The sequence below is a fragment of the Streptomyces asiaticus genome, assembly GCF_018138715.1.
Lineage (GTDB): Bacteria > Actinomycetota > Actinomycetes > Streptomycetales > Streptomycetaceae > Streptomyces > Streptomyces asiaticus.
Genome location: NZ_JAGSHX010000002.1, coordinates 57,323 through 111,880 on the forward strand (window position 1 = coordinate 57,323; position 54,558 = coordinate 111,880).

Here is a 54,558-nt window from a genome sequence, read left to right on the forward strand (position 1 = left end):
CGGCGGTCCGCCGGCGCTGCCCGCGGCGGTCTGAACCGCACCCTGCCCGCAGAATGACGGAAACCCGCTCGATGGCGGCTCGAGCGGATCTCCGTCGTAGCGTGCTGGCGTGGGGGCACTGACAGACGGACTTGAGCCCGGCTTGAGTCCATCGACCTCGTGGAGGGCACGATGACCGACCGCACGCACGGCACCGAAGTCGCTGAGGAGGTGACCCTCTGGGTCGATCCGGTCTGCGCCTGGACCTGGATCACGTACAAGTGGCTTCGCGAGGCGGCCTCGGTGCGCCCGCTGTCACTGTCGGTGCGCCCGACCGGGTTGGGCTACCTCCAAGGGGCTCCGGGCCTGGACAAGGAGCACGCCCGCTTCCTGGAGCTGGCCCCGGGGCCGGTGCGGGTGCTGGCCGCCGCGGGAGCCGGGTATGGCGCGCAGGCAATCGGCCCTCTGTACGAGGCGGTGGCCCGCCGCTTCCATGAGGCGGGTGGGCTCTACGAGGGGCTGTACGAGCGAGTGCGGGGACTGTCCGTCGAGGCCAAGCGGGACGTCCAGGCCTCGCTGCTGGAGCAGGCCCGGGACGTGGTCCGCGATGCCTTGGCCGAGTGCGGGCTGCCGGCGCGGCTGGCGACGGCCATGGGGTCGGCCGAGTGGGATGAGGACCTGCGCACGGCGCATGCGTCGATTCCGCGCGACGGGCTGGAACTGGAGGTCATCGGGGTGCCGGTGATCTCGGTGGGCGGGCGGGTCGGAGTCTTCGGCCCCGTGCTGCGTTCGGCACCGGCCGGGGAACGGGCGGGCGCGCTGTGGGACGGCTTCGCCGCCCTGATACGCGAGGACGCCTTCCTCGAAGTGCGCCGGGTGACCCCACGACCGGTCCCGGCACCGGCGGGCTGAGCCGGCGGGACGGGCCCGGGTAGGGATACGGGCACGGGCGGGGCCCCGCGGAATCCGTAACAGGTCCGCGGGGCCCCGCCCGTGGGGAGTGACCGTCCGCCCGTCAGGACACGGCCGATTCCGATTCCGGGACGCCCACCTGGGGAGCCTCGGGTTCCTTGGCCCGCTTAGGCAGCAGGAAGGCGAGGCCGAAGCCGATCAGCATCACGCAGCCACCGGCCAGGAAGACCGCGCTCATCGCATCGGCGATGCCGTTCACCACCGGGGCCGTGAGCCGCGGGTCGGCGGTGAGCAGGAAGGAGGTGTCGTCGAGGTTGATACCCCCGGTCCCCTTGACGGTCTCCATCACGGGCACATTGGCCGGGTTGGCCAGCACCGAGGGGTCGTTGAGCGCCGCCCGGAACTCGGTGCTCCGGTCGACCTTCGCGACCGCATCCGCGATGCGGCTGTCGGCCAAGGAGAACATCATCGACAGGAACAGTGCCGTACCGGCGGCGCCGCCGATGCCGCGGAAGAAGGAGTAGGCGGCGCTGGAGACGCCCATGTCTTCCTTGGCGGAGTTGTTCTGCAGGGCCAGCAGAGCGACCGGGAAGCAGACGCCGACGCCCGCGCCGAGCACGTAGATCAGTGCACCCGCCAGCCACAGCGGTGACTCCTGATCGAGCGAAGCGAAGGCGAACAGAGCGCCGGCGACCGTGCCCATGCCCAGGAGCAGGAATGCCCGGTACCGGCCGGAACGGTTGATCACCTTGCTCAAGCCCCGGCTGGTGGTCAGGACGCCCGCCGTCTGCAGGATCAGCATCATCCCGGCCTCGCCGGGGCTTTGTCCCTTGACCAGCTGGAGGTAGAGCGGAAGGAAGATCAGCGAGCCGAACACCCCGATGCCGATGATGACGTTGGCGCCGTTGATCACCGTGAACATCCGGTTTCGGAACAGCCGGAGCGGGATCACCGCGGCGTCGGCCATCCGCCGCTCGGTGGCGAGGAAAAGCACCAGGCCGACCAGGCCGATCACCAGCAGAGACAGGGTCAGCGGCGACCCCCAGCCCCAGTGGCGGCCCTGCTCGGAGACGACCAGCCATGGCCCGAGGCAGACGACCAGCCAGGCCGCGCCGCTGTAGTCGATCCGCTGCTCACGCTTCTTGCCGGGCATGGTGAACTTCAGGTGTACCACGACCAGCGCGGCGACCCCGATCGGGAGGTTGATCAAAAACGCCCAGCGCCAGCCGTCGATCCCCAGCAGGGTGTCCGCGCCGGCGAACAGGCCGCCGATCGGTGCGCCCGCCACACCGGCGATGGCCGAAACGGCGGAGAACCAGACCTGGTAACGGGCCCGCAGCTCGGGCGTCAGGATGTCGCCCATGATCGCGAAGGCGAGCGCCGTGAGTCCGCCGCCGCCGATGCCCTGCAGCGCGCGATAGGCCGCGAGCTGGTACATCGACCCGGCCAGGCCGCAGAGCAGCGACCCGACGAGGAAGATGCCGATCGCCAGTATGTACAGCTTCTTGCGGCCGTAGAGGTCGGACAGTTTGCCGAACAACGGCGTCGCGATCGTCGAGGTGACCATGTAGGCCGTGGTCGCCCAGGCCTGCACGGTCTGGCCGTGCAACTGGTCGGCGACCGTGCGCATCGCGGCAGCGACGATGACGAAGTCGAGCGACGACAGCATCAGCCCCAGCATCAGCCCGATGATGACAACTCGCACCGCCCGGAACTCCGGTGTGCCCGGGATCTCCGCCGCTGCTCGCTCCTCTGCCATGTCTCAGCCCTCGTACGGCCGGGCGGCACGGCCTTCGCGCAGGGTCAGACCCCACCAGGTGAGCTGGTCCAGCAGAACGGCGCAGGCCTTGGTGGCGCCGACCACGTCGTGCGGCCGGCCTTCTTCGTCGAACTTCTCCCAGGCCATGTGGAAACTGACGGTGTCGCGCAGTGTGACGGCGTGCAGCTCGGCGAAGACCTGGCGCAGCTGCTCCACGGCCCGGTGGCCGCCGGCCATGCCGCCGTACGAGACGAAACCGACCGGCTTGGCCCGCCACTCGCTGTAGACGTAGTCGATGGCCAGCTTCAGGGAGGCCGGGTAGCCGTGGTTGTACTCAGGGGTGATGATGACGAAGCCGTCGAGCCCGCCGATGCGCTGGGCCAGGCCCGGGACGCCGTCCCGGGCGCCAGACGGGTCGAGGGTGAGCTTGAGCTCGTCCGCGAGGGCGGGTTCGGACAGGTCGATGACGTGGATCTCCATGTTCTCACGCATGCCGATCTCGGAGATGAACCACTGCGAGATCTTGTCGGCGAACCGGCCGGTGCGCACGCTGCCGATGAGGACGCCGATCTTGAGCGGCGGCTGGGACATGTGGGGTTCCTCTTTCGGTGAAGAACGGACAGGGCGAGGCGGGGGCGGACGGGGGCCCGGGGAGGTGCGGCGGTACGGCACGCTCCCCGGGCTCGCTCAGCCCGTCACGACGGCTCAGTCGGCCAGCAGAACGATCTTTCCGCGGCCGTGACCCGTCTCCAGCTCACGGTGCGCGTCCGCGGCCCGGGCCAGCGGGAAGGTCTTGCGCACGTGGACCTTGAGCTTGCCGTCGGCGACCAGCGCGGCCAGCTCACCCAACCGCTGAGCGGAGCGCTGGCTGCCGATCCACCGGACGCCCAGCTCCTCGTAGACCTCGTAGGCGAAGATCGTGCCGACCCGGTCCTTGTCCTTGACCAGTTCGGCCGCCACCCGCAGGCCATCGGCGCTCGCGGTGTCCAGGGCCGCGTCGACGCCCTCGGGAGCGGCCTCGCGCACCCGGTCGATCAGGCCTTCGCCGTAGGTGACCGGGACCGCACCCAGCTCGCGCAGGTAGGCGTGGTTGTCCTCGCGGGCGGTGGCGATCGCCTTGGCGCCGCGCAGGACGGCGAGCTGCACCGCGATGGTGCCGACACCACCCGCGGCGCCGTTGATGAGCACGGTCTCGCCCGCGGAGACGCCGAGGATCTCGACCGCGGTGTGCGCGGTCTGCCCGGAGGCGGAGAGGCTGCCGGCGACCTCCCAGGACAGGTCGGCGGGCTTGGCCACGATCTGGTCCGCGGGGGCGACCACGTACTCGGCGTAGGTGAGCTGCGTGCGGTAGCCCAGCACCTCGTCACCGGGGGCTAAGCCGGTGACGCCCTCGCCCACCGAGTCCACCACGCCGGCGAAGTCGCCACCGGTGATGTGCGGAAAGGCGATGGTGAAGCCCGGCGGGTTCCAGCCCGCTCGCACCGCGCAGTCGGTGGGCTGGGAGCCGGCCGCCTTCACACGCACCCGCACCTCACCCGGCCCCGCCTCGGGAATCGGGACCTCCATCAGCTCCAGAACCTCGGGACCCCCGAATGCGTGGAACGCGGCAGCTTTCATGTTCAACACCCCTTTGTAGCAACGGTTTTGCGGTCCGCAGACCCCTTTGAGGGCTGCGTGACGAACGTAAAACTTAAACTTCGGTTGAGGTCAAGTGATGGCCGGAAAAGTGGCTGGAAACAGGGATTCCGCCATCACTCCCGCACACGGGTCACATGCCGAACGCGAGTTCCTCACGCTGCCCAGGGCCGGCCGAAGACCGGTCGAGAACGGCTCGACGCCGGTTGGAGAGAAGGCTCTCTCCAACCGGCGTCGTGGGGGTGGGCGGCGGTCACCGACCTGTGGTCACTGCACGGTGGTGTTGGACAGCTGTACCGGGGTCGCCGGATTCGGGTAGCACTGCACCGGGGTGAAGTCGTTGATGGTGGTGTCCAGGCGCTTCATGGACAGGCCTGTGTCGTCGAAGCTCGTGCCGCCGACCGAGGTGACCAGGGTGCCGGCGGCAGGGGCGATGTAGACGGCCTCGATGACCGGCAGCTCGAAGGTGCTGCCGCCGTAGAACGGGCCGCTGGCCCGGAGCGTGAGTTGGTTGCCGGCGGAGACGACGGACTGGACCGAGTCGCCGAGGTTGCTGCCACCGGTCAGTTTCAGGCTGACCAGGCGCGCACCGGCCGGCTGGTTGATCTTGACGGCTATGTCTCTGACCTCTTTCTGGTACGCGGGGTTGAGGGTGGAGGCGCCCTGGGCGTACTTCACCGTGAACTTCTGGTGGGCCGACACGGTTGCCGGGGCCGTGACGTCGAACAGACGGTTGCTGCCGTACTCGCTCCACACGCCGTTCTCCGGTACGCGGCAGAGGAACGGCACGGTGGCGGGCGCGGCGACGGCACTACCGGATGCGGCCATGACACCGGCCGTGGCCAGGGCTGCTGCGACGACGAACCGGCGTGTTGCGGTGGTCTTGCGGATCAAGGTTTCTCCTCGGGTCGGGCTGCATACCGGCAGCCCGACGGAAGCTAGGTCCGCCCGCTGGAGACTGGCTCAAAAATCGCTTTCCAACAGCTCTCGAGCGGCACGAGACGCCGACGCAGCAGATTCCCGGCAAAAGCCGTCCGAGCGTGGAGCTGGGTTGAATGGTGAATACCAAGGACCTCAAGGACAAGGTCGCCGTGGTCACCGGAGGGACCAGGGGGCTGGGACTGAAGATCACCGAAGCGTTCGTCGCCGAGGGTGTCCGGGTGGTGGCCGCCGCCCGGGGCACCGAGGGCGCTGCCGAAGGCCTCGGCCACCTCGGTGACCGAGCCGTCTTCGAGCAGGCGGACGTCCGGGACCCGGAATCGGTGAAATCACTGCTGAGCGTAGCGGCGGACCGGTTCGGCGGGGTGGACATCGTGGTGGCCAACGCAGGGCTGAGCAGGCCAGGACCGGTCGCGGGACTGTCGTTCGAGAATTGGTCGCAGGTGTTGGACACGAACGTGAACGGTGTCTTCCACTGCGTCAAGGAGTCCGTGCCGTACCTGGAGAAGAGCGAGCACGGCCGGATCATCACGCTCTCCTCGGCCCTGGGCAGTCGGCCCACCCGCGGCGCGGCCTCGTACTGCTCGACCAAGGCAGCGGTGGAGATGTTCACGCGGGTGGTGGCCCTGGAGCTGGCGCCCCTGGGCATCACCGTCAACTGCCTTTCCCCTGGCTTCATCGACGAAGGCATGGGCAAGCTGCTGAAGAAGAACGAGGCCGTGTGGGGTCAGTACGCGCCCAAGATCTCGCTGTGCCGGATGGGCCTGGGTGAGGAAGTGGCGGACGCCGCGGTCTTCCTCGCCTCCGCCGCCGGCTCGTACGTCAACGGGCATGTACTGGAGGTCAACGGCGGCCTGTCCTGGTGACACCGGTACCGGGAGCGGAGCAGAGGGCGGCCCCGGCGCTCGGGGCCGCCCTCTGTGCTGCCGCGGTGTCAGGCGCCGGCGGTGACCGGGATGCTCTGTCCGGTGACGGCGGTGTTCGCCGCCGAGGCCAGGAACACCACCACCCGGGCCACCTCGGCCGCGTCCAGCAGCCGGCCGAGCGGGGCCCGGTCGGCGTAACGCCCGGCGACGCCGAAACTGTTCGCCATCCGCTCCTCGTTGCGGAAGGTCCGGGTCAGGCCGGGGATCACGACATTGGAGAGGATATCCCCGTCCCGGCCCAGGCTGAAGGCCGAACTGCGCGAGAAGCCGTGCAGCGCCGCCTTGGCCGCCGCGTAGTACTCGGAGCCGATCCGCCCCGCGTCGGTCTCCAGCACCCCCTCGGTGACCAGGCTCGACGACAGGTGCACGATCCGGCCCCAGCCGCGTTCGCGCATCGGCGGGGCGACCAGGCGGGTCAGCTCGATCGCTCCCTCGATGTTGTCCCGCATCTTGTCCTGCCAGCTGTCGCCGATCTCCTCGAACCGGTCCCCGGGCGGGCGGAAGCCGAAGGGGCGGAACGCGTTGTTGACCAGGACATCGACCCGGCCGGTCCAGTCGAGCGCGGCATCCACCAGGGCCCGCGCGCAGACCGGGTCGCTCAGGTCGTACGGAACGGCCAAAGCACGGCCGCCGGCCTTCTCGACCCGTTCGGCGGTCGCGGCCGCGTCCTCGGGCCGCGAGCGGTAGCCGACCACCACGTCGGCGCTTTCCGCGCCGAAGGCGGCCGCGATTTCCCGTCCCATGCCGCCGGACGCGCCGGTGACCAGGACGGTGCGGTTGTTCAGACCCAGGTCCATCGCGTCACCGCCCCGCCGGGGTCGAGGCCTGGTCCCGCACCGCCGGGGCGGCGGGTGGTGGAGGTCCGGTTTTCCTGCGGGCGTTGGCGAAACGCCGTACGGCCGGCACCTCGACCAGCCGGTAGAGGATCCAGGCCGCGAGTACCGTGAGGGCGAAGTCCAGGATGATCATTCCCAGGGCGGGAAGGGTGTCCCAGGTCCGGCCGGGCACCCGGCCCATCGGCCCGTACCACATGACCAGGATGTGAACCAGGTAGAAGGCGAAGGAGATTTCACCGAAGAAGACCGCGACGCGGTTGCGGAGGGGCGAGGGGCGGTTCTCGGTGTCCGCGACGGCTCCAGCCGCCACGATCAGCGCCAGTGGGAGGACCGTGGGTGCGACGATGCCATACGCGTCGGGCAGCCAGACGGTCAGCGCGTAGCCCGGGATCAGCGTGAGCAGGGCCGGACCCAGTCCCAGCGGGATCCAGCGGCCGGTCATGATGATCCGGGCCATCACGATGCCGAGGGCGAACTCCAGCATCCGCGTGGCCGGCAGGCAGTAGACGAACCAGTACTGGTACCAGGAGATGGGGTAATACGGCATGTCCGGGTCGGTGGGCAGCAGCTGGGAGGCCAGCGCCACCAGGACCGTGCCGGTGAACAGCAGACCCGCGCACAGCCACAGCCGACGTGCCGGGATGGCCTGGATCCAGCGCGCCAGCCAGGGGAAGGACACGTAGAACAGCAGCTCCGCGGCAAGGGACCAGCTGGGCCCGTTGGTGCCGAAGAAGACGTCCTCGGCCGGGAACCAGGCCTGGATCAGGAAGAGGGACGGCACGGTGTTGTTCACCGTGGCCGCGTAGCCACCGAGCCACACCATGAACAGCAGCCCGAGCGCCCAGGTCACCAGGTGGTTGGGGAAGATCTTCGCGACCCGGCGGCGCCAGAAGGTCAGCGGCCGGCCGGAGTCACGGGCCGACCAGGTCAGCACGAAGCCGCTGAGGATGAAGAAGAATCCGACCCCGACGAAGCCCAGCTTGGCCACGTAGGTGATCAGATTCCCCTCGAGCTCCTTGTCGGTGAAGATGCCGTAGGTGAACGCGTGGCAGACGAACACCATGAGCGAGGCCACGAACCGCATCCCGGTCAGCGTGGGCAGCCGGGACGGACGGCTCGCCGCGGGCACGCGTCCGGCGGTGACGTCAGTGCTCACGCCCGCGGCTCCCCCATCTTGCGGCCGACCGCGATGACGTAGCCGAGGACCTCGCCCTCCAGCACCCCGACCTTGGAGAGCATGGCTTTGAACTCGTCGGCGAACTCCTTGCCGCCGCGCTCGGCGATGTAGGCGTACTTCTCGTCCAGCACCTCGGGGATGCGCGCGGCCGAGCGGTGCAGGTGGGCGGTGGCGTCCTCGAACCGAGTGATCTCCAGCCCGGCGTCCAGCAGGAGTCCGCGGTACCCCTGGATGGTCGGCAGAGCATCGACGGTGAAGCCCTCCTTCAGCGCGGCACGCTCTTTGTCCGAGAGGTCCTCGCGTTCGGCATAGTCCGACAACACGAATCGGCCACCGGGGACGAGGACCCGCTCGATCTCGTGGAGCGCCTTCGGCCGGTCGGACATGTACATGAGTGCCTCGGAGGCCCAAACCGCGTCGAATGAACCATCCGGGTAGGGAAGCGCCATGCCGTCGCCCTGCTCGAAGGTGACCTGGCCGGTGACACCGGCCTCCTCGGCGAGCTTCTGGCCCTGGCGGACCTGCTCGGCGCTGACATTGATGCCCACGACGCGCGCCCCGGTGGCCTTGGCGGCCGCGATGGCCGGGCGGCCGAAGCCGCAGCCCACATCGAGGAGGCGGGAGGCCTCGCCGAGCTCGGCCGCCTCGATCATCACCTCGGTGTGGCGCTCCTTCGGGTCGGTGCCCGGCTTCTCGTCGTCGAAGTAGCCGATGTGCAGGTTGAAGCCGCTCAGCCCGAACAGCCAGCTGCGGTCGTCGAAGTACTCGCCGACCTCGTCGGCCGTCTTGGATTCGTACGTGGTCATGTCGGCACCTCATTCAAGCGACAATCCGTCACCCCTCACGCTGCTGAGAGGCTCTCGAAGGCCGCTAGAGGTCGTCTCCAAGCCCGGCGGTGCACCCGGAACCCGCCAGCGGAACCCACGCCGCCAGGGCCGCGGCGTTCCATCAGCTCTCGAATCCGCGTCAAGCCACCCTCCTGACCATGCGCACATCCGTCCGCATCAGAGGGGACCACCGTGATTCATCTCTTCCAGCCGCAGACCGGCGACGAGGAACTCGCCGCCGTTTCCCAGGTGTTCGCCGACAAGTGGCTCGGCCACGGACCCCGTACCAAGGCGTTCGAGGCCGAGTTCGCCGCTCACGTCGGGGTGGACCCCGAGCACATGATCTTCCTCAACTCCGGTACCGCCGGGCTCTTCCTGGCCCTGGAGTGTCTCGGTCTCGAGGAGGACGACGAGGTCGTCCTCCCCTCGCTCAGCTTCCTGGCCGCCGCCAACGCCGTTCTGTCCGTGCGCGCCCGCCCGGTCTTCTGCGATGTGGACCCCCGCACACTCAACCCCGACGCCGCGCACATCGAGGCCGCGCTCACCGACCGCACCAAGGCCGTCGTCGTACTGCACTACGGCGGCTACCCAGGCGACATCGAGGCCATCGCCGAACTCTGCCGCGACCGTGACATCCCGCTGGTGGAGGACGCGGCCTGCTCGCCCGGATCCCGGGTGGACGGCAAAGCCGTCGGCAGTTTCGGCGACCTCGCCATGTGGAGCTTCGACGCGATGAAGGTGCTGGTCACCGGCGATGGCGGGATGCTCTACGCACGTGACCGAGAACTCGTCACCCGGGCCCGCAGACTCGCCTACCACGGCCTCGTCCAGCCCAGCGGCATCGGCCACTCCAAGGTCTCCCACCGCTGGTGGGAACTGGAGGTCCCGGAGATCGGCCGTCGGGTCATCGGCAATGACATGACTGCCGCGATCGGCCGGGTCCAGCTGCGCCGGCTGCCGGAGTTCATCGCTCGACGCCGCGAGATCGTCGAGCTGTACGACCGCGAGCTGGCCGGCGCCGCAGGGATCCTGACGCCGCCGCCACTGCCCGTCGGCCACGAGTCGACGTACTACTTCTACTGGGTGCAGTTCGAGAAGCAGATCCGCAACGAAATCGCGAGCGAACTGCTGGCCGCGGACATCTACACCACCTTTCGCTACGCCCCGCTGCACAAGGTCACCGCCTACCGCTCCGGGGACCAGGCGCTGCCTTCCTCCGACCACGCGGCCGGGCGCACCCTGTGCCTGCCCCTGCACCCGGGCCTGTCCGACGACGACGTCCGCACGGTCGCCACAACCCTGCGCAAGGCCGTCGCGGCCCGCGGTGAGGAGTAACTGATGCGTCTTGTGTTCCTGGCCGCCCTGGCCAAGACCCTGCACGAGGTCACCATCGGCCTCGACCTGGCGGAACAGCTCGCCGGCGCCGGCATCACGAGCCACTTCGTCGTCAACCCCTACAACGAGGACCAGCTGCGGACCGCGCGGATCCCGTACACCGCGGTGGAGCCGGACCTCGGCGAGGACGTACGCGAGGTCGTGCGACGAGTGGTGAAGGAGTCCCGGGCCGACGCCATCGTCCTCGTCGACTACCTCGCCCATTGGATGACCTTCAAGATCGGCTACCGGACCGACCCGTGGTTCGTCGAGGACCTCGGGCTGCCCGTCATCCCCCTGGACCTGTACGACCTGGAGAACACCAGCCGTCGGGTCGAGATTCTCGGCACCACCATGGAGGTCGACGACAACCTGCTGCGGATGCCGGTGCAGCTCCTGCCGGTGCCGATGAACCGCCCGCAGGTCACCGGCTCCGGCCGCGGCCTTCCGTACCGCGCCAACCGCACCATCGGGCCGCTGACCGGGAACGTCCGCCGGGAGACCCGGCGCGCCCTCGGACTGCCCGACGGGGCCCGGCTGCTGATGGTGCCCACTCTGCCCTGGCAGCAGCTGATGCAGTTCCATGCGGCGCCGCCCACCCGCGAGCTCGCCGGCCGGCTGCCCCGCCTGCTCGCCCACCATCTCGCCCGCCTGCCGCAGGACACCCACTTCCTCCTGACCGGCCCGCTCTTCGACGGCTTCGCCGCGGGTCTGCCGGAGGAGCGGGTCCACCACCGGCCCGAGTACACCGCCGGGGAGTACCACCGGCTGCTCGGTTCCTCCGATGCGGTGTTCTCCTTCCATCTGCCCAGTTACGCCCTGGAGCGCGCGGTCGCGGCCGACGTACCGGGTCTGCTCGGCGTCAACGACCACGCGGTGAACAGCGCGGCGGACATCGAACGCCTCGGAGCCGCCCTCCCGGGCGGCCTGACCGACCGGGTGCGGGGCTGGCTGGCCGACTACCCCGGCCCGCTGCCCGACTTCCACATGTGGCCGCTGCGCTGGAACGAGGTGCTGCGTCCGCTGCTTCGGGCCAACCCGTTCACCGACACGCTGCGTCGCGCGGAGCTCCTCGACGAGCACAGCCTGGTCGACGGCCTGGAACGGATCCTGTACGACGGGGCCGAGCGCGACCGGCTCGCCGCGGCGCGGGCCGGGTACCGGGACATCGTGAGTGGCCTGCCGGAGACGGCGCAGACGTTCACCGAGGCAGTGCGCCGCCTCGGGCTCGGCGTCTGAACGCGCCCCGGCTCCGGCCGGGTCCGTGAGGGGACCCCGCCGGAGCCGGGGCCGCCCGGGTCGCCGGGGCGGGATCAGGCCGCCCGCGCCACCAGGCTCTCCACCATGTCCACCACCTGCGCCGGCAGCGGAAGCAGGGCCATCTCCGCGGACACCGCCCGCGCCCGTTCCCGGTACGAGTCGTCCTCCAGCACCTCGCGGCAGGCCTCTGCGATGTTCTCCGGCGAATCCTGAGCGGGGTCGACCATCTTCGCGGCACCGTAGGCGCTCAGCCGCTCGGTGTAGCCCACCACGTACGGCAGATACGGGATCAGCACCTGCGGCACACCGGCAGCCATGCTGCCCAGCACCGTATTGCCACCCGCATGGCTGATCGTCAGATCACAGGTCCTGGCCACCGCGTCCAGCGGGATCCACCCGGCACGCGCGTTGTCCGGCAGCGGGCCCAGCTCGGCCGCGACCGCCTCCGGGGCCGCGACCAGCAGTTCCACGTCCAGTGCGGCCACCTTCTCCACCAGCCCGGAGAGGATTTCGAAGTCGGAGTCCTTGGTCACCCGGCTGCCCGCGCTCACCAGCACCCGGGGCCGGTCCCCCTTGGCGAACATCCACGGTTCCAGCGGCTTCTGCCCCGTGTAAGGGACGTAGCGCATCATCTGTGCCGGCGGGGCGTCGTCCGGGCGGAGCGACGGCGGGCAGGTGTCGATGAACAAGTCGGCGGTGGGCATCTCGTAGAGGCCGAGAGACTCCAGCTCCGGCCCCAGTTCCGCCGCCGCCGCGAGATCGATCGTGCGCGGCTCTCCCATGTCCACGGCGTGCTTGACGTACGGAACTCCCGCGTACGCGGCGGCCAGCGGGCCGGCAAACGCAAGCACCCCGCCCACCACCACGTCCGGCCGCCAGCTGTCGATCAGCGCGGTCAGGCCGTCCACGCAGGCCGCCGCATACCTCCCGAAACAGCGCCCGTTGAAAAGATAGCGCTCGTGGAGGTCCTCGGGGATCGTCTGCAGGACGCCCCGCCGGTCGTGGAGGAAGTCCTTCATCGTCCTGGCGGTGACCGGGAAGCCGGGGATCCCAGCGCCGTTGATGGTGCGCATGCAGTCCTCGGGGGCCGTCATTACGACTTCGTGCCCGGCGTTCCTGGCCGCCTGTGCCAGAGGCACCAGCGAGAAGATGACACCCGACGTACCGCCCGCCACAAAGAGAATCTTCATGGCGGGGATGGTCCGGGAACGGATTCGTCACCGGCTCGAACAATCCTCGAGGCCCGATCCCGCCCGGCCGTGTGCCCTGTACGCGCCGGGTCCCCACCGCTACTGATCCTCGAGCGGCGCCGATGGCCGCCACCAGCAGGCCTCGATCTGAGGTCGAGCGAAGGTTCCAAAGCTTCACGCACCGGCCATGGCAGCTACGAAGCGCGAGCGGCCCCACGGGCGTGCCGCGCACAGGAGGACCCACTCGTGAAGGACATCCAATGAGCCGTCGCGTCGTCATCACCGGAATAGGCGTGGTCGCACCGGGGGGCTTGGGTACCAAGGAATTCTGGTCCCTGCTCACCTCGGGCAGGACCGCGACCCGGGCCATCAGCCTCTTCGACGCGTCCCCGTTCCGCTCCCGGATCGCCGCGGAGGCCGACTTCGACCCGCTGCTCCACGGCTTCACCGCCGAGGACGCCGAGCGTCTCGACCGCGCCGCCCAGTTCGCCCTGGTCAGTGCCGAGGAGGCGGTACGTGACAGCGGCCTGGACACCCAGAACCTGGTCCCCACCCGCACCGGTGTCACCCTCGGCAGCGCGGTCGGGTGCACGATGGGCCTGGACAGCGAGTACAACGTGGTCAGCCGGGGCGGCAGCACCTGGCAGGTGGACCATAGCCTGGCCGTCCCGCATCTGTTCGACTACTTCGTGCCCAGTTCGATGGCGGCCGAAGTGGCCTGGCGCACCCATGCCCAGGGGCCGGTGGCCATGGTCTCCACCGGCTGCACCTCGGGCCTGGACTCCATCGGGCACGCCGTCGAGCTGATCCGCGAGGGCAGTGCCGACGTGATGATCGCCGGTGCCACCGAGGCGCCCATCTCCCCGATCACCGTGGCCTGCTTCGACGCCATCAAGGCGACCTCGCCGCGCAACGACGAGCCGGAGAGCGCCTCCCGGCCCTTCGACGCCTCCCGCAACGGCTTCGTGCTCGGCGAGGGTTCGGCCGTACTGGTTCTGGAAGAGCTGGGGAGCGCCCGCCGGCGCGGCGCCCACGTGTACGCCGAGATCGCCGGCTTCGCCAGCCGCTGCAACGCCTACCACATGACCGGCCTGCGCCCGGACGGTGCCGAAATGGCCGAGGCGATCCGGACAGCCCTCGACGAGGCCCGGCTCGACGGCACCGCCGTCGACTACGTCAACGCGCATGGTTCCGGCACCAAGCAGAACGACCGGCACGAGACCGCCGCGTTCAAACGCAGCCTGGGCGACCACGCGTACAACGTCCCCGTCAGCTCCATCAAGTCGATGATCGGGCACTCGCTGGGCGCGATCGGCTCCCTGGAGGTGGCCGCCAGCGCCCTGGCAATCGAGCACAACACGGTGCCGCCCACCGCGAATCTCCACACCCCCGACCCCTCCTGCGACCTGGACTACACCCCGCTGGTCGCCCGCAGCCGGCGTACCGACACCGTCCTGAGCGTCGGCAGCGGCTTCGGCGGTTTCCAGAGCGCGATGGTCCTGACCCGCCCGCGCCTGGGAGATGCCGCATGACCGCCCACGCCACCGAACCGGCCGCCCGTAGCGGCGGCGCCCTCTCCGTACCGCCGGCCGCGTCCGTCGTCACCGGCATCGGAGTCACCGCACCGAACGGCCTGGGCACCGAAGCGTGGTGGGCGGCCGTGCTGCGCGGAGAGAGCGGTATCGGCCCGGTCACCCGCTTCGACGCCGGGCAGTACCCGGCGAAACTGGCTGGCGAGATCCGCGACTTCGCTCCGGAGCGACACGTTCCGAGCCGCCTGCTGCCGCAGACCGATCACATGACCCGGCTGGCGCTGACCGCGGCCGACGAGGCGCTCGCCGACGCGGGCGTCGACCTCGCCGCGCTGCCCGACTACACGGCAGGCGTGGTCACCGCCGCCTCCGCGGGCGGCTTCGAGTTCGGCCAGCGCGAGCTGGAGGCGTTGTGGAGCAAGGGCGGGCAGTACGTCAGCGCGTACCAGTCCTTCGCCTGGTTCTACGCCGTCAACACCGGCCAGATCTCCATCAGGAACGGGCTGCGCGGCCCCAGCGGGGTGCTGGTCACCGAGCAGGCCGGCGGCCTGGACGCGGTGGCACAGGCCCGTCGGCAGATACGCAAGGGCGTACGGCTGCTGGTCACCGGCGGGGTGGACTCGTCGTTGTGTCCGTGGGGCTGGGTGGCGCACCTGGCGGGCGGCGAGCTGACCGAGGTCGCCGATCCGGCTCGGGCGTACCTGCCGTTCTCCGAGGCCGCCTCCGGTCATGTGGCCGGTGAGGGCGGTGCGCTGCTGGTACTGGAGGCCGCCGATGCCGCCGAGGCCCGCGGTGCCCGGACGTACGGCACCGTCGCGGGTTACGCCGCCACCTTCGACCCGGCCCGGGGTTCGGATGGTGCGCCGCGGCTGCGGGCCGCCGCGGAACAGGCGCTGGATGAGGCCGGTCTGACCCCGGCCGATGTGGACGTGGTCTTCGCCGACGCGGCCGGGCGCAGGGACGCCGACCGGGCGGAGGCCGGGGCCGTCGCCGGGATCTTCGGGGAGTACGGGGTTCCGGTGACGGCGCCGAAGACCATGACGGGGCGGCTCGCGGCGGGGGGCGCCGCCCTGGATCTGGCAGCGGCCCTGCTGACGCTGCGCGACCAGGTGATCCCGCCGACTGCGCATGTGACCGCGCCGGCCGGGGACTGCCCGATCGACCTGGTCACCGAGGCCCGTCGGCCGGCCGACGGGGTGCGCGCGGCCCTGGTGCTGGCCCGGGGCCGGGGCGGTTTCAACTCGGCCATGGTTGTGCGCACCGTCGGCTGAGCCATCGGGCCAAGCCGCCGCTCCCGTCCCTCGCCTCCCGGCCGTGCCACGTGCCGGGGCCGCGGCAGCCCGCCGCCGCCCCGGCGCACGGACCGCCGGCTGGACCAGACTTCCAGAGCCAGGAGGACCGTTGCTCACCGTCGATCCCGCGGACTTCGCCCGCACCATGGCCCATGTGCCCACTCCGGTCACCGTCGTGACCACGGTGGACCCGAGCGGGCGTCGCTGGGGCTTCACCGCCAGTTCGTTCAGTTCGCTCTCGCTCGACCCGACGCTGGTGCTGGTGTGTCCGGCCAAGTCGGCCTCCTGCCACGACGCCTTCGTCGCCGCCGACCGGTTCATGGTGAACGTACTGGCCTCGGGCCAGGCCGACATCGCCGCCGTGTTCGCCCGATCGGGCGCGGACAAGTTCACCAACAGCCCCATGGAGCCCTGTGAGTCGGGGCTTCCCGGGCTGTCGGATGCAACCGCGCGGCTCGCTTGCCGTCTGCACGAGGTCTTGGACGGCGGCGACCACAGCATCCTGATCGGCCGCGTGGAGGCGGTCTCGGTGGGCGGCGCCGAGCCGCTGGTGTACTACAACCGCCTCTTCACCCGGCCCGGGGGCAGTCCCGCTCTGGCGTCCTCAGCATGACCGACACCAACCAGGAGAAGAGAAGTGACCCTTCGTTCCCCCGTCATGGCCGAACCGCATCTGCGTGAGGTCGCCGAGGACGTGTACGCCTACATCCAGCCCGATGGCGGCTGGTGCCTGAACAATGCGGGCCTGATCACCTCGGGCGGGCGGTCGGCACTGATCGATACCGCTGCCACCGAGGCACGGACCAGGGCCCTGCGGGAGGCGGTGGCAGCGATCACCACGCGCGCCCCGCGGTTCGTGGTCAACACCCACCCGCACGGCGACCACACCTTCGGGAACCGGTTCTTCGCCGACGAGGCGGTGATCGTCTCGCACGAGGGCACCCGTGCCGAGATGGACCTCGCACAGCTGCATTTGACCGGCCTGTGGCCGGAGGTGTGCTGGGGCGACGTCAGCGTGGAGCTGCCGTCGCTGACCTACCGGGGCGTGCTCACCCTGCACCTGGGCGACACCCAGGCGGAATTGATGCACTTGGGCACCGCCCACACCCGCAACGACACGGTGGTGTGGCTGCCGCGCCAGCGGGTGCTGTTCACCGGCGACGTGGTGATGTCGGGTGCCACCCCCTTCTGCCTCACCGGATCGATCTCCGGCTCTCTCGATGTGATCGGACACCTGCGGTCCCTGAACCCCGAGTCCGTCGTCTCGGGACACGGGCCGGTCGGCGGTGCGGAGTTGCTCGACGAGACCGCCGGCTACCTTCGATACGTCCAGCGCCTGGCAGCCGACGGCACCGCCGCTGGGCTGACTCCGCTGGAGGTGGCACGGGAGGCCGGCGCCGGCCCCTACGCCGGCCTGCTCGACAGCGAACGGCTGGTGCCCAACCTGCACCGGGCTTATGCCGAGGCCGGCGGAGCCGAGCCCGGTCACTGGATGGACATCGAGGAGCTGTTTTCCGAGATGGTCGCCTTCCACGGTGGCCTTCCTGCCTGCGGGGCCTGACCCGTGCCCCGTACGGACATGTATCAGGAGGGGAACGCTGTGGTACTTCTCAATCCCGGCAACGGTCATATCACAGCCATCGACTGGTTGACCTTGGACGAGCAGGACTGGGACGGTCAGCAAAAACTGCTCGGCCTCGTTCGCAAGAGCGTCGACGAGGTCGGCCACCCGGGCTGGGTGTCCTCCTCGCTGCACGCGGCACAAACCCGGGCCGGCGTCGCCTGCTTCACGCAGCGGCGCACCGTCGCGGACCTGCGCGCCCACTGCGACGGCCCGGCCCACCAGGACGAGCTGCTCCGGCTGGGTGGCCTGGCCACGGGAAACCGGCTGCTGGTCGCCGAGCTGGTGTCCGTGCAGCACGCTCCGGCCGTCGGCGGAGGCGTGGACATCACACCCACCCGCGACGACTGGACGTCCGTCGCGATCCAGTGGGTGGCACCGGAGGATCAGGACGCGCTGGTCGCTGAGCTGACCTGGCCCCGGGACGAGTGGGTCCATCTGCTGCCCGGCTACCGATCGCACAGTGTGCTGCTTGGCCTGGACGGCACGTTCGTGATCAATTACGCGCAGTGGGAGAGCGAGCAGGCCTACTGGGCCTTCCACGACGTGCCGGAGCACGAGTGGCCGCTGAACGTACGCGAGTCCCGCGACCGGGCCCGGAAGCTGACCAGGTCCTGGGAGTACAACACCTTCCGGGTCGTCCACTCACGCTCCGCGGACTGAGAGTCCCAGCCGTCGGTGACCCGCCGCGGCACGCTGATCTGACTTGTTTTCTCACCTTTGAAGAAATCACGAGTGGGGGTCAAGAGATGAGTTCACCGACATCCAAAGGAAGCCGCACGGCCGTCGCCGTCGAGACGTGCGTGGGTGCGGACTGCGCCAGCCGCCAGTCAGCCGGGCAGGCCGCACGACCCGCTGCTGTGAACCACCGGCTGTGCCCGACCTGCCTGGAACAGCTCTCCACGGAATTGCGCCGACTGCCTGAGCTGTACGAGGCCTGCGGTCGACAGCTCGACGGCGGCTCCCGGGACAGGACCCGCCCCAAGACGTCCGGTGGCCCTCCGCGCAGCATGCCTTTCAACGTCCAGGCGGCCGAGGCACGGGCCGCGATCATGGGGGTTCTCGGCTCCTGGGCGGGCGTCGTCGTCAAGGAGCGCGATGTGCCCGCGCCCCGGCGGGCGGTGCTGCCACTGCGGGTTTTCCTCGGCCGGCACCTCGACTGGCTCACCGCGCACGAGGCCGCGGGCGAGTTCTCCGGCGAGATGGCCCGGCTGGCCCGCCGCGCCCGTCGAGTGGTGGATCCCGACGTGCGCCACCAGCTGCCGATCGGCGAGTGCGTGGAGTTCGGCTGTCCGGGATCGCTGACCGCGGTCGTGAGGCCGGGACAGCTGAAGCTGCCCGCGGTGATCCGCTGCGACCACGACTCGGCGCACCGATGGCTGGGCCACGAGTGGCTCCAGCTCAGCCGTCGGCTCGAAGGCGCGGCATCCGCCGCAGGCACAGCCCCCCGACAGCCCGCTGCGGTGGAGGCGAAACCTGTACGGTGGGTGACCGCGGCCGACATCGCCCGCCTCTGGGGCATCTCCACCGGTAGCGTGTACCGCCACGCGAGCGAGGCCAACTGGCGCCGCCACAGTCGGCAGGGACGTACGTACTACCACGGCGCGGATGTCATGGGGACGCTCAGCAAGCGCGGTACCGCCACCGCCGGCGCGTGAAACTGCAGTCAACCGTGCCGCGCCTCCCTTCCACGGGGGCGGCTGCCAGGTCCGGCGGGCGGACCGCCGGACCTGGAGAAACTGGGAACATCGCGAGCGCGACCGGCTGGTTCAGGCCGCTCGCAGGGTCTTTCGGTACCAGTGCGCCGCGCGCCGGAACGTGATGTCGAAACCGTCGCCGGGATCACGGCTGAGGTCGGACCAGAGCGGGCCGCTGTCGAAAAAGTGGTCGGTCGTCAGCATGTCGAGTACGGCCCGCGACCGGCCGTACTCCGCGAGGATCGCCCGGGCCTGTTCGACGGTGAGCTCCCTTTGCGGCCAGGGGGTCTCGGTGCAATCGGCGACGGCCCGCAGTATGGCGTTCGCGGTGGCGGGCGTCGGGTGGGCGGCGTGATATATGGACGCGGTCAGGGCGGAGACAGGTGCGAGCGCGGTGGCCACCATCAGTCCGGCCAAATCCTGCACGGCGATCACCGACATGAGGGAGGGCCAGCCCGCCACCGTGCCGGGCAGGCCAGGCCGCCCAGGATCCGGGCCAGGCCCGGGCCCACCCAGGCGTCCCCCTCCCCGTAGATCAGATGGGGCCGCAGGACAATGCCGCCCGCGGAGAGGACGGCGTCCTCGGCGACGGCCCGAGTGCGTGACGTGGGTGATCCCGGTTTGCGGGTGAGTTCTTCGGTGAGGTTCCCCCGCTGTATGGGGGTGGCTGACTAGCTGGTCAGGGCGGGTTGACGTGGTTTCAGGTTCACTTGTTCGGCCGTTGCCTGGCTGGCGTAATGCTTCTCCTCGTACTCGATCGGGCTGAGGTAGCCGAGCCGTTTCTGGATGCGGCGGGGGTTGTAGAAGCCGTCGATGTACTCGAAGAGCGTGAGGTTCGCTTCGGCTCTGGTGGCGAAGACGCGGCCGCGGATGCACTCGATTTTGATGATCATCCACAGGTTCTCCGCCAGGGCGTTGGTGTGTCCTGAAGGTGATTGTGAGGTCCAGGTGTAGAAGACGGGAACGAACAATCACCGTGCTGTTGTGGAGATGAGGGTAGGTCCTTCGACATCGGCATGCAGGTGCAGGTGTCAAACCACCATGAGCTGCTGCGGTGAATGAGCCGTGGTGGTGAGCGTCATGGAAAAGCCGCACTGGATGCGGCAGGTGTGGGCTGAGAAGGCGAACGTGAGTGAACCGCTGATGACGTGTCGTAAAGCTTAGACGACATCGAAACCAGGGTCTCAATGCTGTCCTGGGATAAGCCAGACGGGTGCCTGTCTATTGGTCTGGCGGTGTCCGGCATGAAGGTGGCGCGAGCTCAGTCCGGGCTTCACAACGGAACAGGAGAACTCCTAGACGCGAAACGGCAATCCACGGGTTGACGTGGAGAGCGGGAGGGAGAGACGCAAGTGGTGAAGAACCGCGAGTGTCTGAGTACCGGTCGCGCGTCGGGAGGGCGGAACGTCCCGTAGTAGTGACGAGACCTCTGTAATAGAGGTGGAGCGAAGGGGGCGTGTTGTTGAGTGTCGATCGACGATCAACCAGAGATGGGAGGAGTCGGATGGTCGAGACAAGGTCAGCGGGCAAGCCGTTTGATATTCCGAAGATGCTGATCTGGGATGCGTACCTGAAGGTCAAGGCCAACAGGGGAGCAGCTGGAGTGGATGGGCAGTCGTTGACGGAGTTTGAGCAGGATGAAAAGAACAACCTGTACAAGCTGTGGAATCGCCTCGCCTCGGGAAGCTATTTCCCTCCACCCGTGAGAGCGGTGGATATTCCCAAGTCCGGCGGCGGAACTCGGAGCCTTGGGGTTCCGGCCGTGGCCGACAGGATTGCTCAGACGGCGGCGGCCATGATGCTGGAGCCTGATGTGGAGCGCATGTTTCATCAGGACTCATATGGCTACCGTCCAAGGCGGTCCGCGCTGGACGCGGCAGAGACGTGCAAGCAGCGGTGCTGGAGGTATCCATGGGTGATCGACCTTGACATCCAGGGGTTCTTCGACAACGTTCCGCACGGCCCTATCGTTGCGGCAGTGGAAAAGCACACTAATCTCCCGTGGGTGCTGCTGTACGTAAAACGGTGGCTAGTCGCCCCGGTGCAGCAGCCCGACGGCACGCTCGTCGGGCGGGAAAGAGGAACTCCTCAAGGTTCTTCCATCTCGCCGTTGTTGTCGAACCTGTTTATGCACTACGCGTTCGATGCGTGGCTGAGTCGGGAGTACCCGGCAATCAGGTTCGAGCGGTACTGCGATGATGCTGTGGTTCACTGCGCCAGCCTGAAGCAGGCGCACTTTGTCCGCGATGTCATCGAGCGCAGGTTGCTGCAGTTCGGATTGCGTCTTCACCCGGAGAAAACGAGGATCGTGTACTGCCAGCAGGAAGGCCGTGAAAGGGATTTCCCGGTTACGGAGTTCACCTTCTGGGGTTCACTTTCTGTCCCCGGGCCGCTCGCTTGCGGGACGGGAGACTCAAGACAGGTTTCCTTCCAGCAGTGAGTAAGGCAGCCATGAAGTCGATGGCGAAGACTATCCGGCGCTGGCAACTGGGCCGCTGTACCGAGCTGAGCTTTCGGGAGATCGCTGCGATGATCAACCCCATCGTGGCGGGATGGATCAACTACTATGGGCGCTTCTACAAGTCCAGGTTGATCAGATTTCTGGAACAGCAGATCAACCCGTTTCTAGTGAAATGGGCCCAGAGGAAGTACAAACGGTATCGTCGTGCCTCAAGGAAGGCCCGGAGGAAGCTGGCTGAGATCGCCTCAGTTTTCCCGGGCATGTTTGCTCACTGGAAGCACGGTGCGCTGCCTACTGGTTCAACAATGGGAGCCGTGTGAGTCGCGAGGTTCACGCACGGTTCTGAGAGCAGCGGCGGGTGAGATTCCCGCCGCCGACTCACCTCGAACGAGTCGCCGACCGAGCCCATGGACGCCTGGATACCGGCCCTGACCAGGCGTGTTGTGAGCTTCACGGACGTGTATTGACAGCCGTGGTCGGCATGGTGAATGAGCTCACCGGGGGCGACTTCGCGGCTGGCCAGGGCATACTCCAGCGTGGTCAGGACCAGGTCGGCGTCTGCGCGGGCGGAGGTTTCCCAGGCCACCACCCGGCGGGAGAACGCGTCTCGGATCGCGGACAGCCACAGCGGGCCCTCCTCGGTCGCGATCACGGTCAGGTCCGTGACCCACAGCCGGTTCGGCACATTCGCGGTGAAGTCGCGTTGCACATGCGGACCGCACGCTCACGCAACTCCAGCGGGTATTTCCTCGGGGCAGGCATCGTCTGGGCTCCTCTCGTGAGATCCATCTGACCCTCTGCCACCCCTCCCCGCATCTCGGGGGAACCTCACCCCCTGGACGTCGCCGCTCAGGCGGGAGACCAGGGCGCCGGGGCGTGCCGCGCTGAAGAAGGCGTCGGACTGGCCTTGGAGGTGCTGGAAGAGGTCACAGCGCAGACGTACCGTCACATCCTCGGCGAGCCCGACCACGAGCCAGCGTTCGCCCAACGCGGCGCCGACGGCCAGCAGCCCTGCGGGCTGGCTTCAGGCACTTCACGGAACCGGTGTCAGGTCAATGGGCGCCCCGCCGTGAATACGTGTTGGATTCGGCGGAGGGCTCGCAACTCGGTCAGAGGGTTGCCGTCGAGGACGACGAGGTCGGCGCGCATGCCGGGGGTGAGGATGCCGGTGTCGGTTAGTCCGAGGGCGCGGGCGGAGTTGATGGTGGCCATGTCCAGGACTTCGGCATGGCTGAACCCGAGGGAGACGAAGAACTCAAGCATGCCTGCGTAATCGTCGAACCGGGCTCCTGGTACGCCGGCGTCAGTTCCTGAGATGAACTGGACACCGGCTTCCCGCATATTCTGAATGACCTTGATCAAGGCGTCGGACCGTTCGGGCCCCATCTGCTCCATGAACAGACGCCAGTCCCCGGACACGCAACGGCAGACGGCCACGTCGTTCTCGACGATGCTCCGGGCGATCTCCGGGTCATAGACGATGCCGTCGGCGGTGCGCCAGGAACAATGCTCGAGGGTTCGGACGCCGGCCGCCACGCAGTGGGCGATGGTGTCGGTGCCGTGTGCGTGGGCGGCTACCCGCAGACCGTGGCGGGCGGCTTCAGCGACGATCAGGCGCAGTTGGTCGGGGGAGAATTGTGCCTCCCACATGCGTGGACCGCTGGGAGTAAGGGCCCCGCCCGACGCCATCACCTTGATCAGGTCGGCTCCGGCTTCCACGTTGCGGGTGATCTGCGCGCGAATCTCGTCGTCGGTGGTGACCTCCCCTCCGAGGAATCCGCAGTGGCCACCGCGTGATGTTAGTGGCGTGGTGGCGGCGAGGATACGGGGGCCGGTTGCCGTCCCCGATTCGATGGAGGTGCGCAGTGTCACGGTCAGGGCATCGCGGTCACCGAGGTCCCGTATGGTCGTCACACCGGCGGCCAACATCTTTTTGGCGCGGTCCGCCATGGCGGCGGCGAGTTTGTCGGGGTGGGTGTGGGCTGCGGTGTGGATCGGGTCGGGGCCTGCGTCGAAGGCGAGGTGAACGTGGCAGTCGATCAGCCCGGGCATTATTGTCCCTCCGGGGCAGTGCCGTCGCGGCACGCTCTCATCCACCGATGTGTCCAGCTCGGCCGCGGTACCTACAGCGCTGATCACGCCATTGTCCACGAGCACGGCACCATGGTCGATCACCTGGTCCGCAGGCCCGCAGATGACGTGGTCAGCGCTGATCAATACCTTGTTCATGGTTGTCCTTCGCATAGGCATGAGAGATGGAAATGAGTTCATAGGCGTCGGCGCTCAAGTCGTTGGTGGAAGGGAACGCGATGAGCGCGGCAGAGAACGCGGTATGGGGCGGCTCGATGGCCGGCTTCAGAACCAGTGCTTGGGCGATGTGCCGGGCGAGTTGATCGGCTGGACCGTGAGCTAGGTCAGCTTCAGGCGCGACCTGGGCCAGGTAGGGGCTCAGGCGCACCAGTCCGTCGCGGCATTCGATAAGTCGACGATAGAACCGCGCGTGAGTACGGCGGAGCCGGAAGCGATTCCGCCAGGAATGGGTCGGTTCCCGGTTGAGAATGACTTCGGGGTAGGTAGTGGCGAGGGCGGTCCACAGCGGAGTGAGCGCACGGTGCATGCGGCGGTAGTGCACGACCGACTGCAAGTGGGCGATGAATTGCACTCCGGCTGAGTAGAGGACACCGATCAGGACCATACCCAGGGCTCCATCGGTCATGGACCAGTTGACCGTATTGAACACCTGATGTGATCCGGGTGCGTCGATGCGCAGGTATACCCAGACCACACGGTTGACCGACGTGATCGCTAGGCAGGCCAGGCCGAGTGCCATGATTTGTAAACCGACAGCCAGGTGCATGGTGGCCATGCGCGCGTAGCGCAGCGCCCATAACCCTGAGGTCAGATAGGCGTAGACGAAGTAGGCGTTGCCAGTGATGTAGAACCAGGCGACGGGCGGCTGTGCCATGTCCGGGGTGTTCAACGTGTGACCCCGCAGGGCTCCGGGTGTGGCGGCCATGGTGATGACCAGAGCGATCAGGACACAGGTGAGGAGGCCGATGTTGATCCCCACTTATCGCCGGTAGTGGGCCGTTGTGCCGGGCGTGGAGGAGACGAAGAACAAGATGAGCGCGCTCAGCCCCGACATGAATACCGCGTTGAAAGTGACCTTGCCGACGCCAACTCCTGTGAGCGCGTCAACTGCACTGTTGGGCCCTGGGAAACTGAGGATTTGGCCGATGGCCAGCAGGAGCAGGCAGGTGACCAGGGTCCGCAGGACCCGATCGTGCGGGGCGCGTGCCAGGTCGATGATCTTCCATAACGCCCCTATGATCAGCATGATGGTCACGGGTTGCTGGAAGATTACGTCCACCCCCAACGGGGATTGAGCGCGGAACGCAGCGGTCCAAGAGAATCGACTTCGGGGGTGCGGGGGGTGATGTAGTCGATGACTACTGCCCACTCTTGGATGATGGTTGCTACCAGTTCGGCCTCGCGCTCGTAGTCTTCGGTGTAGCAGGTGCGGCGGAGCTCTCGGGTGATCAAGGTGCTTGGGTCATCCGTGCCCGGGCCGGGATTCTCTTCGCCCAGATTTCCGCTATCCTGATGATCGGCTAGGATGTGGCCGACCTCATGCAGGATGATGTGGTCTTGGTGTACGCGAGTGGTTTCCTTTTGATAGAAGAGCGCGTCCTCGCCTGGGCGGGACATCCACACCCCGAATGGTCCGGGAATGGGTGGCGTCCAGGGAATTAATCGGATTGGTTTGCCTCGATGCTCACCTAGTCTGCGGCATAACTCATCCACCCACAGCGGAGGCTGAACATCGAGGTGGCGTAACAGGCGTCTGCAGTGGCGGCGGAGCTCGCGTTCGCGTACAGCCACGATGTCCTTTCGTATGGTTAAGAGCTGGGATCGGTGGTTCTGTCCTGATCGAGTACTTCGATCATCTTGAGGAGCTGCTCGCGCATTGCTGGCGTCATCGCGCCTGCTCTCATCGCGATCATCCGTACTTGGTGACTGGCGAGTCGCTGCCGCAACAACTCGTCCTCGGGGTCTTCCAGTGCAACCAGTTGCTGGACTGTGATCGGCGAGGATCCAGGTGTGCGGTTGTTGTCGAAGAACTTCGCCAGGCCCTCCAGTACGCTCAGCGTCGGGTTTGTGTGTGATCCGTTGCGCAGCATAGCCAGATAACTCCGCGACAGCGTTCGGGCCCTACCCCAAGGCCGGGTAGTTAGCGTTTTCGCAGCTCATGCAAGTGAGGCTGGGGACCACGCTGTTGCGGCGTAGAGGCCGGGGCCAAGTTTGTGGATGAGGCCGATGGAGGCCCATCGATTCAGTTGTCTGTACATGGTTTCCAGGGTGACATCGCCGAAGTAGGCGGCGATGTCACGGGGTTGCCACAGACGCGTGGGGTCTTCCTGGAGCAGGGCCAGGATGCGGTGTCGGCGTCGTGCGGAAGGAGTGGCGTGTCGGTCGTCCCGGGAGGCCGTGGGCGGTGCGGGTTGATCCACGGGTTCGAGGACGGTGACGTCGAGGCGGGTGACGGTGTGGCTTGTGCTGGGCCGGCCGTCGGCGTGGCGCTCGCTGTAGCGGGACATCGGTGATTTGACCTTGCGGGTGCTGACCCGTTGCCGGCGGGGCGGGAGCAGACCGGTCAGGATCCGACGGCCGATCATCCCGAGGAGGGTGTCCCGATCGGTGTCCACGGGGATGATGCCGTTGGCCTGGATTACCTGGTCGCGGGCGGTGTGGAGCGTGATGCTGAAACAGCAGCGGTCCGGGCCGGTGCCGGGGAGGGACCCGGCGGCACCGACCATCACGGTGCGCAGAGCCTGGTAGAGCGTGAGCAGTGACCACATCTCCTGCTCGATGCCTGCCGGGTCGCCCGAGCGCAGGTTGCGGCCGTTCATGATGGTGTGGCGGAGCGCGTAGTACGCCGATTCGTGTTCCCACCGCTGGTGATAGAGGCCCACCAGAGCGGTGGCCGGGTAACGGCGGGCGTCGGTGAGGGTGGTGACCAGTCGGTAGGACCCGGTGAAGGATCTACCGTCCGCGCAGGTCACGGCGATCTGTGCGTCGATGATCCTCACTTTCACGGTGCCGATCACCGACAGGTAGGAGCCGTCAGCGAGGCGGGTGAGGACCGGCGTGCGCCGGTTGCTGCGGAGCCGGCCCAGGACCTGGGCGCCTGTCTCCGTGACCGCCGCGAGGAAGGCGTTGCTGTCGAACCCTTTGTCCCACAGCACCAGCATGTCCGGCCGCAGCAGGTGCAGCAGTCGGCCGGCGCAGCTCGTCTCGCCCTCGGCGGTAGGGCCGAACACCGCGCCGACCAGAGCCCGGGTGCCGGTCTCGACCAGCGTCATCACCTCCAGCGTCGGATAGCCATGATGCGAAGTCCTGCCCAGCCAGGCTCGGTTGCGCTCGGAATCGGGAACCCTCAGCGAACTGCAGCCGTCGAACGACACCATCCGGTACGAACCGAAACGCACCCCTGGCGTCGTCGGCCGGGCCAGCAACCCGGCCAGCACCTCGAACAACGCCCGCACCGGCGCGCTGCCAATCCGCCGGCGCAGATCACGCAACGCCTTTGCCGACGGACAGACCACCGGCATCCCGGACAGACCCGCGGTCAGCTTGTCCCAGACAAGGCGATAGCCGACCTCAGGGAACAGGCACATCGCCAGCAAGAAGTACACCCCGACCCGCGATGGAAGATCACGCAGCCGCTGCTGCACCGTCCTCGTCTCCGCAAGGACCGCGTCCACCAGCTCAAATGGCACGACCGCCGTCAGCTCCCCCAGATGCCCAGGAGCGAACCGGCCTCCGGCCACGGTGACCGTTCGGGTGATGGCCGTCAGCCCAGACGGCAGGACACAATGACGGGGCAACGGAGCTCCTTCGGGACAAGCTGTCTTGGTCGACTGCCTGTACCAACGAGCTCCGTTGCTCTGCGTCGGGAATCCTTCAACTCACTTGCGTGACCTGCGATAACGCTAACTACCCGGCCTTGGGCGAAGCCCCGTACTCGGCCAGCCCGCGGGCGTAGGCATCGATCGTGCGAGGCGCACGTCCGAGATCCGTCCAGATCGTCAGCCAGGTCGCCGCCTGCTCGTACCGGCCGAGCACCGGCCACTTCTCCGTGAGCACCGTCGTGCCGCTCAACACATCTCCCAAGTCCGTGGTTGTACCGGAGAGACATGATCACCCCGGCAGATTCCACGTAACTTTTAAGTACCTCAAACGCCAGGGGTACGGGCGGGCCAACTTCGACCTCCTCCGGCGCCGTGTTCTGCATACCCCATAAGCCGATCACGCTCGGTCATCCCGAAAAGTTGATCAGAGCCGTTCGAAGAGGCCGTTGACAGTACGTCTGCACCTTCATCGCCGACCGGCCCATCCGGTCCCTGAAGGACAAGATTCGTGCCCTGACACACAGGTTGTCGCAACAGCCACCCAGGGACGTGCTGAGACGGCTCAACCGGATCATGCGCGGCTGGTCCAACTACTTCAGATACGCAGTCGCCAAGAGCACCATGCAAACCCTCGCCATTTTCGTCTGGCGACGGGTTGCTCGGTGGTGGATGCGGCTGCACCGCTGGAGCTGGACCGACCTGCGAAGGCACCTCACCGACCACACCGGCCGGTGGCAAATTCCTTCGTCAGACGGGATCGAACTGTTCAACCTCGGCCGGGTGCCAACCGAGCGATACCGGTACCGCGGCAACAAGATCCCAAACCCCTGGACCTTGGCCAACCACGCCTGACGGCAGAGACCGTGGAGAGCCCGGTGCGTGGAAACGCGCACGCCGGGTTCGGCGAGCGGCCCGCAGAAACGGACCGGTGGCAACACCGGCACCGCGCTGCGGGCCGACTCAACCACCCCGGCGCCCAGTTGCGCTTCACCGACCTCGACGGCAACCGGCTCACCTGCTTCGCCACCAACACGAAAGGCGGCCAGCTCGCCGACCTGGAACTGCGTCACCGCCGACGGGCCCGCTGCGAGGACCGCATCCGAAACGCCCGCGACACCGGCCTGCGCAACCTGCCCCTGCACGACACCGCCCAGAACCGGATCTGGCTGGAGATCGTCTCCCTCGCACTCGACCTCCTCGCCTGGATGCCGATGCTCGCGCTGACCGGCGACACCCGCCGCTGGGAACCCCAAAAGCTCCGCCTGCGACTGTTCTCCGCCGCCGCCCAGCTCGTGAACACCGGACGCCGCCACTGGCTCCGCCTGCCCGCCCGATGGCCCTGGACCGACGTCATCACCCACGCAATCCACCGGCTCCACACCCTGCCCAACCCTGGCTGACCAGCTACTTCAACCGTCTCGACGACCCGCACCACCACACCGGTGAAGTGGAACCCGGCGCCCACCCGACGCGACAGCCGGGCCCTCAACCTGTCCCGGCACCGAAGAGACCGAACCACACAAACACAGAGCCCCCGTCAGCAAGCTGCCGGGGACTCATGAACGATCAAGGCTAGCGCATCACCCCGAGCCGAAGCGGAATCCGACGCCGCGGACAGTGACGATCCAGCCGCTGGACCCGAGTTTGTTCCGCAGACTACTGACATGGGTGTCGAGGGTCCGACGGGACCACGAATCACCCCAGATCCGCTGCATAAGCTGCTTGCGCGGGATGACGTTCCCGGGATCGGACGCTAGGGCGTGCAACAGATCGAACTCCTTGCGTGTGATATCGATTCGATGCCCGTCGAGGGTGACTTCACGCAAGGCGGCGTCTATATGCAATCGGCCGTGCGAGATGGCCTGCGGAGACAGCGAGCGTGGACGGAGACGACGCATCACCGCGTCCACGCGTGCCATCAGTTCACGAGACCCATAGGGCTTGACAATGTAGTCGTCAGCGCCGGCTTGGAAACTGAGGACGCAGTCGGGTTCGGCGCCACGGGATCCGATCGCTATGATGGGAACATCACACAAGGACCGGATGATGCGGCAGACCTCGACGCCGTCCATGTCTGGCAACTCGAGGTTCAGCAGTACCAGTTCAGCATCCTGGTAGAACTGGAGAGCAGCACTTCCCGTTCCAACGTCGTCCACATCGTGTCCGCGACGTTGTAACTGCTCCCTCAATGGATCCTTACCGTGGGCATCAGGCTCGACAATGAGAACACGCCAAGTCGGAGCCGTGCCCCAGGGCTTCTGTGGCAGCGTCGGTGCCTCGGGAGCGGGTGTCAGGTATTGAGTCATCTATCTTCCCCCCATTATTCGCAGCTTTTGCACACTAAGTGCCTCCTATGTCCACTTCGACATGCCGCCGGCCGTGCTCTAGCCAGAACACCATGACCAACCGGTCCTGGTGTTGACACCAACCTTGCCGGAGGACTTCCACCTCGGCTATCAACCACGACCAGGCTGTGGAAGAAGGACGCTTCTTGCCGTCTGCCCCGCAGGTGAGGATGCCGCTGGAGAAACTCCCCGCCGTATCGGCAGATGCCGTCCCAGCGGCTCCGTGAGCGCCTCCACGCATCCACGAAGGCGGCGCGCAGTCATTACGCCGCCACTCTGGTTGACCATGCGCCAGGGCCCATGCGACTGATTGACCGCGGTCCATGCCTTCGTCGTGGGGCCGAAGGCGCAAGCCGGGACAGGGCAAGTCAGAACAGTACGTCGGTTCAATACGTAACCCAGCCGCCCGGAAAGGTACAGCACGAGCACCGGACGGTCGCGCCATGTCTCATCGAAAGGGTGTAGGCCAGTTAACGCTCATATTCGCCGTTCACTTCGGGGCACCGTCTCAAGTACAGGTTCAGCACTAGACGACGGGTCTGCTGCACGCGTAGGTGACAGTTGGCCACGCCGCCATTGCGATGCGTTCCAGTTCGTACTCGATGGGCGTCAACCGGCGGACTGCTGCAGGGACCACTGCGGATGTGAGCGGATGATCCTCAACGCCGCCGCCGAGCGATCGGCGGTCGACAGTGACAGGCCATGGGCCGTGTTGAGCCACACCGAAAGCACGAAGGCATCGCTCGTGCTGCCCTCGAAGAATTGGGCCTCGATGCTCTCCTGACCACGCAGCTCAGCGGCCCGTAATCGATGCATGCCATCGACCACGCGACGGGTGGCCCGATGCACCACAATAGGCGGCAACCTAGCACCCGATTCGGCGAGGGCCTTCACATAGTCGGTGTCTTCGCCGTCAACACGTGGCGAGTCGGACTCGAGAAGCAAATGGATGGGGACCAGCATCGCCTGCTCGCCAAGAATACCGCCCGCGTCGAGGAAAGGTGGGGAATTTTTTCCGACGTTCTGGGTGGCGGGGAAAGCCACACCTATGGGCTGCGCCGTGGGGTCCAGCCCACTGTCGCGTGGGGGCGCTGCGGCGGTCTGGCTGACTTGTCTCGACATCAGTATCTCCACGCTAAGAAAATTCCTCGGCTCTTCGGAAGTACTCGCCCCGGAAGGTGGCACCACTGACTTAGCACGCTCAGGACTCACGGGCGCCGGAAATCGAACCCAAGGACGGGCGATCCACTGGAACAATTGAATACAGAGACATCGCCATGCGCATCGGACGCAAGGTGCGTCCTCCCTACACAGGCGTTCAGCGAGTATTTCTGAAAATCGAATCCATCAAGGATTGCAGATAGCCTAGACCCACTGGTGCACATCGCAGGACACGCCTTTCCGCTCGCAGCACCGAGCCGCCCGGAGACGGTGGGCATGGTCTTCGGACAGCTGCCTCCCGTAACCGGCAACGCTCAGTTGCCGGGCCAGTCGCCTGGCAGTGGAACGTCTGACTCTGCAGGGGCGTGGGGACGTGCGCGACCCTCCTCTCCGTACCCCGAGGCGCTGGGTGACACCCCGCGCGGAACCGGACTAGAGCAATGAAGACTCACCGTAAGGCGAGGCATTGAGGTACCAGCGATGCGTTCACTGCAAGGTGCTCGACGAGCGGTGGCGCAGTTTGGCCACCCCCAGCCCTCTCAGCCAAACAAACCCATCGACGGTGCATCGTGCCGTCTCGCGCATCGTGTGCTGACACGTCGGTGCTCCCGCACCCCGTGCGCGGTGTGGCAACGAGTGCAATACACGGGTTGTGCGGCCCCGAGACGGCCTTGAACGCTACAGAGCGGACGGTATACCGTCAAGCCGTCCGCTCACAAGGACGGGTCGGATTCGCGCCAGGCATTACGGCCGCTCTGTTGCACTGCTCGCCGCGTCCGCATGCTGCTAATCAGTTACTACCGTCATAAACACCCCTTCTCGCAGTGGTCTCTTGGAGCATGATGCGTCGGACCTCGCGCACACCCACTGGACGACCCTGGCTGTCTCCCGCCCACAAGGCGGGACTCGCCGGCCTGGTGGGCACCACGGTCGAGTGGTACGACTTCTTCATCTTCTCCACTGCATCCAGCCTGGTCTTCCCAAAATTGTTCTTTCCCGGAGCGCCGCAGGCCACAGGTCTGTTGGCATCGTTCGCGACGTTCTGGGTTGGCTTTCTGGGCCGCCCTGTCGGCGCGGCGCTATTCGGCCATTTCGGGGACCGGCTCGGACGAAAGCGCAGCCTGGTGGCGACACTTATGCTCATGGGGGCGGCTACTGCGGGCATCGGACTGCTGCCTAGTTACGACCAGGCGGGGATCACCGCTCCCGTGCTGCTGTGCATCCTGCGGCTCGTCCAAGGGATCGCAGTGGGTGGCGAGTGGGGCGGCGCGGTGCTGCTGGCCGGTGAACACGCACCGCAGGGGCGCCGGGTGATTCTGACGGCCATGGTGCAGCAAGGGGCCCCGCTGGCCTCGATCCTGACCAGCGCGGTCTTCCTCCCGTTCTCGCGACTGGACGACGGCGAATTCTTGGCCTGGGGCTGGCGGGTTCCCTTCCTGCTCTCCACCGCCCTCATGGCCGTCGGCCTGGTCATACGACTGAAGGTGCCCGAATCCCCGGAGTTCGAGGGACTGTCGGCGCAGGAGTGGGTGGCGCCCGCTCCGGTGCGCGACGCCTTGCAGCGGCACTTCCCGAAGATGGCGGTGTGCGTCGGGGCCTGCGCCGTTCCGGTTGCCGGGACGTATCTGGCCGGCACCTTCGTGTTGTCCTGGGCGACCGTGCACATCGGCTTTCCCCGGGAGAAGGTTCTGGGCGTGGTGCTGTGCGCGGCTGTCGCCCGGTTCCTGGTCCAGCCCGTCGCTGCGATAGCCGCCCAACGCTTGGGGGTCGCACGGATCTGTGCCCTGGGGCTGGCTCTGTACTTGTTCGCGATTCCGGTCACCGTCCTAGCCTTGGGGAGCGGTTCGCTGGTCCGGATCGCGCTGGGGGTGTGCGCGTTGGAGTCCGCCAGCGCCGTCGTCTACGCGGTGATCGCCGCCCTGCTCGTCGATGCCTTCCCGGTCCAGGTGCGCTACACCGCGATCTCCTTAGCCCAGCAGTTGGCCGGTGTGCTGTTCGGGGGCACGGCGCCGGCCCTGGCCCAGACCCTGGTCGCGGCGGGGCATGGCTCGCTGTGGCCGGTGGCGCTCTACCAAGCGTTCCTGGCCGTCCTGTCAGCCTCCTGCCTGCTGGCTCTGACGTTTGCCAGCCGCACTGCCACGGCAGCCGTTCACCCCCGCCGGGAGGTGGCCAATGCGCCAGAGTAGTTTCCCTGGGGCAACGTCATTAGCCGCGCTAGACTCTCTCCCTCTTGGCAGACGCCGGGTTGGTTCCTGCCCCCGTTGGGAGACCTATGTTGGGAAGGGCGAGAGATGCGCAGTACCGGATCGGCACCGGGAGAGGACGACCGTCCGCTGCTTCTGCAACTCGAGCAGCGGCTCAACAAGTTGATCGAGACGCTCTATCCCGACGAACGTACCCGTCCCGGCTACGCGCGGCTCGCCAAGGAGATCCGCGAAACGACCGGAGGCAGCATCTCCGCCACCTATCTCTGGGAACTGGCCACCGGAAGGAAACGCAATCTCACGCTGGAACAGCTGGACATTCTGGCGCAGTTCTTCGGAGTGCCTCCCGAGTATTTCCTCAACGACAAGGTGTCGGAACGGGTCAATGCCCAACTCATGCTGGCCACCGCACTGCGCGACACCAAGATCCGCAGTCTGGCGCTGCGCGCCGAAGGACTCTCACCTGCCAGTCTGGACGCGCTACTCACTATGGTCGATGAGGCCCGCAAATTGCAAAACCTCTCGGTGATGAACGACCCGAATCCCCCCAGGTCCGGATCTAATGATTGAGGCAGCGTTCCCCTCGGAATATCCGGGGGGGCTGGGTCCGTTGTTACGCCACTGGCGTTCCGGATCGTACGCGTCCCGACAGCGACCGGTCTTCCTGCAGCAGGCTATTGGGAGACATATGCCAAGCAAGTACGCTCAATTACAACAGCGTTGCCAGTCGGCCCTGGACCAACTCAGTGTGCCACACCCCTTCACTATCGATGCTTTGTGCCAGGAACTGTCCGCCCAGCGGAGACGTCCGTTGCATCTGCATCCGCTGCCGCAACAGGCCGCCTGGAACGGCATCTGCGGCATGTGGCTCGCCACCGAGACCGATGACCACATCTTTTTCGAGCAGCGCACCAGCCGAGTGCACCAAGAGCACATCCTGCTGCATGAGGTCGGGCACATGCTGTTTGACCACTGCGGCACGGACCTGAGCCGCGGCGAGGCTTCTCAGGCCCTTCTCCCCGACCTGAGCTCGCAGTTGGCGCAACGGCTGCTCGGCCGCACCAGTTACACCAACCGCCAGGAACAGGAGGCGGAGATGCTTGCCAGCCTGCTGCGCATCCGCGCTTCACAGCCCGCCGCCAGAACTCCGCACAGCGTGCTGGGCCGACTGGAAGCTGCGTTGGGGACGCGTGCCGCAGATGAATGCTGAACCCTCCAGCTTACTGTACTGGTTCAACTACATCTGCGTGGGCTGCCTATGGCTGGCTCTGGCACTACGTGCCTCCATCGCACTACGCGCCCCTGAGCAGCGCGGACTGTGGTTGGCCGTGGCTACGGCTGCGGTGGCCATGATGCTCACGCTCCCCGCCGCGACCCAGCTCGCTCTCCAGGCCACTGGAGGGGTCCATGCCATTGCCCTGCCACGGAACCTGATCGGAGTGCTCGCGTCGGGTGCATTGCTGTACTTCGTCTCGGCGGTCGTCGGCGGCCGCTTACGTCTGAGCGTGTGCTATATGACGGGCCTGGCTATGGCGTTCCTGCTGGTCCTGGATTTCTTGGCTCCACCACACCAGGAACACGCCGTAACGGGCCACGGTGCGCCGACTCCCTCCACTGCCTATTGGCTCGTCTTGGTTCTGATCCATCTCACTGCGGACATCTCATGCGTTTCCCTGTGCCACCCGTACAGCAGACGCACGGCCGACCCCGTCCTCAAGGCAAGCTTACGGATGTTCGGAATCGGCAGCGCACTCACCTTCTTATTCTGGTCCTGCCAGCTCATCAGCCTGCTATTCCACACCGATCGGCTGCTGCCGTACCTCCCGTACGTCATGGACTTGCACGGTCTGCTACGCGCGATCGCCCTCCTGCTGCCCTCGCTCTGGGCAATGCGGGGCGCCGCAACGGAGATCTGCACCATCTGGCACCTGTGGCCGCTGTGGCACGACCTGATACAGGTGGTGCCGCACGTCGCTTTCCTCAAACCCCGCCATCGACTGCTCGAGATCGTGTGGCCACAGGCATCCTGGCGACTGCTGGCCTACCGCAAAATCATCGAGACCCGGGATGCCATCCTCGTCCTCAACGACTATGTGGCCACCGGTACGTGGGCTCGCGCGCGCCGCCATGTGGCCGCTGTGGGTGTCGCTCACACCAAAGTCGATGCGACGGTGCTCGCGTGTGTAATGACAGGGGCACGCAGCGCCAAGCTCGCCGGCCTGCCTCAGCAGCAGTCCGTCGGCAGTCTCGTCAACTTCGACAAAGGTGACCTCGATAGCGAGAAAGCATTCCTCCTGGACATGGCGCGAGCTTACGCTTCGACCCCAGCCCGGAACTTCGCGATCCATCTGAACACATCCGACAGGAAGTGAATATTCATGACCACTATCTTGATCACTGGAGCGACTGCGGGAGTCATGGCGGGCAAGAGGCGGAAGTTTGACGCGGAGTTCCGTGAGGGGGCCGTGCGGATTCGTCGCCGAGACCGGCAAGCCGATCGCGCAGGTCGCGAAGGACCTGGGGATCAACGACAGGACGCTGGCCAGATGGGTGTCCCGCGCCCACAGGGCCAGCGGGGCCGGGGCGGCCAGCGAGAGCGGGGAGCTCGCGCGGTTGCGACGGGAGAACGCCAGCTGAAGAAGGACAACAAGGAGCTGGCCATGGAGCGTGACGTGCTCAAACGTTGCATGGTCCACTGGGTGAAGTAGCTGGGGCGGACCCGGCGGCTCTCGTCGGGGTGATCAGCGACCAGAAGACCGTGCACCGTGTTCCGTACCGCACCTCCTGCCGGGCGCTCGGGGTGTCAGAAGCCTGGTTCTACACGTGGCGGCGCCGTCCGTTCCAGCCGACGCAACGCGAGATCAGGCGGGTCGGCCTGGCCGAGCGGGTCCGCTGTTTCTTCGACTACTCGGGCCAGACGTACGGCTCGCCGAGGATCACGCTGGACTTGTGCGAGGAGGGCTGGCAGGTGTCGCAGAACACCGTCGCCGACATCATGGCCGAGCTCGGCCTGCAGGGCCGCACGCCGCCTCGCCGACGCCGTTCACTGACCCGTCCGGGCAAGCGGAAAGCGGCTCCTGCCCTGGTGCGGCGCACGTTCGACGCCGTCGCGCCCGACGTGTTGTGGTGGGGCGGCATGACGCAGATCGACACCGGAGTATCTCCCCGGATCTCACAAGCGGAGCGCCCCAAGAGGCCGTTGACAATGGGGGGCCACGCCGCGGGCATCGAAATCCCCGGCGACGAGCACGGCTGCCACTGGGGCTCCGTCCCGGCCCAGCCTCTTTGTGGGGCCCTGGCCCCGCCCTGGGGCCAGGGCCCGCCAGCCCTGTGGAACGGGCCTGTCCGGTAGTCCGTTACAGGCGCGGGGTGCGCGCCTCGATCCGGTAGTCGAAGGCGGCACCGCTGACGCTGGCTGTGGTCACCCCGCCGTCGACGGTGAGGACGGCCCCGTTGACGTAGGACGCGGCGGGCGACAGCAGCCAGCCGATCGCCTCGGCGACCTCCTCCGGATCACCCGGCCGCCTGGCGGGAGACAGTCGGTTCGCCTCCTCGTACGCCGCCTCGGCACCGCCCGCCAGCCCCGCCTCCGCCGCGAACCGCGCCATCCGCCGGTCGGCCATCTCCGTACGCACCCAACCCGGGCACACCACGTTCGCCCGCAGCCCCTGCGGCCCGTAGTCGACGGCGAGGGAGCGGCAGAGGTGGAGCAGACCCGCCTTGGACGTCGCATAGGCGGCGTTGCCGACGCTGTTGCGGAGCGCGGCGACCGAGGCGACCGCGACCACCGCCCCGCGGGCCGCCAGCAGATGCGGCAGCGCGGCACGCAGCAGCAGGAACGGGCCGGTGAGGTTGGTTCGTATCAGCTCTTCCCAGTCCTCGACCGCGGTGTCGCCGACCGCGCCGCCCCGCCCGATTCCGGCGTTGAGCACCACACCGTCGAGTCTCCCGTAGGCCGTCACCGTCGTCTCGACGAGCTCACGCACGGCCTCGGGATCGGTGGCGTCGGAAGGGTGGGCCAGCGCTCCGGTCTTCTCGGCCACCCGGCGCAGTGGCTCGGGCCGCCGCCCGGAGATCACAACCTGGTGCCCAGCGGTGCGCAGCAGCCGGGCGGTGGCGGCCCCGATTCCTGTTCCCCCGCCCGTCACCAGGACAACACGTTGTTCCGACATAGTCGTTCGCCTCCGAAGATCGACTTCCGGTTCCCCGCACTGTGAGCATACGAAGCCACCCACATACAACTGGAGGCGGGTGTCGCCAACTTGGCAGCCCTCTACCTGTACCGCTCACACGGCTACCAGCCCATCGAGCCGTACAGGCCTGGACGGAATCCCGCAGTGAACCGCGCACTCCGCAAAACGCTGCAAGGAACGCCAGCACCGTAAGCATCTGCTCCGAGTCACCGAATGGAACTGATGCGGCGCTTGCTCAGGGCACAATCCTCTACGCCCCCTGCGGTCGCGTTCCTCTCGGCCATGCGGCCGCGCGAATCCGAGCTCGGCGAGATGATCGCCACAGCCCAGAGCGAAGTCGTCGATCGTATCGGACCCGCGCTGGACGAGTTCGCCAAGACTGCCCCGGAACTCGCCTCTCTGCTCAAGGTCGTCCTCGAGGAGCTGGCCGACCCCAGGGTTCACGGCTTCGGGATCTCCGAGGACGGCATCACCATGCTCCACAGCTCAGCGCGCACATTCGCCAACCTCGAGAACAGCGCCAACCTGCTTGCCGGTGCCGCCGACACCCTCAAGAACGTCCAGTCGCCAGGATGCCTTGTATCGCACCAGGTCAGGGCGTGGGCCGCTTCGATGGGAGTGTGCGGCTGATCGGCCGGGGCCCAGGTGCCGCGGTGCGGCTTGAGCGCGACCACGTAAGCCAGGCCGGCCTCGCGCAGTGCGAGGTACCAGGTGTCGCTGACTTAAGTAGGCGCAGTCGGCGACCACCGCCGGGCAGCCGAAGCCCACCTCCTTGCCCCGGACCGCGAGAGCGGCGGCCAGCTGCGGTTTCGTACGGAAGGCCGGATCGGCCGGGCCGCGGGTGAAGTGATGGGCGGGGGTATAGGGAGTCGCGTGCAGCGGGTAGTACACGCGGCCGTCGGTCCACACCGTGGGAGGTCGTCGAACCGGGCCGCGCGCTCCTCCAACGGACCCGGCGCAGGCGGACACGGACGGCGAGCAGTCATCTTCAGCCCCCAGCAAAGCAGTTGACTCCTACCACCGGCCTACGACCAACCCGACCTACCGTCAACCCACACCACCACCGGATTTAACGAACTACCGGTAGGACGGTGTCTTCCCGTTTCATCGCTTCCTGCCGTCCAGCCCGTGGGCTGGACGGTCTCATGGAGGCTCCGCGGGCGTTTTGTGTCTCCCCTCTACCAGGGGCGACAGAGCGGTCGACGGGGGCGGCGTGGTAGGCGATGTTCCGCGCGGCGTTGAGATCCCGGTCGATCGTCAGGGTGCAGTTGGTGCAGTGGAACGTCCTGTCCGCGAGTGTGAGGCGTGGGTTTTGCCACCCGCAGGCGGAGCAGGTCTTGCTGGAGGGCCACCAGCGGTCGAGGACCACGAGGGTGGAGCCGTACCAGCAGGTCTTGTAGGCGAGTTGGCGGCGCAGCTCACCGGGCGAGGCGTCGAGGATGGACCGGTTGAGACCGGCTTTCTGCATCACGCGGCGGCCGGGCGCATCGAGGGTGCCGCGGGCGGTTCGTGTCATGCCGGCGACGTTGAGGTCCTCGATGGCGACTTCGGCGAAACGCGTGGCGAGCTGCTTGGTCATCGCGTGCAGCACGGTGCTGCGGCGCACCGCGACCTCGTGGTGCAGCCGAGCCACCCGGCCCCGGGCCTTGGCCCGGCGCACGGAGCCCTTCTGAGAGGGTGGTTTGTGAGTTTTTGCCTGGTTTTGAGTTGTCAATGAACCCACGCCAGTCCCACGTCGGAACGCTCTTCATGAGCAGGGTGGTGGCGCGGGGCGGGCGGCGAGGTGGTCCTGGAGTTCGCGATGTCGGAACTGCCATGCCGTCCCGGACACGCGCAGGATGCCGAGTTCGTAGCAGGTGTCAAGGAAACGGCCCAACCGCCACGGCAACTTCCTGCGGGTGTGTAGGAGGAGCGTGAAATACCGCAACGCTGCCGAGCCGCCCGCGACAGGGAGACAGAAGATGAAGGCTCCGATCAGCAATCCGACCTGGGCCATGTACAAAGCCTCGAATTCCCACCTATAGGTCCCGTACGCCATGGCCCGCACGAGCATCTCTACGAGCCCGAACACGACCGCACCCCCGCCCGCTGTGACGAGCCCGAACACGACCGCTCCCCCGCCCGCTGTGACGGGCCCGAACACGATTGCAGCGACGAGGTCCATGTGGATGGGGCGACGCGGGCCGACTCCCGCGCCTGCGTCCTCCTGCTTGATCATGAGACCGCGTGCGAGTCCGGCCCCGAGCCCGATCGGGAAGCCGAGCAAGAGGCCGCCTTCGAGTACGTTGTCCGCCACTGCCCAAGGGAATGCGTAGACCATTCCGGAGTAGATCAGGAAACCGGTCACGAAACCGGCCGTGAAGCCCAGCATGAGAGCATGTCGACCGGCGCGGGTGCGAAGACGGCCCAGGTCTATCCGCCGTGGCCTGGGCCATGCTGGGCGGTAGAGCACCGGGAGGCAGAAGAGGAACGCCCACACAGCTGGGTAACTTGAGATGTCACCCCCCGCCTGCGGAACTGCCAGGAGGAGCAGCGCCACGATCAGGACGCGCTCGGTCAACCGTGGCCAATACTTCCCCGCCACGGGCCACAGTTCATGGAGGACGACGTCGGTGCTGCTCAGGGTGCGCCCTGCGACGCGGCGTGGTGAGCCGTCTCCGGTGCCGCTGTTGGCGTTGAGGTAGCGGGCGAGGAATGCCAGGTGGCGCCAGATGGTGTTGGCGTCCAGTCGCGGACGGCTGTCGGCGCCCTGCGGCTGGTAGACGTCGTCCGCCCCACGGTGGCCAGCGGCCACCGCAGCGCCGATGTACTGGTCCAAAAGGTACTCGTAAAGATGCCCGCTGGCGGCCAGGACGAGGAGATCGGCGGGGTCACGCAGGTATCGCCCGTCTGCGGTGCGCTCCTCGAAGACGGTGGCGGCCAGGGTCAGTCGCCAGGGTGTGTCCAGCGTCTCGGCCAGCAGGGTGTGTTCCGGCTGGACGGTGCTGGCCGGACCCGTCGCCACCGTGTCCAGGGCGGAGAGGACCGGCTGCCAGCGGGCCCGGCCCCGCTCCGTACCGGCGACGCGTTGCGACAGGTAGTTGTGAGCGCGGGAGGCGTCGACGCGTGCCACGGCGATGCGTGCCACGATCCGGGGTTCCGTCCCGGCTTCCACCAGGGCCTGATAGTGGGCGTGCCGACAGGTGACAACGACAGGGCAGTGTTCGCCACCGTGCTCGAACCGTTCGATGCAGCGGAGGAGGGCGGCGGCGCGTGAGGTGTAGCCGGGGGTCGTGCCCGGGTCCATTTCGTCCAGACCGTCGATGACCGGCAGAACGAGATTGGCGTCCACCAGGCGGGCGGCTTCGCGGCGGGGAAGACGGTAGACGTCGGTCAGGTGTGCCCGTAACCAGTCACGTATGTCGCTGCCGGGCCAGGATGCCGCGGTCAGTCGTACCGGCACCGGCGCCTGCGGGGAACGTTCCTTGGCCAGGCCCAGGATCAGGGACAGGGCGAGCACGGTTTTGCCTGTTCCCGCGTCACCGCCGGTCTGCCCGTCCCGGCCGTCGGACGGTGTACCGGTGATGGCCATCCGCCCAGGCCGCAGGCTCCGGTAGTAGTCGGCGATCCCCTCCAACGTTCCGTCGGCGCGCGAACCGCTCATCCCGGTGGCCGTCGCCGTGAAAGTGAGGTCGATCCGCCCGTCCGGCGCTGCCTGTCCGCTGCCCAGCAACTGCCGGTACTGCTTGCCCTCCGCCCGCGCCACCAGTCTGGCGAGTTCCTCCGCGATCACCGAGGCCGTGCGCTGGTCCTGCAGGGCCCGGATCCCCGCCCACGATCCCCATCCCCCAAGGACCACACCCACCAGGCTGGGCAGGAGGGCCAGCACCCCCGCCTGGTCGAGGTCCCCCTTCGCCCTCGGCAGCGCATCCATCGTCCACCACAGGCCGGCCAAGCACACCGCAACGCTGAACACCACTGCCGAGACTGCCCCGGCACGCCCCCGCCGCATCATGAGCACACATCCTGCCTTAGGGCGTTCCGGGCGGCTATGGCCGTGGCTGGGTGAACAAGCCCTGCTCGGTCTCGACCAGGATTCTTCGCTCGGCGAGCCGTTTGAGTTTCAGGCGGGTGTTGTTGATGTTGTTGGGCGCGATTTCCAGGTCCATCGCCTCGCACACCTGCCGCGCCCGCAGCGGGGCGTCGGCCGCGGAGAAGACCGCCATGATCTGCTGGTAGGCCGGATGGTCCGGCAGCTTCGGGGGCGGCGGCGCGGGCGGCTGCGGATCGGGCAGCTCCAGCAGCGTCTTGCGGGTGATCCGGATCTCCTCGGCGGCCCGGCCGAGTTCGTCCAGCCGTGCGGTCAGCTGCGCGATCTGCTCCCTCGTCGTCTCGGTCTGCGCGGCGATCTCCCCCTCTCGCTCCTCCAGCCGCGCCAGCACCGCGCCGAGGGTCAGCTCCCCGCCACTCATGTGCTGCGCCAGGCCGCTGCGGTCGTCCCGGTCAGCCGGCGCAGTATCACCGCGGTCATCGCCCAGTACACCCGCGACTCCGAACTGCGCGGCAAGTGCTCATAGTCGCGCACCAGCCTGCGGTGCAGCATCAAGATCCCGTAGGCACGCTCCACGATCCACCGTTTGGGGATCGGCACGAACCCGGTCCGGGCCGGGTTGCGCTCGACGATCTCCACCTCGATGCCCACCTTCTCCCCGTGCGCGACGACGGCGCTCTTGAAGCCCTGATCGACCAGGGCCTTCTGAACGCTGTCGGTGTTGGCGGCGACCTTGTTAAGACGTCGTCTCATTTGGAGTGCTGGGTAGTCTGAACCGTGTGGTGATGGTCGAGCGCATGGTGCCGGACGAGTTGTGGGAGCTTTTCCAGCGGGTGGTCCCACCTGCCCCGTCGCGGCCGCAGGGCGGCGGTCGGCGCCGGTACGGGGATCGCGAGGTGCTGGCCGCGATCATCTTCGTGGCCGCAACGGGCTGCACCTGGCGGCAGTTGCCGCCGGTCTTCGGCCCGTCGGGGCCGACCGCGCATCGGCGCTTCACCGAGTGGAGTGCCGCCCGGGTCTGGGCGAAACTGCACCGCCTCATCCTCGACCAGCTGGGTGCGCGCGGAGACCTGGACTGGTCGCGCTGCGCGATCGACTCGGTGAACATGCGGGCCCTGAAAGGGGGGACCTGACCGGTCCGAATCCTGTGGACCGGGGCAAGAAGGGCTCGAAGATCCACTTGATCACCGAGCGGACCGGTTTACCCCTCTCCATCGGGATCTCCGGCGCGAACCTGCACGACAGCCAGGCACTCGAACCGCTCGTGCGCGGCATCCCGCCGATCCGCTCCCGCCGCGGCCCGCGCAGACGACGGCCCGCCAAGCTGCACGCGGACAAGGGCTACGACTACGACCACCTGCGCCGATGGCTACGCAAGCGAGGCATCGGCACCGCATCGCCCGCAAGGGCATCGAGTCCTCCACCCGGCTCGGTCGGCATCGCTGGACGATCGAGCGCACGATGTCCTGGCTGGCCGGCTGCCGTCGCTTGCACCGCCGCTACGAACGCAAGGCCGAACACTTCCTGGCCTTCACCGCCATCGCATGCAGCCTCATCTGCTACCGAAGACTTACCAAATGAGACGACGTCTAAGGAGGCCCACGCCCTGCTTGGCTCCGTGTGGGCCGCCGCCGACAGCCTGGATCAGGTCATCGAGCAGACCGCCCAGTTCCTCGACCGCCTCGGGGCTGCCGGGCTGCTGACCTCCGTCGACGGCCAGGGACACACAGACGGCCAGTTGCGCAGTGCTGGCAGTGCGCTGCATCGGGCACGCCAGGCGTCCACGCTGCTCTCCACCGCGCTGCGTGACGCCCGTGTCGCCACCAGCGGACTCGACACCACCACGCCTGAGAACGGCCGGTGGACACTCTCCACCGCACCCGACTCCATGCCCACGGACCCGGCCGAAACAGGGAAGCGGGACAGCTCCTGAGCGAGGACGGCGTGGGCGGCGGTCGGGTCGCGCATCGTCAGCCGGCGGATCCATCGGCCGCTGATCGTGCCTGGCCGGACGGGGATCTCGGTGACGGCTCCGAAGGGCAGCAGCTCCGGATCGCGGCCGACAGCGACCTCGAGCGCGGCTCCGTAGGACAACGCCCGGACACGCACCGGCCCCCTCGACATGGCGTCGAGGGGGCCGGTGCGTTGGTAGCGGGGACAGGATTTGAACCTGCGACCTCTGGGTTATGAGCCCAGCGAGCTACCGAGCTGCTCCACCCCGCGTCGGTCCGCCTACCCTACACGGCGCGGGCGAAGGAGTTCGACATACTCCACGCCCCTGATGTTCGGTGCGGGAGCGCCTTCTCTGGCTCCGGCAGCCTGACGGATGCAGTCGAGTCAAGGGCCGAACTCAGCTACCTGTGAAGCGGACGGCATGGGCCGACGCCTGCGGATCGGTGGCCGCCAGCAGCCGGGAGCCCTCCGCTTCCAGCGCCTCCCGGTCAGCGATCCCGAGCCGCCCGAACGGCTCGACCAGCACCGCCGCCTCACCTCGCCGCCGCTCGAACTTCCACGTACCGCCGACGAATCCGTCGACCAGGACCGTGCCGCGAACGATCCCGTTGGCCGTCATCACCTGGCCCGGATCCACCTCCCCGAGAATCCGGGACCGGTCGGCGTGCGACAGCACCAGGTTGTCGAAGTCGGCGACGAAACGCGCGGGCACCGGTGAACCCGCCAGTGGATCTCGGCGGCCGTCGGTCTCATCGAGGAGCTTGATCACTACAGCCGGGTCGGTTTCGTAGAGCCTGACCCACTTCGCGTACCGACGCTGGGCAGTGCCGACGACGGTCCATTCGGCCTCGATTGCTGGGCCGGAGCGGCCTGCCAGTTGCCCATCCTCGGCCCGGCCCCGTGCCCGAACATGGTGCTCGCCACCCCAGGCGGGCATGTACTGCACCAGTTCCCCTACAGCGAGCGGCTCATCTCCCGTGCATCCAAATCAAGCCCACGTTGCGCGTGGCATCCGGCCGCCGCAGCCACCGCCGCGGCGCTTCGCACCACACTGCGCCGCCCGGCCGGAAGCGGCGTCACGTCGTTCCCGGACACCAGCCAGTGGGTCGTTCGCTGCGGGCAGCGGCAGACCGGATCGGGTGCGCCGAGGAGCGGCAGGTGGCTTGGCCGTGGCACCGGGGAATGGTGCAGTAGCCCTGGACAGCAGATGACGGACCCGCTGAGACGGCCCTCGATCACCGGCAGCTGGAACTTACACCGCAGATTCGCCTTCGCCGATTCAGTAGTCAGGGGCCATCCGCGAGGCTGATTCCGCCCGGCCCCCTCGTGTACTGGATCGGAGAGTGTTGTGCCCCGCCGGAATACCGAAGTGCACACCCGTACGCCGCAAGAACGATCATGCTGCTCAGGCGGTAGTCCTTCACTGTCAGAGCTCCGGAGAGAGGGGTGGCTGGGCGCTGCCCGCGGGGCTGCGGCTGCAGTAGCGGCCATGCTCGTCAACGCGGCCGGGTGGTCCAAATGATGCAGCGACCACATATTTCCACCACAGACACAAGGCCCGGCACTACCGATGACCTGGTCGCTGACGCACATGCAGCGGGCTTCACGCGGGTCAGCTCCCGCTCGGTCAGAGACTGGACCGAATTTGGCCTGCTGGCTCAACCCGCGTTCAGAAAGAGCAGCCAACACGGCAGTGACCATCGTGTGTATCCGCCGGAGCAGCGGGAGCTGTTTCTCAGACTTCTGTGGGTGAGGGAGCGCCTGCCGCAAGGATGGCGTTACCGGCGCGTCGTTCTGGCAAGGACAATCGTCGGTCTGTGGTTGCTCGGTCTGTTGGACCTCCCCACCGAGCAGGTAAGACGAGCTCTGCGCAACACGCTGGGAATGCAATCAACCGCAGCTGAGAACTGCAAGATCGCGAGCGCCTTGGTCAATGGCCTGGCTCACCCGTCGGCCTCGACAGCACAGATCCGCAAGGCACGCCTCGTGGTGGCGCAGTGTCTTGGGAAAGGGTGCTGGGACCGTGCGAGGGTGCTCTCCGTGCTGGTAGAGGTCTCGTTCTCCTGGTCGGCGCACGCTGATCGTGCAACTGGTTCCACAGCAGGAGACGATACGCCGAACCTCGGGCAGGTGCTTAACGACTTCGCTGGATACATCGACAGTCGGAATGAGGTGATGACACGGCTCAGGGAAGAAGCGGTCACCCCAGCGCAGCTCCTTGAAGCGCGTCGCCGGTTCAATTCGGATCCACGCCAGGTAGCACGGCGACTCGACTGGATTATGGAGGCCATGGTGCACCACACCGCGGGGCTGCCGGGTAGTCCTGACAATACCGCCGCCGGCTCCAGCCTGACGCTACTCAACGCCTTCATGCATGAACTTATCGCCATCCTCGGCCTTGGGTAGTCCTCACCTGCCGACTCGATTCCATGCCATTGTGAGAGGCCCCGCTCGGGCTCAGGCAGATTCCTCGACCTTGAGGAGGAGTAGGTCGAACTCGGGGCCGTCGGCGGTGTTGCGGTAGGGGCCTGCGTACTCGTAGCCGAGCCGGGCGTAGAGGTCCTGGCCGTGTCGGTTGGAGGGCAGCGCGAGCAGCGACGACCCTTCGGGGCGATGGTTTTGAGGAGCTCGGCGTGCAGGCGGGCGCCGATGCCCTGGGACTGCCACGGCGGGCGGACTGCCAGCTCGCACAGGCCCATCAGTCGCTCGGTGCGGGCGCCCGCGGGGACCTGGTCGACCAGGCCGACGCCGAACCAGTAGTCGGCGGAGCAGGGGAAGGCGTAGCCGAATCCCACGGGTGTGCCGCCCGCGTACGCGACGACCAGGGCGAAGCCAGCGTAATATTAGCCGCTATGGGCTGACCTCAGTCCCTGGTCTGCTCACGAAGGAAGCGGCGTTCCGCGCGGCGGCGGCGCACCTGGTACCAGCGTGCGGTGTAGGCGAGATCCTCCCGGCAGACGTCCAGGAAGGCCCTCTGCGCGGTGACCAGGGCCTCGGCCTGCCGCTGGGATCGGCGGGCGCTCTTCTCGCCCAGCTCCAGGTTGCTGGTGGCCTCGACGAGGGTTTCCGCCGCGGCGATGACGTGGACGCTGCCGCACAGCCGGACCCCGTGCAGCGCGCTGATGAGCTCGCTGCTGACCTCCCACACCTGGGGGGTCTGGCCCAGCAGCAGCTTGTGCGCGGCGCGTCCGGCCTCGCGCTTCAGGTGGGCGAACTGGTACGCGTAGTTGAACGAGCGGGTGGAGGCGTCCAGCAACCGGCGGTACGCCTCCGCGCGGTCTTCCCTGCTGCCAGCCGGGGAACGCCCACAGGCCGGTACCGCCCGACCAGCGCGCTGGCCACGCTCCCTGTCGCTTTGATACCGGCAGCCGCCACGCCCGGCGTCAAGAAGGTCATGCCCGGTTCTACCATCCGGCGGGCCGGGCGCCGGCCGGGCCAGCAGCTGCTCGACCCGGGCCGTCCCGCAGGCGAGGTCTGCCCAGCGGGCGTCAGGGAGGCGCACTGCGTGGTGGCCACGGGCGCCCGTGGCCAGTGGGGCCGTGGAACAGCTCGGATCACCCCGCCAGAGCCCAGCCCAGCCATTCATCCGTCGCTGCCGCGACCTCAACAGGGCAGGGCCCGAACCTCGGCGGCTGGGGTTCGGGCCCTGCCCTGTTGAGGAACGTGTTCAGCCGGTGCTCGGGTCCTGGCCGACCAGCCGCGTGAGCAGCTCCACGATCTGGGCCTGGTTCCGGTCCATCTTCTGCCCGAGCTCCTCGAGGCGGCTCTCCAGACGGTCTACCTTCTGATCGAGGTTCCCGACCTGGAGACGCACCGCGGTCAGGTCGCTCTTGATGATCCCGAACTCGCGGTCGTTCTTCTGGTCGACCTCTTCGAAACGCCTTGTGAGAGCGGCGAGTTCGCCGTGGGCTATGGGGTCCTCGGGCACGCGGGGCGCTCCTGCCAGGTCATGAAAACGAGCAGACATCAGGCCGCCCACGGTATCGCGCTCACCGGCCGCCGGTCCCGGCCCCTCGAGATGCCCACGGTCCCAACACCCCGGCCGAAGCCGCTAGCCGAGGCGCGGACGTACTGGGAGAACCACGGCCCTCGAGACTGGCGGCCGGTCCCCGTGCGAGTCCGATACGGAGACGTGGCCGGCGTGCCGGACCCGGTTTTGCCGCTCGTCCGTACGGTCGCGCTGGCGTCGCGGAACGTGCTCGTGGAGCGACGGAAGTCGTGAGGCGGCTGAGGAGCGATAAATCCACTGCGGTGGATCCCGCCCAGTGGGCGCTGGCTCGCTGGGCGCGGCACGCCTCGGCCGCCGTGCTGCACGTCTTGCACCAGGGCCGCTGGTGCCACACCGGTGTCGCCCCGGAGCGGGTGCGGGTCCGGGGCTCCGAACCGGGCGCGCCCGACGGTTCCTGGCGGCGGGCGGGCGGGCGGCGGTTCCTGGCCGGGCGGGCGCGCCGGTCCCGGCGTCCCGGACATACTCGCCAGGGGCGTCACGAGAGGCTTGCAAGGCATACAAGTTGTCCCGGAGTCCGGGCGGGTGGCACCCGCGTGTGACCGACTACCACCGCTGGAACCTCCTCGACCAGCAGCCCGAGCGCGCCCAGCAGCTCGTCGTGGACGGCGAGGACCCGGACAGCCCGCGCTCCGGCGATCCCCACGCACTCAGGGCCGATCCGCAGCTGGTCCTGACCTCGCCACTGGGCGCCACCCCGAGGGCAGCTCGGATGCGCTGACCGTCTGGCGAGCCGGGATTCCGGTGGTCGCCTGGGACGGCCGGACGATCCGGGACCCCGACTTCGTCCAGCAACTGAGACAAAAACAGGCCGATGCCAGCGGGCACCTGGCACGGCTCCGCGAAGCCGCGACAGAGTTACGTCTGGAGCCCATACGATCGGCTCCGCTCAAGGGGAAGAGTCACCTCGGACAGCATGTGGTGCTCGTTTGGGACGACCCGACCCGTCCCGTGGAACCGCAAGGGCGTATGACGGGGCCGGACGAGGGGGTGGGTGGTCGATGAGCGACGAAGAGCCTGCGCGGCGCGACAACGGACGGATCCACCAGGACTCGGGTTCCGCCTCCGGTGCCCTGCCGTCCGGGATACCGCGCTTCTGGTGGATCTATCCAGGGCACCGGGGGCCTGCTGTACGACGTAAGCCTGATGGCCAACTGGGCGCGGCTGGTGGCCCGCCCGTCGGCGCGCGGCGAGGACACGATGGCGGTGCTGCCCGGGGCGCCTGCCGAGCGCTGGGATCCCGAACCGGAACCGAGCGCCTGGGACCGCGTCTTCCGGTTCCGCGCCACCGCCTCGCCGAGCGCCTTCCGGCTGGCGTCCCGGCTGGCCGCGGCCCCGTTGAACATTCCCGTGATGGAGTTCGTGCAGGGCATCCACCAGCCGGAGGGCAGTCCGGGCGATCTGGCCGAGGTGCTGCTGGGCGGGCTGCTGCGCAAGGTGGCGACCGCCGACCCGCTGGACGAGACGGGCATCGGCTACGAGTTCCACGACGGGGTGCGCGAACTGCTGCTGTCCGCCGGGATGCGGGACGAGTCGCTGTACATCCTCGGCAGCGTCCTGGACCGGCTGGGCCGCCGCTGGAAACCACTGCTGATGCTGCGCGATCTGCTCAACCACCCCTCGGGCTCGGTGGGAGACCTTCCCAGGACGGAGCGCCTGCTGCCGTACATCCGTCTTCAGGAGCAGGTCTACCAGGCTCTTTCCGGGCCGTACCTGGAGGGTGCGCGCTCCTTTCGCGCCCTTGTCCTGGCCCATCAGGCGCTCGCCCGCTCGGGGGAAAGCCCACCCGATCCAGCATCACACAGGAGAAAACATGTGGTCTCCGAGGCGGTTGCGGCCATGACTGACTCCACGACTCCCCGAACAGACCCGCTGACCCAGACCGACGATTCACCACCCCTGCCGGCGCACGGCACGCCGGGTGCGGCGGGGGGAGCATCTGACAGCCGGAGGACAACCCAGATGACCACCCATCAGCAACCACGGCCATCCCAGGGCGAACCGCCGCAGCACCTTTTGGTGACGGTGGTGGTGCTCACCGTGGTGGTGGTGCTCTTGGTCTGCACGGCCACGGTGTACGTGCTGTATCAGCACCCCTCTCTCACGGCCCCGGTGGGAGTGGGGGTCGGACTCCTGGCCGTACTTGTCCCCCTGGCGATCGCCGCGTGTCGCCATCGATGAACGACGCGGTGTACCCGCCAGCGGGTCTCAGTTAAGGCCGCCAGCAACGGAGTCGTCGTCCATGCCGGTGCTGATTTGGACGTCGGGGAGGTGGATGCGCAGGGCGAAGATCAGGTGCGCGTCGTCCTTCAGGGCATGCAGGTCTCGGGCGAAGGGCCGTTCGTCGTCGGCGGGGCCGGTGCCACGCACGTGCGGCCAGCTGCTCGCGGGCGGTGTGCCGCGGGCGGGCATGAACGTCGCCAGCCCCTGCATCCACCCCACAGCCGAGCGGTGGTCCTCGGCGACGGTCAGCGCGACGTGTCCCAGCCGCCCCCACGGGGTGACGATCCTCCCGCCCGGCCGCGTCTGCTCCACCCACGCCCAGGGCACCTGGTCGACGGCGTAGGTGGAGATCACCCGGTCGTACGGCGCGCCGGGCGGCCAGCCTCCGGCGCCGTCGGCGGCCACGACCGCCGCGTCGGCCCCAGCCCCATCGAGGTGTTCCTTGGCCTGACGGGCCAGTTCGTCGTCTACCTCGAGGCTGACCACTTGTCCGGGGCCGGCGCGCCAGGTGAGGAGGGCCGCGTTCCAGCCTGTCCCGGCGCCCAGCTCGAGGCCGCGGTGGCCGGGTTCGAGCATGAGGGAGTCGAGCATGTCCACCACGATGGACGGACATGACAGGCTCGAGGAGGGGGCGCCGTCGGTGATCCGGGTGACGGCCGCGTCGTGGGGCCGGCCGTAGACTTCGGCGGCCCACCGGTCGGGGTCGGCGCTGCGGTCGATCGGCTGGTAGGTGTGGCCGTCCCAGCGCCACAGCTGGTCCGGCGCGAAGGCGTGCCGTGGTGTGTCGGCGACGGCCTGCCGAGTCCAGGGCGAGCGGGCAGGCCACAGCCCGTGCTGGTCCATGGCCTCGTCCAGCCGCTTCCGCGAGGCGTCGTAGTCGGCCACGCGGCTATTTCCGGTGTATCCCGGCCGGCGGCGGAGGCGGCGGCACCTGCCCGTCCGAGTTGTTCGGCGGCTGAGTTCCCTGCCCCGGGTTTGGATCCGGTTTGCGATGTTTGCTCACGAGCTACTCCATATTCCTGACTTCTGTAGCCTCGTCAGGATGACGCGATGTCAGGGGCCGCGGTAGAGCGCGTGGGAGCACCCGCGGGTGCGGCGACGGCTGCAATCGCCTGGCGTACGGCGTCATCTCCCCCGGCTCCCGGCGCGCCGGACATGCCAAGCGCGCCTGGAGATGCGCATCAGGCGCAGGTGTCGAGCATGCCGGTCAGAGCGGCATGCTCTTCTTCGTCCGTGGTGAGGCCGTAGGCGTGCTTCACCGAGATCCACGCACGCGCGTACGTGCAGCGGTAGCTGGCCAGATCCGGCTGCCAGTCGGAGGGGTCTCGATCGCTCTTTGCCCGGTTGGAACGGGCCGAGACGGCGATGAGCTGGGAATGGGCGAGATCGTTGGCGAAGGCCCGACGGTCCGCGGTCGTCCACTGTGAGGCGCCGGACCGCCATGCCTCCTTCAGCGGCACGACATGGTCGATGTCCACCTTCGATGCCGCGTCGAGCACCGCGCCGTCGTACGCCGATCGCCAGCTGCCGATCGTCGCCCGGCACTGCCCGTCCTGGGTGACCTGATCGCCGTCCCGGGCGAGGACGATCTCGCGGGTGTCGCAGGTGCCGTACTGGGTGGCCCAGTGGGGGAACTTCGCCCGGCTGTAGCCGGGGACATCGTCCTCGGGCGCGACAGTCAGCTCGCCCAGTTCTGCCCGGGCCTCCTCGGCGGTCGGGGGCTCTGGGAGCTCCGCCGCTGTTACGGGAGCGGTGGTGGAAGACGCGGTGCCCGGTGTGCTCGGTACAGCCCAGCTCGAGGGTGCGGAGCCCACGAGCCCGACGGTTGCCAGCGTGGCGGCCGCGGCAGCGGCCCAGCGACGAATCATCATGACCGTCACCGTGGACCGACCCACCGGGCCGAACGCTCAATTCCCCGAGCCGTCACCCCAAAGTGGATACACAGCAGCGAGGCTCCAGCTGCTCTCGAGCTCGCAGGCATATCGACCGGGAACCTCTCGCACCGACTTCCTGCTGCACATCCCTCGGGGCGTCTGGTTGTCTCAAAATTCGAACAAGCGATCTAATGTGGGGCATGAGCCAGCACGACTTCCCCCTCGACCTCGTGGAGGCGCAGACCGCCTGGTACCGCGCGTACTGGCAACTCGCCGAATCCGGTCCGACGGCCAGCACCACCACGGACCGTCGACGCCTGCAGCAGCTGTCGAAACAGATCGCCGCGCATCCGTACTGGTGTGGGCCGTCGGGCACACCGGCCGCGCGCATGGAGCTCAAGGAGTTCGCCCGGCGTGAGGTCGGACGATGAGACTCGCCGCCCGATCGGAGGCATTACTCCGTATTTTCAGGGGGTGTCTGTGAACCTCAGTGGGGCTGATCTCGGTTCGCGGGCTGTTCGGCCCTTGCCGCCATCTCTGCGGTGATGGCCCAGCGCTCGTGGTCTCTCCATGCGCCGTTGATGAACTGGAAGGCGGTTGAGTAGCCCTCGCGCTGGAAGCCCAGGCGTTTGATCAGGTTCAGTGACGACGTGTTGTCGGGTTGGACGTTCGCCTCCAGCCGGTGCAGTTCCAGTTCGCCAAACGCATGCTGGATGACGAGCCTGAGTCCTTCCGTCATGTAGCCGTAGCCGGTCGTGGAGGCGTATGCGGTGTAGCCCAGGGTTCCGGTCTGAAGGCTGCCTCGGACTATGTTGTTGATGTTGACGCCGCCGACAATCGCGCCGGTGCTGCGCAGGCAGATCACGAAGCCTTCATGAGTGCGTTGCTCGTACCGCTTGATGTAGCTGGCGAACGCTTCCTTCGTGTTCTCGCGGACCCCCAGCCAGCGGCGGAGCATCTCGGCACTGGCTTGAGCCAGTGCTGTCAGCTCGTCGTAGTCCTGGCGACCGACGTGGCGAATGGCCACTCGCGGTCCTTGTAAGAGGTAGCTGATGGTTGCCATCCGGGGATCTTATGCAGCCAGCTTCTTCGACCAGCTGGTCCGGGGCTTTGGCGGGAAAGCCGCCTGGCCATGAGGGTAATGAGTGCCCAGGTCAGGTGGCCTCGGAGCGCTGGGCTAAGCGTTCGTAGTCGCGGACGTTGCGGCGGGTGTTCATTTGATCCAGCTCGCCGCGGCCAAAATCGGCCGAACCCTGACCAGTGTTCAGGCGGTATAGCGCCGCATCGCCCCGACCGATGCACTCTGGCTGCTGCAACGGGATGAGCGCGCCCGGCTCTACCAGATCGACCGGGCGTTGGTAGAAGGGCTCAGGCGGGCCTTCGCGATCGCCGATACCCGCCTCGAGTTGCTGCGCGGTGAACCGACCGCTCGCGTCGCCGGACCCGGACGCACCACTGGTGGGAGAACGTCTCGCCGGCGATCCCAAGTGGTCGGGTTCAGCTGTACTGATGGCTTCCTCAGTGAGCGGACCGCAAAGGGTTCTGTCGTGTGAGGCATACGAGAATGCCTGCGAGGACGATGGCTGCCGTGATGAGCGGGGCGGTCAGGGAGTTCGCGGGGTACAGGATCCAGGCCCATGGTTCGGGGCGGCCGCCGCTTCTCCAGCCGGCCGCCGCGCACACAAGGGGCACGATGGCGACGGTGACAGCCGCGATGCGGTGGCCGAGGAAGGGAAAGAGCAGCAGCGCCAGGCCCACGTATCCGGCGATGTTGCGCCCCAGTACCAGAGCGATGCTGTCGGCCCCCAGGGCGTAGCAGAGGGCTGCCATCCCCGCCCCGGTGGCGGCGGCCGCCAGGCCGAGGGTGGCGTCCCATTTCCGGACGGGTCGGCAGGCGACGCTTTCGGTGCGCAGGTCGCCGCGTCCCATGCCGTGGAGGAGCAGCATCGCAGGCAGCAGCGTGATGAGGTGGCCGACGAGGAAGTGTCCGGACTGGCCGGTCAGCACGGGCACGGGGAGTTCGGCGTTGCCCATGAGGAGTCCCACCGCATTGGTGGCGACGACGGACACGCTCAGCGCGGGAACGGCGCGGGCCTTCAGCCACCAGTTCATCCGTGGCTCCCGCTGGTGTCCAGTTGGGGGGTGGCGTTGCAGGATCGCATGGCGCGGGTGTTGCGCTTGTACCAAGCGAGCTGGGCCTGCCGGGACTGTTTGAGGACGTGCTGGGCCAGGGCCAGTTCCGGCGGCGCGACCCGGTTGGTGAGGGTCCGGGGCGAGGCGCCGGCGGTCAGGGAGAGCCACGCTCCGACGGGGCCGTAGGCGTCAGCGGCCGGGTAAGGTTCCCCGTTGTCCGCGCAGGCAGGGGATTGTGGGAGGAGCCCTGCCGCCACTCCTGTGGGCACGCCGAGGGTACTGATGCCGGGACCGATGGCGAGCTTGGTCTCGTCGGGGCCTGGCCGGTCGGCCATGGTCAGTGTGGTGGGCACCGTGACGCCGGCCTGGCGGAGCCTTGCGACGGCCTTGCGTGACTCGGTGCGGACCATGTCGGCTCGTTGGTCCATCTCGGGCCACAGACAGATGCGGGGCCGACCGTGGTCGCACACCAGGTCGCCGGTCGGGCGGGAGGTCACCGGGTCAGCTCCCATGCCGTGGGCGGAGGCGGCACCGCCCGCGAGCCCTGCGGCGAGCAGCGCGGCCGCGGCGACGACGGCGGGGACGGCATTGCGGTACTGGATCAGTACGGCGGCGGACAGGCAGACGCCCGTACCGAATGTTCCCGCGCTCACCAGCGCCCATACGTCCAGGCTCTGGTCGAGCACACAGCAGTCCTGTAGTCCTCCGCCTACGAGGTGGCGGATCCACACGATGCTCCAGGAGACCGGGTAGGCGTTGGCGACGAAGCTCGCGATCAGCGTGACCGGCACCGCGACGATCGGAGCCCATAGACGGCCCAGAACGAAGCCGACCAGGGTGTTGGCCGCGAGCAGCACCGCTTCGACCGCGAGGATGCCGAGGTTGGGCATGCCGAAGCCGACGTCGGCGGCGGCCGCGGATACGAACAGGGCCGCCGTCATGCCGACCACGCCCATCACGAACACCGGCAGCAAGAGGGGGAAGGCGATGGCAAGTGGCGAGCGGACCGCGTTTTGGTCGGAGATGCGTGCGCGCCTGAGCCGGCTTCCCTCCCAGGCCCCGGCTCCGGCACACGCAGGGCCCACGAAGGACAGGGCCAGGCTCGCG

Annotated in this window: 63 protein-coding genes, 1 tRNA gene and 3 pseudogenes (2 of these 67 only partly in view); 28 read left to right on the top strand and 39 right to left on the bottom strand. The window is 67.7% G+C overall.

Annotated features, from left to right (window positions below; genetic code table 11):
• Together rfbA and KHP12_RS05880 are read left to right on the top strand one after the other, a co-directional pair.
• Window positions 1-34: the 3' portion of a glucose-1-phosphate thymidylyltransferase RfbA gene (rfbA, locus tag KHP12_RS05875; protein ID WP_211831723.1), read on the top strand. The gene continues 917 nt to the left of window position 1, outside the view; the window shows 34 of its 951 coding nt (coding positions 918-951); its start codon lies beyond the left edge, outside the window; it ends in the stop codon at window positions 32-34.
• A 137-nt stretch (window positions 35-171) separates the two neighbouring features.
• On the top strand, window positions 172-891 hold the full coding sequence (locus tag KHP12_RS05880) for a mycothiol-dependent nitroreductase Rv2466c family protein (protein ID WP_211831726.1): 720 nt from the start codon (window positions 172-174) through the stop codon (window positions 889-891).
• A gap of 103 nt (window positions 892-994) precedes the next feature.
• Here KHP12_RS05880 and KHP12_RS05885 read toward each other — a convergent pair whose 3' ends face one another.
• From KHP12_RS05885 to KHP12_RS05900, 4 genes are all read right to left on the bottom strand, one after another.
• Window positions 995-2,650, bottom strand: coding sequence for an MDR family MFS transporter (locus tag KHP12_RS05885; RefSeq protein ID WP_211831728.1), 1,656 nt, complete (start codon window positions 2,648-2,650; stop codon window positions 995-997).
• Window positions 2,651-2,653: 3 nt separating this feature from the next.
• Complete coding sequence (locus KHP12_RS05890) at window positions 2,654-3,241, bottom strand: NADPH-dependent FMN reductase (protein WP_211831730.1); 588 nt, start codon at window positions 3,239-3,241, stop codon at window positions 2,654-2,656.
• Between the two features lie 114 nt (window positions 3,242-3,355).
• Window positions 3,356-4,267, bottom strand: coding sequence for an NADP-dependent oxidoreductase (locus tag KHP12_RS05895; RefSeq protein ID WP_211831731.1), 912 nt, complete (start codon window positions 4,265-4,267; stop codon window positions 3,356-3,358).
• Window positions 4,268-4,552: 285 nt separating this feature from the next.
• Window positions 4,553-5,179 carry a hypothetical protein gene (locus KHP12_RS05900; protein ID WP_211831732.1) on the bottom strand — a complete coding sequence of 209 codons (627 nt, stop codon included), beginning with the start codon at window positions 5,177-5,179 and terminating at the stop codon, window positions 4,553-4,555.
• A 161-nt stretch (window positions 5,180-5,340) separates the two neighbouring features.
• Between KHP12_RS05900 and KHP12_RS05905 the strand changes: the two genes are divergently transcribed.
• The gene (locus KHP12_RS05905) at window positions 5,341-6,090 is read left to right on the top strand and encodes an SDR family NAD(P)-dependent oxidoreductase (protein WP_211831733.1); all 750 of its coding nucleotides are present in this window, start codon (window positions 5,341-5,343) and stop codon (window positions 6,088-6,090) included.
• A gap of 68 nt (window positions 6,091-6,158) precedes the next feature.
• On the opposite strand, the gene KHP12_RS05910 is transcribed toward KHP12_RS05905, so the two are convergent.
• The 3 genes from KHP12_RS05910 to KHP12_RS05920 are packed head-to-tail and all read right to left on the bottom strand — an operon-like array spanning window position 6,159 to window position 8,969.
• Window positions 6,159-6,947: an SDR family NAD(P)-dependent oxidoreductase gene (locus KHP12_RS05910; RefSeq protein WP_211831735.1), complete on the bottom strand. Its 789-nt coding sequence runs from the start codon at window positions 6,945-6,947 to the stop codon at window positions 6,159-6,161.
• Between the two features lie 4 nt (window positions 6,948-6,951).
• On the bottom strand, window positions 6,952-8,142 hold the full coding sequence (locus KHP12_RS05915; protein WP_211831736.1) for an acyltransferase family protein: 1,191 nt from the start codon (window positions 8,140-8,142) through the stop codon (window positions 6,952-6,954).
• On the bottom strand, window positions 8,139-8,969 hold the full coding sequence (locus KHP12_RS05920) for a class I SAM-dependent methyltransferase (RefSeq protein ID WP_211831737.1): 831 nt from the start codon (window positions 8,967-8,969) through the stop codon (window positions 8,139-8,141). Before KHP12_RS05920 ends, KHP12_RS05915 begins: the two co-directional genes overlap by 4 nt.
• A 213-nt stretch (window positions 8,970-9,182) precedes the next feature.
• Between KHP12_RS05920 and KHP12_RS05925 the strand changes: the two genes are divergently transcribed.
• Together KHP12_RS05925 and KHP12_RS05930 are read left to right on the top strand one after the other, a co-directional pair.
• Complete coding sequence (locus tag KHP12_RS05925) at window positions 9,183-10,325, top strand: DegT/DnrJ/EryC1/StrS family aminotransferase (protein ID WP_211831738.1); 1,143 nt, start codon at window positions 9,183-9,185, stop codon at window positions 10,323-10,325.
• Between the two features lie 3 nt (window positions 10,326-10,328).
• Complete coding sequence (locus KHP12_RS05930; RefSeq protein ID WP_211831739.1) at window positions 10,329-11,603, top strand: DUF6365 family protein; 1,275 nt, start codon at window positions 10,329-10,331, stop codon at window positions 11,601-11,603.
• A 74-nt stretch (window positions 11,604-11,677) separates the two neighbouring features.
• Here the strand turns inward: KHP12_RS05930 and KHP12_RS52280 are convergent, their stop codons facing one another.
• Window positions 11,678-12,814 carry a glycosyltransferase gene (locus tag KHP12_RS52280; RefSeq protein WP_211831740.1) on the bottom strand — a complete coding sequence of 379 codons (1,137 nt, stop codon included), beginning with the start codon at window positions 12,812-12,814 and terminating at the stop codon, window positions 11,678-11,680.
• Window positions 12,815-13,074: 260 nt separating this feature from the next.
• Here KHP12_RS52280 and KHP12_RS05940 point away from each other — a divergent pair, with 260 nt between their 5' ends.
• The 6 genes from KHP12_RS05940 to KHP12_RS05965 all read left to right on the top strand — a co-directional run bounded on the left by KHP12_RS05940 (window position 13,075) and on the right by KHP12_RS05965 (window position 18,917).
• Window positions 13,075-14,346: a beta-ketoacyl-[acyl-carrier-protein] synthase family protein gene (locus KHP12_RS05940; protein WP_211831741.1), complete on the top strand. Its 1,272-nt coding sequence runs from the start codon at window positions 13,075-13,077 to the stop codon at window positions 14,344-14,346.
• Window positions 14,343-15,617, top strand: a complete 1,275-nt coding sequence (locus KHP12_RS05945; protein WP_211831742.1) for a ketosynthase chain-length factor — start codon at window positions 14,343-14,345, stop codon at window positions 15,615-15,617. Before KHP12_RS05940 ends, KHP12_RS05945 begins: the two co-directional genes overlap by 4 nt.
• A gap of 130 nt (window positions 15,618-15,747) precedes the next feature.
• Window positions 15,748-16,251, top strand: a complete 504-nt coding sequence (locus tag KHP12_RS05950; protein ID WP_246642969.1) for a flavin reductase family protein — start codon at window positions 15,748-15,750, stop codon at window positions 16,249-16,251.
• 24 nt (window positions 16,252-16,275) lie between these two features.
• The gene (locus KHP12_RS05955) at window positions 16,276-17,199 is read left to right on the top strand and encodes an MBL fold metallo-hydrolase (protein WP_308016698.1); all 924 of its coding nucleotides are present in this window, start codon (window positions 16,276-16,278) and stop codon (window positions 17,197-17,199) included.
• 39 nt (window positions 17,200-17,238) lie between these two features.
• Complete coding sequence (locus KHP12_RS05960; protein WP_211831743.1) at window positions 17,239-17,922, top strand: antibiotic biosynthesis monooxygenase family protein; 684 nt, start codon at window positions 17,239-17,241, stop codon at window positions 17,920-17,922.
• Window positions 17,923-18,008: 86 nt separating this feature from the next.
• Window positions 18,009-18,917: a hypothetical protein gene (locus tag KHP12_RS05965; RefSeq protein ID WP_211831744.1), complete on the top strand. Its 909-nt coding sequence runs from the start codon at window positions 18,009-18,011 to the stop codon at window positions 18,915-18,917.
• A 111-nt stretch (window positions 18,918-19,028) separates the two neighbouring features.
• On the opposite strand, the gene KHP12_RS05970 is transcribed toward KHP12_RS05965, so the two are convergent.
• Together KHP12_RS05970 and KHP12_RS05975 are read right to left on the bottom strand one after the other, a co-directional pair.
• Window positions 19,029-19,397: a hypothetical protein gene (locus tag KHP12_RS05970; RefSeq protein ID WP_211831745.1), complete on the bottom strand. Its 369-nt coding sequence runs from the start codon at window positions 19,395-19,397 to the stop codon at window positions 19,029-19,031.
• A 230-nt stretch (window positions 19,398-19,627) separates the two neighbouring features.
• Window positions 19,628-19,849: an IS3 family transposase gene (locus KHP12_RS05975; RefSeq protein WP_211831746.1), complete on the bottom strand. Its 222-nt coding sequence runs from the start codon at window positions 19,847-19,849 to the stop codon at window positions 19,628-19,630.
• A 611-nt stretch (window positions 19,850-20,460) separates the two neighbouring features.
• On the opposite strand from KHP12_RS05975, the gene ltrA reads away from it, so the two are divergent.
• Together ltrA and KHP12_RS50660 are read left to right on the top strand one after the other, a co-directional pair.
• Window positions 20,461-21,396, top strand: a complete 936-nt coding sequence (gene ltrA / locus KHP12_RS05980; RefSeq protein WP_246642971.1) for a group II intron reverse transcriptase/maturase — start codon at window positions 20,461-20,463, stop codon at window positions 21,394-21,396.
• Entirely contained in the window at window positions 21,393-21,737 is a 345-nt protein-coding gene (locus tag KHP12_RS50660) for a group II intron maturase-specific domain-containing protein (RefSeq protein WP_308289302.1), read from the top strand. The genes ltrA and KHP12_RS50660 overlap by 4 nt, the downstream gene beginning before the upstream one ends.
• On the opposite strand, the gene KHP12_RS05985 is transcribed toward KHP12_RS50660, so the two are convergent.
• The 9 genes from KHP12_RS05985 to KHP12_RS06015 form a co-directional block, all read right to left on the bottom strand.
• Entirely contained in the window at window positions 21,686-22,102 is a 417-nt protein-coding gene (locus KHP12_RS05985; RefSeq protein WP_211831747.1) for a DDE-type integrase/transposase/recombinase, read from the bottom strand. The two genes, KHP12_RS50660 and KHP12_RS05985, sit on opposite strands and share 52 nt — an antisense overlap.
• Before the next feature lie 39 nt (window positions 22,103-22,141).
• Window positions 22,142-22,426 (bottom strand): 6TM ABC transporter family protein, encoded by a 285-nt coding sequence (locus KHP12_RS53255; protein ID WP_372455176.1) that lies wholly within the window; start codon window positions 22,424-22,426, stop codon window positions 22,142-22,144.
• A gap of 38 nt (window positions 22,427-22,464) precedes the next feature.
• Window positions 22,465-23,661 carry an amidohydrolase family protein gene (locus KHP12_RS05990; protein WP_246648460.1) on the bottom strand — a complete coding sequence of 399 codons (1,197 nt, stop codon included), beginning with the start codon at window positions 23,659-23,661 and terminating at the stop codon, window positions 22,465-22,467.
• Window positions 23,621-24,487 carry an MAB_1171c family putative transporter gene (locus KHP12_RS05995; protein ID WP_246642972.1) on the bottom strand — a complete coding sequence of 289 codons (867 nt, stop codon included), beginning with the start codon at window positions 24,485-24,487 and terminating at the stop codon, window positions 23,621-23,623. Before KHP12_RS05995 ends, KHP12_RS05990 begins: the two co-directional genes overlap by 41 nt.
• Window positions 24,488-24,763 carry a hypothetical protein gene (locus tag KHP12_RS50665; RefSeq protein ID WP_246642973.1) on the bottom strand — a complete coding sequence of 92 codons (276 nt, stop codon included), beginning with the start codon at window positions 24,761-24,763 and terminating at the stop codon, window positions 24,488-24,490. It lies immediately after the preceding gene.
• Window positions 24,764-24,777: 14 nt separating this feature from the next.
• Window positions 24,778-25,125, bottom strand: coding sequence for a hypothetical protein (locus KHP12_RS06000; protein ID WP_246642974.1), 348 nt, complete (start codon window positions 25,123-25,125; stop codon window positions 24,778-24,780).
• Window positions 25,126-25,316: 191 nt separating this feature from the next.
• A complete protein-coding gene (locus KHP12_RS06005) occupies window positions 25,317-25,598 on the bottom strand; it encodes a hypothetical protein (protein WP_246642975.1) in 282 nt (93 codons plus the stop codon).
• A gap of 66 nt (window positions 25,599-25,664) precedes the next feature.
• Window positions 25,665-27,248, bottom strand: a complete 1,584-nt coding sequence (locus KHP12_RS06010) for an IS4 family transposase (protein WP_211831750.1) — start codon at window positions 27,246-27,248, stop codon at window positions 25,665-25,667.
• Between the two features lie 166 nt (window positions 27,249-27,414).
• Complete coding sequence (locus tag KHP12_RS06015) at window positions 27,415-27,579, bottom strand: hypothetical protein (protein ID WP_246642977.1); 165 nt, start codon at window positions 27,577-27,579, stop codon at window positions 27,415-27,417.
• A gap of 242 nt (window positions 27,580-27,821) precedes the next feature.
• On the opposite strand from KHP12_RS06015, the gene KHP12_RS06020 reads away from it, so the two are divergent.
• On the top strand, window positions 27,822-28,181 hold the full coding sequence (locus KHP12_RS06020) for a group II intron maturase-specific domain-containing protein (RefSeq protein ID WP_281427651.1): 360 nt from the start codon (window positions 27,822-27,824) through the stop codon (window positions 28,179-28,181).
• Window positions 28,182-28,204: 23 nt separating this feature from the next.
• Window positions 28,205-28,729, top strand: a complete 525-nt coding sequence (locus tag KHP12_RS06025; RefSeq protein ID WP_308036066.1) for a transposase — start codon at window positions 28,205-28,207, stop codon at window positions 28,727-28,729.
• Between the two features lie 180 nt (window positions 28,730-28,909).
• Here the strand turns inward: KHP12_RS06025 and KHP12_RS06030 are convergent, their stop codons facing one another.
• On the bottom strand, window positions 28,910-29,635 hold the full coding sequence (locus tag KHP12_RS06030) for a response regulator transcription factor (RefSeq protein ID WP_211831751.1): 726 nt from the start codon (window positions 29,633-29,635) through the stop codon (window positions 28,910-28,912).
• A gap of 648 nt (window positions 29,636-30,283) precedes the next feature.
• Window positions 30,284-30,808, bottom strand: a complete 525-nt coding sequence (locus KHP12_RS06035) for a ParB/RepB/Spo0J family partition protein (RefSeq protein WP_246642979.1) — start codon at window positions 30,806-30,808, stop codon at window positions 30,284-30,286.
• A gap of 944 nt (window positions 30,809-31,752) precedes the next feature.
• Here KHP12_RS06035 and KHP12_RS06040 point away from each other — a divergent pair.
• From KHP12_RS06040 to KHP12_RS06065, 6 genes are all read left to right on the top strand, one after another.
• The gene (locus KHP12_RS06040) at window positions 31,753-33,021 is read left to right on the top strand and encodes an MFS transporter (RefSeq protein WP_211831752.1); all 1,269 of its coding nucleotides are present in this window, start codon (window positions 31,753-31,755) and stop codon (window positions 33,019-33,021) included.
• 105 nt (window positions 33,022-33,126) lie between these two features.
• The gene (locus KHP12_RS06045) at window positions 33,127-33,609 is read left to right on the top strand and encodes a hypothetical protein (RefSeq protein ID WP_211831753.1); all 483 of its coding nucleotides are present in this window, start codon (window positions 33,127-33,129) and stop codon (window positions 33,607-33,609) included.
• A 241-nt stretch (window positions 33,610-33,850) separates the two neighbouring features.
• Window positions 33,851-34,249 (top strand): hypothetical protein, encoded by a 399-nt coding sequence (locus tag KHP12_RS06050; protein WP_246642980.1) that lies wholly within the window; start codon window positions 33,851-33,853, stop codon window positions 34,247-34,249.
• The gene (locus KHP12_RS06055) at window positions 34,239-35,411 is read left to right on the top strand and encodes an MAB_1171c family putative transporter (protein ID WP_211831758.1); all 1,173 of its coding nucleotides are present in this window, start codon (window positions 34,239-34,241) and stop codon (window positions 35,409-35,411) included. Before KHP12_RS06050 ends, KHP12_RS06055 begins: the two co-directional genes overlap by 11 nt.
• Before the next feature lie 82 nt (window positions 35,412-35,493).
• Window positions 35,494-35,676, top strand: coding sequence for a transposase (locus KHP12_RS06060; protein WP_308016695.1), 183 nt, complete (start codon window positions 35,494-35,496; stop codon window positions 35,674-35,676).
• Between the two features lie 100 nt (window positions 35,677-35,776).
• Window positions 35,777-36,391, top strand: coding sequence for an IS3 family transposase (locus KHP12_RS06065; RefSeq protein ID WP_211831759.1), 615 nt, complete (start codon window positions 35,777-35,779; stop codon window positions 36,389-36,391).
• 4 nt (window positions 36,392-36,395) lie between these two features.
• Here KHP12_RS06065 and KHP12_RS06070 read toward each other — a convergent pair whose 3' ends face one another.
• Window positions 36,396-37,211, bottom strand: coding sequence for an SDR family NAD(P)-dependent oxidoreductase (locus tag KHP12_RS06070; protein ID WP_211831761.1), 816 nt, complete (start codon window positions 37,209-37,211; stop codon window positions 36,396-36,398).
• 234 nt (window positions 37,212-37,445) lie between these two features.
• Between KHP12_RS06070 and KHP12_RS06075 the strand changes: the two genes are divergently transcribed.
• Window positions 37,446-37,862 carry a hypothetical protein gene (locus KHP12_RS06075; protein ID WP_211831762.1) on the top strand — a complete coding sequence of 139 codons (417 nt, stop codon included), beginning with the start codon at window positions 37,446-37,448 and terminating at the stop codon, window positions 37,860-37,862.
• Here KHP12_RS06075 and KHP12_RS53775 read toward each other — a convergent pair.
• The 5 genes and pseudogenes from KHP12_RS53775 to KHP12_RS06095 form a co-directional block, all read right to left on the bottom strand.
• Window positions 37,790-38,147: pseudogene (locus KHP12_RS53775) on the bottom strand (transposase); the annotation flags it as partial. The gene KHP12_RS06075 and the pseudogene KHP12_RS53775 sit on opposite strands and share 73 nt — an antisense overlap.
• Before the next feature lie 154 nt (window positions 38,148-38,301).
• A complete protein-coding gene (locus KHP12_RS06080; RefSeq protein WP_372455169.1) occupies window positions 38,302-38,955 on the bottom strand; it encodes an RNA-guided endonuclease InsQ/TnpB family protein in 654 nt (217 codons plus the stop codon).
• 24 nt (window positions 38,956-38,979) lie between these two features.
• The gene (locus KHP12_RS06085; protein WP_211831765.1) at window positions 38,980-41,145 is read right to left on the bottom strand and encodes an NACHT domain-containing protein; all 2,166 of its coding nucleotides are present in this window, start codon (window positions 41,143-41,145) and stop codon (window positions 38,980-38,982) included.
• 115 nt (window positions 41,146-41,260) lie between these two features.
• The gene (locus tag KHP12_RS06090; protein ID WP_211831767.1) at window positions 41,261-41,683 is read right to left on the bottom strand and encodes a hypothetical protein; all 423 of its coding nucleotides are present in this window, start codon (window positions 41,681-41,683) and stop codon (window positions 41,261-41,263) included.
• Complete coding sequence (locus tag KHP12_RS06095; RefSeq protein WP_211831769.1) at window positions 41,680-42,015, bottom strand: transposase; 336 nt, start codon at window positions 42,013-42,015, stop codon at window positions 41,680-41,682. The genes KHP12_RS06090 and KHP12_RS06095 overlap by 4 nt, the downstream gene beginning before the upstream one ends.
• Before the next feature lie 32 nt (window positions 42,016-42,047).
• Here KHP12_RS06095 and KHP12_RS06100 point away from each other — a divergent pair.
• Window positions 42,048-42,843: pseudogene (locus KHP12_RS06100) on the top strand (IS5 family transposase).
• Window positions 42,844-42,880: 37 nt separating this feature from the next.
• Window positions 42,881-43,195 (top strand): hypothetical protein, encoded by a 315-nt coding sequence (locus tag KHP12_RS06105; RefSeq protein ID WP_211831771.1) that lies wholly within the window; start codon window positions 42,881-42,883, stop codon window positions 43,193-43,195.
• A gap of 213 nt (window positions 43,196-43,408) precedes the next feature.
• Here KHP12_RS06105 and KHP12_RS06110 read toward each other — a convergent pair.
• Window positions 43,409-43,485: transfer RNA gene (locus tag KHP12_RS06110), tRNA-Met, on the bottom strand.
• Between the two features lie 127 nt (window positions 43,486-43,612).
• Window positions 43,613-44,152 (bottom strand): DNA glycosylase AlkZ-like family protein, encoded by a 540-nt coding sequence (locus KHP12_RS06115; RefSeq protein ID WP_211831952.1) that lies wholly within the window; start codon window positions 44,150-44,152, stop codon window positions 43,613-43,615.
• 581 nt (window positions 44,153-44,733) lie between these two features.
• Between KHP12_RS06115 and KHP12_RS06120 the strand changes: the two genes are divergently transcribed.
• Window positions 44,734-45,621 (top strand): hypothetical protein, encoded by an 888-nt coding sequence (locus tag KHP12_RS06120; RefSeq protein ID WP_211831772.1) that lies wholly within the window; start codon window positions 44,734-44,736, stop codon window positions 45,619-45,621.
• A 51-nt stretch (window positions 45,622-45,672) separates the two neighbouring features.
• Here the strand turns inward: KHP12_RS06120 and KHP12_RS50670 are convergent, their stop codons facing one another.
• From KHP12_RS50670 to KHP12_RS06135, 4 genes and pseudogenes are all read right to left on the bottom strand, one after another.
• Window positions 45,673-45,882 carry a hypothetical protein gene (locus tag KHP12_RS50670; protein WP_246642983.1) on the bottom strand — a complete coding sequence of 70 codons (210 nt, stop codon included), beginning with the start codon at window positions 45,880-45,882 and terminating at the stop codon, window positions 45,673-45,675.
• A gap of 5 nt (window positions 45,883-45,887) precedes the next feature.
• A pseudogene (locus KHP12_RS53260) lies at window positions 45,888-46,010 on the bottom strand (GNAT family N-acetyltransferase); the annotation flags it as partial.
• 68 nt (window positions 46,011-46,078) lie between these two features.
• On the bottom strand, window positions 46,079-46,471 hold the full coding sequence (locus tag KHP12_RS06130; protein ID WP_246642984.1) for a hypothetical protein: 393 nt from the start codon (window positions 46,469-46,471) through the stop codon (window positions 46,079-46,081).
• Window positions 46,472-46,882: 411 nt separating this feature from the next.
• Window positions 46,883-47,143 carry a hypothetical protein gene (locus KHP12_RS06135; protein WP_211831773.1) on the bottom strand — a complete coding sequence of 87 codons (261 nt, stop codon included), beginning with the start codon at window positions 47,141-47,143 and terminating at the stop codon, window positions 46,883-46,885.
• Window positions 47,144-47,746: 603 nt separating this feature from the next.
• On the opposite strand from KHP12_RS06135, the gene KHP12_RS53265 reads away from it, so the two are divergent.
• The gene (locus KHP12_RS53265; protein ID WP_372455170.1) at window positions 47,747-48,226 is read left to right on the top strand and encodes a VMAP-C domain-containing protein; all 480 of its coding nucleotides are present in this window, start codon (window positions 47,747-47,749) and stop codon (window positions 48,224-48,226) included.
• Window positions 48,227-48,367: 141 nt separating this feature from the next.
• A complete protein-coding gene (locus KHP12_RS06145; protein ID WP_246642985.1) occupies window positions 48,368-49,402 on the top strand; it encodes a hypothetical protein in 1,035 nt (344 codons plus the stop codon).
• A 27-nt stretch (window positions 49,403-49,429) separates the two neighbouring features.
• Here KHP12_RS06145 and KHP12_RS06150 read toward each other — a convergent pair whose 3' ends face one another.
• Window positions 49,430-50,329: a methyltransferase domain-containing protein gene (locus tag KHP12_RS06150; RefSeq protein ID WP_308016693.1), complete on the bottom strand. Its 900-nt coding sequence runs from the start codon at window positions 50,327-50,329 to the stop codon at window positions 49,430-49,432.
• Between the two features lie 296 nt (window positions 50,330-50,625).
• Complete coding sequence (locus KHP12_RS06155) at window positions 50,626-51,315, bottom strand: HNH endonuclease family protein (protein WP_211831775.1); 690 nt, start codon at window positions 51,313-51,315, stop codon at window positions 50,626-50,628.
• A gap of 203 nt (window positions 51,316-51,518) precedes the next feature.
• Here KHP12_RS06155 and KHP12_RS06160 point away from each other — a divergent pair, with 203 nt between their 5' ends.
• Window positions 51,519-51,749, top strand: coding sequence for a DUF8825 domain-containing protein (locus KHP12_RS06160; RefSeq protein ID WP_308016692.1), 231 nt, complete (start codon window positions 51,519-51,521; stop codon window positions 51,747-51,749).
• A gap of 56 nt (window positions 51,750-51,805) precedes the next feature.
• Here the strand turns inward: KHP12_RS06160 and KHP12_RS06165 are convergent, their stop codons facing one another.
• The 4 genes from KHP12_RS06165 to KHP12_RS06180 all read right to left on the bottom strand — a co-directional run.
• Complete coding sequence (locus tag KHP12_RS06165; protein ID WP_211831778.1) at window positions 51,806-52,381, bottom strand: GNAT family N-acetyltransferase; 576 nt, start codon at window positions 52,379-52,381, stop codon at window positions 51,806-51,808.
• Window positions 52,382-52,472: 91 nt separating this feature from the next.
• A complete protein-coding gene (locus tag KHP12_RS06170; protein ID WP_211831779.1) occupies window positions 52,473-52,805 on the bottom strand; it encodes a hypothetical protein in 333 nt (110 codons plus the stop codon).
• A 31-nt stretch (window positions 52,806-52,836) separates the two neighbouring features.
• Window positions 52,837-53,430, bottom strand: a complete 594-nt coding sequence (locus KHP12_RS06175) for a hypothetical protein (RefSeq protein WP_211831780.1) — start codon at window positions 53,428-53,430, stop codon at window positions 52,837-52,839.
• Window positions 53,427-54,558, bottom strand: partial view of a DUF7224 domain-containing protein gene (locus tag KHP12_RS06180; RefSeq protein WP_211831782.1) — the 3' portion only. It continues 137 nt past the right edge of the window; the window shows 1,132 of its 1,269 coding nt (coding positions 138-1,269); its start codon lies beyond the right edge, outside the window — the gene reads right to left on this strand; it ends in the stop codon at window positions 53,427-53,429. Before KHP12_RS06180 ends, KHP12_RS06175 begins: the two co-directional genes overlap by 4 nt.

Coding starts and splice junctions, on each gene's coding strand:
- KHP12_RS06095 (WP_211831769.1), bottom strand. CDS start 42,015: ATGAGACGACGTCTTAACAAGGTCGCCGCCAACACCGACAGCGTTCAG.
- KHP12_RS05885 (WP_211831728.1), bottom strand. CDS start 2,650: ATGGCAGAGGAGCGAGCAGCGGCGGAGATCCCGGGCACACCGGAGTTC.
- KHP12_RS06070 (WP_211831761.1), bottom strand. CDS start 37,211: ATGTCGGAACAACGTGTTGTCCTGGTGACGGGCGGGGGAACAGGAATC.
- KHP12_RS05920 (WP_211831737.1), bottom strand. CDS start 8,969: ATGACCACGTACGAATCCAAGACGGCCGACGAGGTCGGCGAGTACTTC.
- KHP12_RS06005 (WP_246642975.1), bottom strand. CDS start 25,598: ATGCTGCGCAACGGATCACACACAAACCCGACGCTGAGCGTACTGGAG.
- KHP12_RS06030 (WP_211831751.1), bottom strand. CDS start 29,635: ATGACTCAATACCTGACACCCGCTCCCGAGGCACCGACGCTGCCACAG.
- ltrA (WP_246642971.1), top strand. CDS start 20,461: ATGGTCGAGACAAGGTCAGCGGGCAAGCCGTTTGATATTCCGAAGATG.
- KHP12_RS05890 (WP_211831730.1), bottom strand. CDS start 3,241: ATGTCCCAGCCGCCGCTCAAGATCGGCGTCCTCATCGGCAGCGTGCGC.
- KHP12_RS05970 (WP_211831745.1), bottom strand. CDS start 19,397: ATGTCGGTGATCGCCGTGCAGGATTTGGCCGGACTGATGGTGGCCACC.
- KHP12_RS06055 (WP_211831758.1), top strand. CDS start 34,239: ATGAATGCTGAACCCTCCAGCTTACTGTACTGGTTCAACTACATCTGC.
- KHP12_RS06145 (WP_246642985.1), top strand. CDS start 48,368: ATGGCCAACTGGGCGCGGCTGGTGGCCCGCCCGTCGGCGCGCGGCGAG.
- KHP12_RS06085 (WP_211831765.1), bottom strand. CDS start 41,145: ATGGATGCGCTGCCGAGGGCGAAGGGGGACCTCGACCAGGCGGGGGTG.
- KHP12_RS06075 (WP_211831762.1), top strand. CDS start 37,446: ATGGAACTGATGCGGCGCTTGCTCAGGGCACAATCCTCTACGCCCCCT.
- KHP12_RS06120 (WP_211831772.1), top strand. CDS start 44,734: ATGATGCAGCGACCACATATTTCCACCACAGACACAAGGCCCGGCACT.
- KHP12_RS06175 (WP_211831780.1), bottom strand. CDS start 53,430: ATGAACTGGTGGCTGAAGGCCCGCGCCGTTCCCGCGCTGAGCGTGTCC.
- KHP12_RS05905 (WP_211831733.1), top strand. CDS start 5,341: ATGGTGAATACCAAGGACCTCAAGGACAAGGTCGCCGTGGTCACCGGA.
- KHP12_RS06155 (WP_211831775.1), bottom strand. CDS start 51,315: ATGATGATTCGTCGCTGGGCCGCTGCCGCGGCCGCCACGCTGGCAACC.
- KHP12_RS05990 (WP_246648460.1), bottom strand. CDS start 23,661: ATGCGAAGGACAACCATGAACAAGGTATTGATCAGCGCTGACCACGTC.
- KHP12_RS05910 (WP_211831735.1), bottom strand. CDS start 6,947: ATGGACCTGGGTCTGAACAACCGCACCGTCCTGGTCACCGGCGCGTCC.
- KHP12_RS05895 (WP_211831731.1), bottom strand. CDS start 4,267: ATGAAAGCTGCCGCGTTCCACGCATTCGGGGGTCCCGAGGTTCTGGAG.
- KHP12_RS06165 (WP_211831778.1), bottom strand. CDS start 52,381: ATGGCAACCATCAGCTACCTCTTACAAGGACCGCGAGTGGCCATTCGC.
- KHP12_RS05880 (WP_211831726.1), top strand. CDS start 172: ATGACCGACCGCACGCACGGCACCGAAGTCGCTGAGGAGGTGACCCTC.
- KHP12_RS06000 (WP_246642974.1), bottom strand. CDS start 25,125: ATGTCCCGCCCAGGCGAGGACGCGCTCTTCTATCAAAAGGAAACCACT.
- KHP12_RS05940 (WP_211831741.1), top strand. CDS start 13,075: ATGAGCCGTCGCGTCGTCATCACCGGAATAGGCGTGGTCGCACCGGGG.
- KHP12_RS06115 (WP_211831952.1), bottom strand. CDS start 44,152: ATGCCCGCCTGGGGTGGCGAGCACCATGTTCGGGCACGGGGCCGGGCC.
- KHP12_RS05975 (WP_211831746.1), bottom strand. CDS start 19,849: ATGATCATCAAAATCGAGTGCATCCGCGGCCGCGTCTTCGCCACCAGA.
- KHP12_RS06090 (WP_211831767.1), bottom strand. CDS start 41,683: ATGAGTGGCGGGGAGCTGACCCTCGGCGCGGTGCTGGCGCGGCTGGAG.
- KHP12_RS05930 (WP_211831739.1), top strand. CDS start 10,329: ATGCGTCTTGTGTTCCTGGCCGCCCTGGCCAAGACCCTGCACGAGGTC.
- KHP12_RS06045 (WP_211831753.1), top strand. CDS start 33,127: ATGCGCAGTACCGGATCGGCACCGGGAGAGGACGACCGTCCGCTGCTT.
- KHP12_RS52280 (WP_211831740.1), bottom strand. CDS start 12,814: ATGAAGATTCTCTTTGTGGCGGGCGGTACGTCGGGTGTCATCTTCTCG.
- KHP12_RS05965 (WP_211831744.1), top strand. CDS start 18,009: ATGAGTTCACCGACATCCAAAGGAAGCCGCACGGCCGTCGCCGTCGAG.
- KHP12_RS06160 (WP_308016692.1), top strand. CDS start 51,519: ATGAGCCAGCACGACTTCCCCCTCGACCTCGTGGAGGCGCAGACCGCC.
- KHP12_RS05945 (WP_211831742.1), top strand. CDS start 14,343: ATGACCGCCCACGCCACCGAACCGGCCGCCCGTAGCGGCGGCGCCCTC.